Origin of the sequence: Micromonospora sp. NPDC047644, from assembly GCF_040704315.1 — a bacterium.
In the GTDB taxonomy this organism is placed as follows: Bacteria; Actinomycetota; Actinomycetes; order Mycobacteriales; family Micromonosporaceae; genus Micromonospora.
On record NZ_JBEYSY010000024.1, the window covers coordinates 1 to 54,550 of the forward strand.

General features: G+C 70.8%; 42 protein-coding genes, 4 tRNA genes and 3 pseudogenes. 22 read left to right on the top strand and 27 right to left on the bottom strand.

Annotation, left to right across the window (positions count from 1 at the left end; all coding sequences use genetic code 11):
- Positions 1 to 366: 366 nt before the first annotated feature.
- The 12 genes and pseudogenes from AB0877_RS29570 to AB0877_RS29625 form a co-directional block, all read right to left on the bottom strand.
- Entirely contained in the window at positions 367 to 2,151 is a 1,785-nt protein-coding gene (locus AB0877_RS29570) for an ABC transporter ATP-binding protein (RefSeq protein WP_366612824.1), read from the bottom strand.
- Positions 2,144 to 3,976, bottom strand: coding sequence for an ABC transporter ATP-binding protein (locus AB0877_RS29575; protein WP_366612825.1), 1,833 nt, complete (start codon positions 3,974 to 3,976; stop codon positions 2,144 to 2,146). The genes AB0877_RS29570 and AB0877_RS29575 overlap by 8 nt, the downstream gene beginning before the upstream one ends.
- 192 nt (positions 3,977 to 4,168) lie before the next feature.
- A complete protein-coding gene (locus AB0877_RS29580; protein WP_366612826.1) occupies positions 4,169 to 5,113 on the bottom strand; it encodes a glycosyltransferase in 945 nt (314 codons plus the stop codon).
- Between the two features lie 124 nt (positions 5,114 to 5,237).
- The gene (locus AB0877_RS29585; RefSeq protein ID WP_366612827.1) at positions 5,238 to 5,774 is read right to left on the bottom strand and encodes a hypothetical protein; all 537 of its coding nucleotides are present in this window, start codon (positions 5,772 to 5,774) and stop codon (positions 5,238 to 5,240) included.
- Positions 5,764 to 6,150, bottom strand: a complete 387-nt coding sequence (locus AB0877_RS29590) for a carboxymuconolactone decarboxylase family protein (protein ID WP_088986068.1) — start codon at positions 6,148 to 6,150, stop codon at positions 5,764 to 5,766. The genes AB0877_RS29585 and AB0877_RS29590 overlap by 11 nt, the downstream gene beginning before the upstream one ends.
- Positions 6,151 to 6,386: 236 nt before the next feature.
- Entirely contained in the window at positions 6,387 to 6,914 is a 528-nt protein-coding gene (locus AB0877_RS29595; protein WP_366612828.1) for an aromatic-ring-hydroxylating dioxygenase subunit beta, read from the bottom strand.
- Entirely contained in the window at positions 6,911 to 8,218 is a 1,308-nt protein-coding gene (locus AB0877_RS29600) for an aromatic ring-hydroxylating dioxygenase subunit alpha (protein WP_366612830.1), read from the bottom strand. Before AB0877_RS29600 ends, AB0877_RS29595 begins: the two co-directional genes overlap by 4 nt.
- Before the next feature lie 20 nt (positions 8,219 to 8,238).
- The gene (locus AB0877_RS29605) at positions 8,239 to 9,405 is read right to left on the bottom strand and encodes a glycosyltransferase (RefSeq protein ID WP_366612831.1); all 1,167 of its coding nucleotides are present in this window, start codon (positions 9,403 to 9,405) and stop codon (positions 8,239 to 8,241) included.
- A gap of 851 nt (positions 9,406 to 10,256) precedes the next feature.
- Positions 10,257 to 10,421, bottom strand: a pseudogene (locus AB0877_RS29610) (kinase); the annotation flags it as partial.
- Between the two features lie 164 nt (positions 10,422 to 10,585).
- A tRNA-Lys gene (locus AB0877_RS29615) sits at positions 10,586 to 10,658 on the bottom strand.
- 61 nt (positions 10,659 to 10,719) lie between these two features.
- A complete protein-coding gene (locus AB0877_RS29620; protein ID WP_366612832.1) occupies positions 10,720 to 13,797 on the bottom strand; it encodes a VWD domain-containing protein in 3,078 nt (1,025 codons plus the stop codon).
- A 235-nt stretch (positions 13,798 to 14,032) separates the two neighbouring features.
- A tRNA-Lys gene (locus AB0877_RS29625) sits at positions 14,033 to 14,108 on the bottom strand.
- 187 nt (positions 14,109 to 14,295) lie between these two features.
- On the opposite strand from AB0877_RS29625, the gene AB0877_RS29630 reads away from it, so the two are divergent.
- Together AB0877_RS29630 and AB0877_RS29635 are read left to right on the top strand one after the other, a co-directional pair.
- The gene (locus AB0877_RS29630; protein WP_366612833.1) at positions 14,296 to 15,558 is read left to right on the top strand and encodes an Ig-like domain-containing protein; all 1,263 of its coding nucleotides are present in this window, start codon (positions 14,296 to 14,298) and stop codon (positions 15,556 to 15,558) included.
- A gap of 248 nt (positions 15,559 to 15,806) precedes the next feature.
- Positions 15,807 to 17,099 (top strand): Ig-like domain-containing protein, encoded by a 1,293-nt coding sequence (locus AB0877_RS29635; RefSeq protein WP_366612834.1) that lies wholly within the window; start codon positions 15,807 to 15,809, stop codon positions 17,097 to 17,099.
- Positions 17,100 to 17,210: 111 nt separating this feature from the next.
- On the opposite strand, the gene AB0877_RS29640 is transcribed toward AB0877_RS29635, so the two are convergent.
- Both AB0877_RS29640 and orn read right to left on the bottom strand, forming a co-directional pair.
- Positions 17,211 to 17,286 (bottom strand) — tRNA-His (locus AB0877_RS29640).
- A gap of 112 nt (positions 17,287 to 17,398) precedes the next feature.
- Entirely contained in the window at positions 17,399 to 17,989 is a 591-nt protein-coding gene (gene orn / locus AB0877_RS29645) for an oligoribonuclease (RefSeq protein WP_357352045.1), read from the bottom strand.
- A gap of 72 nt (positions 17,990 to 18,061) precedes the next feature.
- On the opposite strand from orn, the gene AB0877_RS29650 reads away from it, so the two are divergent.
- Positions 18,062 to 19,345, top strand: coding sequence for a glycosyltransferase 87 family protein (locus tag AB0877_RS29650; protein WP_366612835.1), 1,284 nt, complete (start codon positions 18,062 to 18,064; stop codon positions 19,343 to 19,345).
- 384 nt (positions 19,346 to 19,729) lie between these two features.
- Here the strand turns inward: AB0877_RS29650 and AB0877_RS29655 are convergent.
- The 3 genes and pseudogenes from AB0877_RS29655 to AB0877_RS29665 all read right to left on the bottom strand — a co-directional run.
- Positions 19,730 to 19,942 (bottom strand): annotated as a pseudogene (locus AB0877_RS29655) (hypothetical protein); the annotation flags it as partial.
- Positions 19,943 to 20,625: 683 nt separating this feature from the next.
- Positions 20,626 to 21,360 carry a YcnI family protein gene (locus AB0877_RS29660; protein ID WP_366612836.1) on the bottom strand — a complete coding sequence of 245 codons (735 nt, stop codon included), beginning with the start codon at positions 21,358 to 21,360 and terminating at the stop codon, positions 20,626 to 20,628.
- Between the two features lie 17 nt (positions 21,361 to 21,377).
- A complete protein-coding gene (locus AB0877_RS29665; protein ID WP_366612837.1) occupies positions 21,378 to 23,045 on the bottom strand; it encodes a copper resistance protein CopC in 1,668 nt (555 codons plus the stop codon).
- A 172-nt stretch (positions 23,046 to 23,217) separates the two neighbouring features.
- Between AB0877_RS29665 and AB0877_RS29670 the strand changes: the two genes are divergently transcribed.
- The 4 genes from AB0877_RS29670 to AB0877_RS29685 are packed head-to-tail and all read left to right on the top strand — an operon-like array spanning position 23,218 to position 26,162.
- Positions 23,218 to 23,808 (top strand): sigma-70 family RNA polymerase sigma factor, encoded by a 591-nt coding sequence (locus AB0877_RS29670; protein WP_366612838.1) that lies wholly within the window; start codon positions 23,218 to 23,220, stop codon positions 23,806 to 23,808.
- 32 nt (positions 23,809 to 23,840) lie between these two features.
- Positions 23,841 to 24,365 (top strand): MauE/DoxX family redox-associated membrane protein, encoded by a 525-nt coding sequence (locus AB0877_RS29675; RefSeq protein ID WP_366612839.1) that lies wholly within the window; start codon positions 23,841 to 23,843, stop codon positions 24,363 to 24,365.
- Positions 24,358 to 25,074 carry a thioredoxin domain-containing protein gene (locus AB0877_RS29680; protein ID WP_366612840.1) on the top strand — a complete coding sequence of 239 codons (717 nt, stop codon included), beginning with the start codon at positions 24,358 to 24,360 and terminating at the stop codon, positions 25,072 to 25,074. Before AB0877_RS29675 ends, AB0877_RS29680 begins: the two co-directional genes overlap by 8 nt.
- Complete coding sequence (locus AB0877_RS29685; RefSeq protein ID WP_366612841.1) at positions 25,071 to 26,162, top strand: hypothetical protein; 1,092 nt, start codon at positions 25,071 to 25,073, stop codon at positions 26,160 to 26,162. The genes AB0877_RS29680 and AB0877_RS29685 overlap by 4 nt, the downstream gene beginning before the upstream one ends.
- Before the next feature lie 328 nt (positions 26,163 to 26,490).
- Here AB0877_RS29685 and AB0877_RS29690 read toward each other — a convergent pair whose 3' ends face one another.
- The 4 genes from AB0877_RS29690 to AB0877_RS29705 are packed head-to-tail and all read right to left on the bottom strand — an operon-like array spanning position 26,491 to position 29,172.
- Positions 26,491 to 27,249, bottom strand: a complete 759-nt coding sequence (locus AB0877_RS29690; protein WP_366612842.1) for an ABC transporter ATP-binding protein — start codon at positions 27,247 to 27,249, stop codon at positions 26,491 to 26,493.
- On the bottom strand, positions 27,246 to 28,016 hold the full coding sequence (gene cbiQ, locus AB0877_RS29695; protein ID WP_366612843.1) for a cobalt ECF transporter T component CbiQ: 771 nt from the start codon (positions 28,014 to 28,016) through the stop codon (positions 27,246 to 27,248). Before cbiQ ends, AB0877_RS29690 begins: the two co-directional genes overlap by 4 nt.
- Before the next feature lie 14 nt (positions 28,017 to 28,030).
- Positions 28,031 to 28,459 carry a PDGLE domain-containing protein gene (locus AB0877_RS29700; RefSeq protein ID WP_366612844.1) on the bottom strand — a complete coding sequence of 143 codons (429 nt, stop codon included), beginning with the start codon at positions 28,457 to 28,459 and terminating at the stop codon, positions 28,031 to 28,033.
- Positions 28,456 to 29,172: an energy-coupling factor ABC transporter permease gene (locus AB0877_RS29705; protein ID WP_366612845.1), complete on the bottom strand. Its 717-nt coding sequence runs from the start codon at positions 29,170 to 29,172 to the stop codon at positions 28,456 to 28,458. Before AB0877_RS29705 ends, AB0877_RS29700 begins: the two co-directional genes overlap by 4 nt.
- A 261-nt stretch (positions 29,173 to 29,433) precedes the next feature.
- Between AB0877_RS29705 and bcp the strand changes: the two genes are divergently transcribed.
- From bcp to AB0877_RS29720, 3 genes are all read left to right on the top strand, one after another.
- Complete coding sequence (bcp, locus tag AB0877_RS29710) at positions 29,434 to 29,910, top strand: thioredoxin-dependent thiol peroxidase (protein WP_366612846.1); 477 nt, start codon at positions 29,434 to 29,436, stop codon at positions 29,908 to 29,910.
- Positions 29,911 to 30,006: 96 nt separating this feature from the next.
- A tRNA-Leu gene (locus tag AB0877_RS29715) sits at positions 30,007 to 30,089 on the top strand.
- A gap of 91 nt (positions 30,090 to 30,180) precedes the next feature.
- Positions 30,181 to 30,708 (top strand): GNAT family N-acetyltransferase, encoded by a 528-nt coding sequence (locus AB0877_RS29720; RefSeq protein WP_366612848.1) that lies wholly within the window; start codon positions 30,181 to 30,183, stop codon positions 30,706 to 30,708.
- A gap of 4 nt (positions 30,709 to 30,712) precedes the next feature.
- Here the strand turns inward: AB0877_RS29720 and AB0877_RS29725 are convergent, their stop codons facing one another.
- The 3 genes from AB0877_RS29725 to AB0877_RS29735 all read right to left on the bottom strand — a co-directional run bounded on the left by AB0877_RS29725 (position 30,713) and on the right by AB0877_RS29735 (position 33,451).
- Positions 30,713 to 31,684: an expansin EXLX1 family cellulose-binding protein gene (locus AB0877_RS29725; protein ID WP_366612850.1), complete on the bottom strand. Its 972-nt coding sequence runs from the start codon at positions 31,682 to 31,684 to the stop codon at positions 30,713 to 30,715.
- A gap of 110 nt (positions 31,685 to 31,794) precedes the next feature.
- Complete coding sequence (locus tag AB0877_RS29730) at positions 31,795 to 32,613, bottom strand: MOSC N-terminal beta barrel domain-containing protein (protein WP_366612852.1); 819 nt, start codon at positions 32,611 to 32,613, stop codon at positions 31,795 to 31,797.
- Positions 32,614 to 32,617: 4 nt separating this feature from the next.
- The gene (locus AB0877_RS29735; protein WP_366612854.1) at positions 32,618 to 33,451 is read right to left on the bottom strand and encodes a class I SAM-dependent methyltransferase; all 834 of its coding nucleotides are present in this window, start codon (positions 33,449 to 33,451) and stop codon (positions 32,618 to 32,620) included.
- Between the two features lie 238 nt (positions 33,452 to 33,689).
- On the opposite strand from AB0877_RS29735, the gene AB0877_RS29740 reads away from it, so the two are divergent.
- From AB0877_RS29740 to AB0877_RS29765, 6 genes are all read left to right on the top strand, one after another.
- The gene (locus AB0877_RS29740) at positions 33,690 to 34,763 is read left to right on the top strand and encodes an LCP family protein (protein WP_366612856.1); all 1,074 of its coding nucleotides are present in this window, start codon (positions 33,690 to 33,692) and stop codon (positions 34,761 to 34,763) included.
- A gap of 378 nt (positions 34,764 to 35,141) precedes the next feature.
- Positions 35,142 to 36,557 (top strand): sugar transferase, encoded by a 1,416-nt coding sequence (locus AB0877_RS29745; RefSeq protein WP_366612858.1) that lies wholly within the window; start codon positions 35,142 to 35,144, stop codon positions 36,555 to 36,557.
- Between the two features lie 90 nt (positions 36,558 to 36,647).
- Entirely contained in the window at positions 36,648 to 37,595 is a 948-nt protein-coding gene (locus AB0877_RS29750) for a glycosyltransferase family A protein (protein WP_366612860.1), read from the top strand.
- 17 nt (positions 37,596 to 37,612) lie between these two features.
- Positions 37,613 to 38,680 (top strand): glycosyltransferase, encoded by a 1,068-nt coding sequence (locus AB0877_RS29755; protein ID WP_366612862.1) that lies wholly within the window; start codon positions 37,613 to 37,615, stop codon positions 38,678 to 38,680.
- Positions 38,677 to 40,038 (top strand): polysaccharide biosynthesis C-terminal domain-containing protein, encoded by a 1,362-nt coding sequence (locus AB0877_RS29760; RefSeq protein ID WP_366612864.1) that lies wholly within the window; start codon positions 38,677 to 38,679, stop codon positions 40,036 to 40,038. The genes AB0877_RS29755 and AB0877_RS29760 overlap by 4 nt, the downstream gene beginning before the upstream one ends.
- 1 nt (position 40,039) lies before the next feature.
- Positions 40,040 to 41,383, top strand: a complete 1,344-nt coding sequence (locus AB0877_RS29765; RefSeq protein ID WP_366612866.1) for an O-antigen ligase family protein — start codon at positions 40,040 to 40,042, stop codon at positions 41,381 to 41,383.
- A 67-nt stretch (positions 41,384 to 41,450) separates the two neighbouring features.
- On the opposite strand, the gene AB0877_RS29770 is transcribed toward AB0877_RS29765, so the two are convergent.
- A complete protein-coding gene (locus tag AB0877_RS29770; RefSeq protein ID WP_366612868.1) occupies positions 41,451 to 43,589 on the bottom strand; it encodes a sialate O-acetylesterase in 2,139 nt (712 codons plus the stop codon).
- Positions 43,590 to 43,770: 181 nt separating this feature from the next.
- Between AB0877_RS29770 and AB0877_RS29775 the strand changes: the two genes are divergently transcribed.
- Positions 43,771 to 44,799 carry an acyltransferase family protein gene (locus tag AB0877_RS29775; RefSeq protein WP_366612870.1) on the top strand — a complete coding sequence of 343 codons (1,029 nt, stop codon included), beginning with the start codon at positions 43,771 to 43,773 and terminating at the stop codon, positions 44,797 to 44,799.
- Here AB0877_RS29775 and AB0877_RS29780 read toward each other — a convergent pair.
- Positions 44,796 to 46,787, bottom strand: coding sequence for a trypsin-like peptidase domain-containing protein (locus tag AB0877_RS29780; RefSeq protein WP_366612872.1), 1,992 nt, complete (start codon positions 46,785 to 46,787; stop codon positions 44,796 to 44,798). The two genes, AB0877_RS29775 and AB0877_RS29780, sit on opposite strands and share 4 nt — an antisense overlap.
- A gap of 90 nt (positions 46,788 to 46,877) precedes the next feature.
- A complete protein-coding gene (locus AB0877_RS29785) occupies positions 46,878 to 48,398 on the bottom strand; it encodes a DUF6541 family protein (RefSeq protein WP_366612874.1) in 1,521 nt (506 codons plus the stop codon).
- A gap of 216 nt (positions 48,399 to 48,614) precedes the next feature.
- On the opposite strand from AB0877_RS29785, the gene AB0877_RS29790 reads away from it, so the two are divergent.
- The 5 genes and pseudogenes from AB0877_RS29790 to AB0877_RS29810 form a co-directional block, all read left to right on the top strand.
- Positions 48,615 to 49,466, top strand: a complete 852-nt coding sequence (locus AB0877_RS29790; protein ID WP_366612876.1) for a MurR/RpiR family transcriptional regulator — start codon at positions 48,615 to 48,617, stop codon at positions 49,464 to 49,466.
- 17 nt (positions 49,467 to 49,483) lie between these two features.
- Complete coding sequence (hutU, locus tag AB0877_RS29795) at positions 49,484 to 51,142, top strand: urocanate hydratase (RefSeq protein ID WP_366612878.1); 1,659 nt, start codon at positions 49,484 to 49,486, stop codon at positions 51,140 to 51,142.
- A complete protein-coding gene (locus AB0877_RS29800; protein WP_366612880.1) occupies positions 51,139 to 52,350 on the top strand; it encodes an allantoate amidohydrolase in 1,212 nt (403 codons plus the stop codon). The genes hutU and AB0877_RS29800 overlap by 4 nt, the downstream gene beginning before the upstream one ends.
- Before the next feature lie 241 nt (positions 52,351 to 52,591).
- Entirely contained in the window at positions 52,592 to 53,953 is a 1,362-nt protein-coding gene (locus AB0877_RS29805; RefSeq protein WP_366612882.1) for a formimidoylglutamate deiminase, read from the top strand.
- Positions 53,950 to 54,550: pseudogene (locus AB0877_RS29810) on the top strand (imidazolonepropionase); the annotation flags it as partial. The gene AB0877_RS29805 and the pseudogene AB0877_RS29810, both read left to right, overlap by 4 nt.

Here is a 54,550-nt window from a genome sequence, read left to right on the forward strand (position 1 = left end):
GGCGCGTGCACACGCGGGGGCCACCCGGCCGGCCGGGTCCACCCCCACTCGACCCGTCACCCGCCGCCACACCACCAGCCGGGCCGGCGACCGCACGTCGCCAACTGGCGTCCCTGCCAGGAACCCAGGCCAGCACCCTGTGGCGGCGAGCGCTGCGCGGAGTCGAAGAACACATCCGCTGGCTCCGGTGATCTGGGTCAGGCTTGCGGGGACGACCCGGCAAGCCTGACCGATCCGCCCGCGGCGTCGGGCGACGAGAGGCTCCGCCTGCTCACCGACCATCGCGGTGGCCGTACCGGCCCTCGACACGTCTCGAAATGACGAAGAATGACGACCACCGCCGCCGATCAGACGAAGCCTCGATGATCAGCGATATGCGTCCGCCTGCAGGCTGAAGAACTCGGCGTACATCCCGCTGAGCGCCAGAAGCTCGTCGTGGCTGCCGGACTCTGCGATCCGTCCGTTCGACACGACCAGGATCAAGTCAGCCATCCGAACGGTCGAGAACCGGTGTGACACGAAGACGGTGACACCGCCGGTGCGGATCCCCACGTCACGCGCCGCGTCGGAGTACCGCGCGAACAAGGCGTGCTCGGTCAGTGGGTCCAGGGCGGCGGCGGGCTCGTCGAGCAACAGCAGCAGCGGATCGTCGCGCATCATCGACCGGCTCAACGCGATGCGCTGCCACTGCCCGCCCGACAGTTCAGCGCCGTTGTCGTAGGACTTGCCGAGGTAGGTCTCCAGGCCGATCGGCAGCCGGTCGATCACCCCCTCCGCGTCTGCTCGCCGGATTGCCCGCTCCACCGCGCCCGGTTCGTCGAGTCGAGGCAGGTCGCCGAGGCCGATGCTGCTTCTGGCCCGCAGCTCCAGCCGGATGTAGTCCTGGAAGCTGGCGGAGATCCGCTGGCGCCAGCCCAGCGGGTCGAGCCGTCGCAGGTCGGCGCCATCTATGATGATCTCGCCTGCGGTCGGCCGGTAGAACTGGCAGAGCAGCTTGACCAGGGTGGACTTGCCGGAACCGTTGTCGCCGACGATAGCGACGATCGTGCCGGAAGGGATGCGCATGCTGAGGCCCTGCAGCACGTCGGTGTCGGTGCCCGGGTAGCGGAACGCGACGTCACGCAACTCGATGCCGTCGGTGAGGACGGCGGGCGGTGTCTGGTCAGCCGGCGGGCCGGGTTCCGGCGGCGTGGCATCGCGGATCCAACTCAACCAGCCGAAGGCGCGGGCGTTACGGTGCAGCGCCTGGGCGAGCGCGACGGCGCTGGCAGCCTGCGCGTTGGTCTGCACGGCCAGCGTGATGGCGAGGACAACGTCGCCGACGGTGCGCTCGCCGCTGATAGCGGCGCGGACGACCAGGACGATGGAGCCGAGGTATCCGAGAGCGAAGATCAGCTGACCGGTGAGCCGCAGGGCAGCGCCGGCGAGTTCAGCCCGGCGCAATCGGCTGTCCACCTCACGGCGGACCGCCCCATGGCGGTGGCGGAGCTCTCCGCCGAGCCCGAAGAGCCGAATCTCCTTGGCGGCGGTCGAGCTGAGGGCCAGATCGAAGAGGTGCCAGCTCATGCGGGTCGACTCGGCGGTCGCGAGTTCGGCACGTTCCAGTCGCTTCTCGGCCAGCCGCCCGGCGATCAGTGGGGGGACGCCGAAGATCGGCAGCAGGAGCAGCCACGGCTCGATGCGGGCAAGCAGCACGGCGGTCAGGGTGATCTGGGTGAGTAGCACCCCGATCGTCAGAACGGTCTGCATGCTCTGGCTTAGCGTCCACGACTGCTGTCGGAGCAGTTCGAAGCGATCCGCGGCGTCCCGCCGTTCGTGCAGCGCCAGCCCGACCGGTCCGTGCGCCAGGTCTCCGAGCTGACGTTCGGTGTCCTGCTTGTGCAGATCACCGAGCTCGAAGAAGAAGATGTGGGCGAAGTGCTCCATCGTCAAGCTGAGCAGGACACTCACGGCGGCCGCCGCCGCCGTCCAGACCGCGACATCGGTCCGCCGGTCGAGGGCCGCATCGACCGCCGCACCCAGAAAAAGCGCCAGTAGGGGTCCACTCACGGCGCCGAGCATCATCAACAGGGCGGCGGTGATCAGCCTTCCCGGGCTGAGCCGCCACGCCGAGGCCAGCGTCGCGCCGACACTGCGCAGTACCTTATTCACCGCTTCCTACCTCTTCCTCGGTGAACCGTGCGGCCTGCAGCCGAAACAGCTCCGCATAGCGACCGTCGAGGGCGAGCAACTCTTCGTGAGTGCCCTGCTCGACGACGCGACCGTGTTCCAGCACGACGATCCGGTCGGCACGGCGCACCGTGGAGAACCGATGCGATATGACGACGCTGGTGACTCCACGGGTAAGGTCGAGGAACCGCTCGAAGAACGCCACCTCCGACCGCACGTCCAGGTTGGCTGTCGGCTCGTCGAGGACGAGAATGCTGGCGCCACCCTCGACGGCGACGAGAGCACGGGCGATCGCGATGCGCTGCCACTGCCCGCCGGACAGTTCGGCGCCGCCGGCGTATCGCCGCGACAGTGGAGTCTCCAGGCCGCGGGGGAGATGGTCGACGAAATCCGCCGCCCCGGCCTTCTCCAGGGCGGCCCGGACCGCCTTGTCGGCACGCTTCGGCTCTGCGAGCATCTCGATCGCGCCGAAAGCGACGTTGTCGCGCACTGGCAACTCGAAGTGGGTGAAGTCCTGGAAGATCGCGGCAACCCGGCGCTGCCACGCCGTGGTGGGAAAGGTCCGAATGTCGACGCCGTCAGCGGTGATCGCTCCGGCCGTCGGTTCGTAGAGCCGGGCCAACAGTTTCACGAGGGTCGTCTTGCCTGTGCCGTTGAGGCCGACGATCGCCAGTGACCGGCCTGCCTCGATGGTGAGATCGAGGTCGGTCAGCACCGGCAGGCCGCCCGGGTAGGCGAAGGACACCTTGTCGAATCGCAGCACCGTCCTGGGCAGTCCAGCCGGATCACCCCGGCCGCTCTCGGTGGTGCGGGCGTCGGCTTCGCTCATCCTCTCGATCCGCTCCACCGACCGGTAGGCATTGAGGCCCTGCTCGGTCGCCACATCGGACTCGGCGATGAACCCGCCGATCCTCATGGCGGCCAGGGACGCCTGGAATACGAGTATCAACCCGCCCAAGCCGAGCAGTCCGGCCGCCGCTGCCTGAGCCGCTCCCGTCAGCAGCGCGCCCAGCAGCACGAAGGCGACAACAACGTAGAGTATGTAGGGGCCGTAGAACAGCCGGCGCCGGGCCCGCCAGACCGGGAGCACGGCGTCCATGGCGGCCGTCGTATATTCCTGCTTCAACCAGGGCAGAAGGCCGAAGACCCGCAACTCCTTCGCCGCTGCGGGCTGGAGCAGCATGGTGCGGAGGTATTCGCTGCGGCGCCGCAGCCGAGCGGTACTTCGAAAGACCTCGGTGAACACCGACAGGCCAAGTCGGTAGCCGAAACGGATCGTCAGGGCCGCGACGAGCAGAGCCGGCCCGGCCCACCACACGAAGACGACCGACGTGACCCCGGCGGCGAGCACGGTCTGCAGGTACCGCGAGATCAGCGCGATCTGACCGGCACCAGCGGCACCCGGCGACCACATCTCGGTCCGCAGCCGGTCCTTCGCGTCGGCGACGTGATCGAGCAGCTCCGGATCTTCCATGACAGCCACACCGCCGCTCGCTTGGGAGGCCGCCATCAACCGGTCACGGACGAGATCGTCGAGGCGACGGCGGATCAGGTTGCCGAGCAGTTCCTGTACCGGCAGCAGCAGTTGCACTCCGCAGAACGCGGCCGCCGCGAGGATCAAGTTGGTCCGAAGGTCGCTCCAGGCCGCCGACCCGAGCCCGCCGGCTACCGCGTCCGGCACCCGGGCGACCACGGCCGAGGTGGCGAGGATGAACGCGACCGGCAGGACCCCTGCGGCGATCTGGATCATCACGGCGGACGAGACCAGCGACCAGCCGGCCTTGGGCACCAGGTGCAGAATTCTCATTCGCCCGCCGAGGCGCGATCTGTGACCGTGAACAAGCTCCGCCCACACAGACCTTTCGTGCATCGTCATCACCAGGCGCCTTCCGTGCGGCTGTGAACCCTGTCGGCGCACGGCGGAGCCCTGCACACGACGTGCTGAGATGTAGGCGAATACTGCGATGGATGAGTATCGGAACCGTCCGCCCCACTTCGCCTAGGAGACAGGAACGGAGAGCTCGCCGTCCGCAATCTCCACACGCGCCCCGGGAGAGGCCGCGGGGGTCGACCTCGCGCACATCTCGAACTGCTCGTAGAGATCGATCCAGTTGGCGCCGACGGCGGGGTTGAAGATTGGCGCAAGCATGGCCTGCAAGATCACTTCGGGAGCCCCCCTGTGCAGAGCGATGAATAGGCTCAAGTTCTTCAGCCAGCCCTCGTAGACAGGCTTGCTGGGGCGCAGAGGTGGCCCTTGATGGTAGGCGAAGCTTTCTTCGTCGAAGACGAGCTGCGTGCCGGAGCGCTCCAGCCTGTACCCCAACTCGGAATCCTCCAGGCCCCATCCCCGGAATTCCTCGTTGAATCCACCGACGCGCTTGTAGTCGACGCTTGGAACAGAGACGTTGCAGGTGAAGAACAGATGCCACGATGTCTTCAGACCGCCGCCGGCGCCGCTCAGTCGACTCAGCAGGTCCAGCCTGATGTCGCTCTTTATTATGCCGCCAAGAAATTCCTCGCTGCCGTCGTTCACGAAACGATCGTCGAACGCTCCCGGAAACCGCAGATACTTTCTGAAGCCGATGGCGGCCTTCTTCGCGGAAATAAATCGGTAGTGACGGAGATGCCGATCGACAAAGGTGGGCGGAACCAGTTGATCGCCGTCGACGAAAATCAGGATTTCGCCGGTCGCTTCTTCTGCACCGCGATTTCTTGCGGCACTTCTGGAGGATGTTGCAGAACGAGGCAGATGCAGGTAGCGGAACCGGGAGTCCGCGCTCACGTGACGCTGCACCGTCTCTGCGGTCGAGTCGGTCGATCCATCATCGACGACGAGCACTTCGAGGGAGTCGGAGACAGCCAGACTCTGTGCACGGAACGTGCGAAGGCACCTGTCCAGCAACACGGACGAGTTGAATGTCGGCACAATCACTGAGGCCTTCATCTACGGGCTCCATCTCAGAGCAGAAACCGGAATCCCCCATGCGGGAAGCCGAGCACGAAGTTCTTCAGGAGTTCGCTGGTGAACCGCCGGCCGACAGCCGACGACCGACGGCGCTGCTGTCCGTCTAGTCTCCTGTTCCACCGCGGTCAGGTGACCCGGCTGCGCCGTTCTCTGAAGCGTGGAGGGATTTCGCGCGCCAGGTGCATCCGTCGCCTGCCTGTTTGCACGACACGGTGACGTCCGATTCGACGTAGCGGGCGGCAATGGCGGTGTTGAGTTCCTGACAGTACGGGCACGGTGATGTGAAAGTCAGTTTGACGCCGGCACCGGCGGCCTGTTTGCGGTACCGCAGGATCCCACATTCGGCGTTGCGCAGGACGGTGCCATCAGGCTGCGGCTCACTGGTCACTGCCGAGTCGTACAGCAGCAGTTGGCGCTGGAGCCGGGTCATGAAGTGAACGGCGGCCGACTCTCCGGCGGGCCGCTGCGATTGCAGCAGGTCCGCAGTGATCCGCGAGTTCGCCTGGATCCACGCGGACACGCCCTCATCGCCGTGCATGCCCAGAATGAACTCTTCGGCGGCCGCCTGGGCCTCGAAGAACCGCTGCCGCCAGAGATCGACCTTGACGGCGGGGTCGAGGGGGGCAGGGTCACTGGTCATGGTCGGTGTCCGTGCTGGTGTCGAGCTCGGCGAATACCTCCTGAGCGATGCGCAGCCCGTTGTTCGCCACCGGCCATCCCCCGTAGTAGGCGAGCTGGATGATGATCTCGACGATCTTCTCTCGTGGCATCCCGAGGTTCAGGGCGGCACCGATGTGGCCGCGCAGCTCCCAGTCGGTCCGGGCCAGGGTGACCGCGGTCAGTGCGATCAATTCGCGATCCTCGACGCTCAGGTGCGGGCGGGTCCAGATCTCACCGAACAGGTGGTCGATGGTGAGTTGCAGGAAATCGGGGTAGGAGCCTGGGCGGGGTTCACGGCCGAAGACGTGCTTGAACATGGCCTCACCCCGCTCATGTCGGGCAAGCGGCTGGTTCATCGATCACTCCTTCGTGTTGCCAGGTGGCCGGTCGGACAGTGGCGAATTCCCACGACGCCACGAAGGCGACGAGCAGTGGCGCGGCGCAGCTGTCGGTACACATCGAAGAGAGTCACTACGGCACAGCCGACCCCGCCGCCACCGACGGCACCGGTCAGCGCGGCAGGTGCGGCGCAGCCTGAACCGGGCCCACCCCTGCGCCTAAGCTGTGCGGAGGGCCGTGTCTCTGTTAGACCTCAGAGGATGATGCTCAGCTTCCCGTGTTCGTAGAGACTCTCGTGGTCGAGCACCACGACACGTCTCCGGACCCGGAACGACTCCCCCTCGACGGCGAGTTCGAGCCGGCATTTTCCGACGTAGGAGTCAGAGCGCCCGTGCCCGAACCGGTACACGACGACATTCGCCGCCACATCGAGGTGCGTGCCCCGATCAGCCAGAATCTCCACGTTGCTGATCATCCGATTCGTCCGCGACAGGGGATTCTCGCACCACACCTCGCCGTTGAGGATCTGCTCGATTCGCTGGCGCAGCCGGGCGGCGTTGTCGTCGATGAGCCCGAGCGCATCGGCCGGCTCGTCCCGGACGTCGGTGGCCGGCACGGTGTAGCGGATGTCGTCGGTCAGCATCTCGTCGTACCACTCGCGCAGGCGCCACTCGTCGAGCAGCCGCGCCTCACGGAAGAGAAACTGGCTCACCCGGTACCACAACCGCATCTGGGCCGTCGCGTCGACCGCCGGCTCGGTGTTGATCGTGTCGGTGGTCATCGCCGTTGCGCCCCTTGCCTCGCGGCCCGCTGAGTGACGTGTTGAGCTTCCTCGTGATCGTCGTCGCCGTCGTGCATCAGCCGGTCCCACTGCCGCCAGAACTCGCGGGCGGGGAGTTCGTCGGTGGTCTCGGGGACCTCCTTGGCCATACCGCGTGACAGATCCGAGTAGCGGAGCGTGCGATTGAGGTAGCCCCGCTGGCAAGACTCGATGATCTCGATGTCGTCGGGGGTGGCGAAGCCGGCGGGACCGAGGAAGGTCAGGTAGTGACTCTTACGCAGTTCCCGTATATCCGGATCCTCGTCCCTGGGGGCCAGCGCGACTGAGGTGATGGACATCTGGCCGGCACCGACCGGGTCGATCTTGCGGATGGTGATCCCGATCGCGTCGATGATCATCAGATTGGGGAAGATCATCAACGCCCGGTTGGCGCCGGTGATCCGTTGGGCGCGTTCGGCGCCGAACCGTTCGACGAACCGTGCGGCCGTCGCCTCCATCCGTGACCTGACCTCGGGGGGAAACATCGGCGTCCAGTAGGCGAGCGGTCGGGCTGCCGCCGGTACCAACTCATTGGCGCCATGCCCCCGTCCGAGAGCGCGGGCGAATCCGCCTCGTCGTCGCGGTGCCATTGTCCCGAGCGACTCGATGTAGCTCACGTAACGCTTGTGCAGGGCGCGGAAGTGGTAGATGTCGACGCTATTCTCCATCATGAGCTTCCAGTTGGCCCGAGCCCCGTGCAATTGCGCACCCTGGATCACCTCCATTCCCACTGCGGACTGGTCGGCGATCAGATCGAGGTACTCCGTCGCGCCCGCCAAATACTCGGTCAAGGTGCGTGGCTGCTCAGGATCGAAGGTCGCGAACACGAAACCCCGGTAACTGTCGCTACGGTGCCGCGCCAGGCCGAAGTCGGACTTGCGGAAGCCTGGCCCGTACCCGTCCGGAAGCGGAACTCCGACCAGGTCGCCCTGGTTGGAGAATGTCCAGTCGTGGTACGGGCACCGGAACGATCTGGCCTGCCCGGCTGACTGCGAGCAGATCAGGGCCCCGCGGTGCGGGCAGCTGTTGGCGAACACTCGAATCACCCCGTCGGAGCCGCGCGCCATGACCACCGGGCGCCCTCCGACGTCACGGGACACGTAGGAGCCCGGCGCGGGCACCTCCGATTCGTGCCCGACGTACAACCAGCAGCGATCGAAGATCTTGGCCATCTCCCGTGCGGCCACGTCGTCGTCGGTGTAGGCCCGGCGGTCCACCCGGAATGAGAGACTCTCAATATCATCGAACACGATCCGGTCGTCCACCTGCCGTTGGAGTTCTATCGTCACTGCTCCCCCTTTCGCTGTAGCTTCTCGCCCGCGCTGATGACCAGTTCTGCCGTGCGCGCGGCGGAATCGCCGCACTCGGGCTGCGCCGCGCGCAGCCGCGCCCGGTAGTCCCGGCCGGGATCGAGCAGATCGGTGACAGCGTCAGCGACCGCCTGTTCCGAGACGTCGGCTGGCTCCAATGCCGTCCCGAAGCCCGCGGTTTCGACGAAGTACGCCTGGATCGGCTGATCCACGGCTAGCGGGATCACCAGCATCGGTGTCGCCGCCCGGATCGACTCCGCCACCGAGTTGTAGCCGCCATGGGTGATGAACACATCGGCGCGCTCAAGGACCTCACGTTGTGGCACGTACGGGGCGGTAAGCACGTCAGCGGGCAGCGCGAGTTCGTTGGCGAGATCCCCCACCGCGGCAATCACCTGCGCACCGGTCTTCACCGCCCCCGTGATGACCGTGCCGAGAAGGTCGGGCCGCCGGAAGAAGATCGTGCCGAAGGAGACGAACACCAGCGGACGGCCGCGGTCGATCTCCTCCAGGCCGGGAAAGACGACCTCATCGCCGCGCTTGCCTGCCGCACCCGGCAACCCGACCAGCTGCACACCGTCGTCGGTGACCGCTTCATCCCCGACGAGCGAGGGAATCGTCGGCATCACATTGAGAATCGGCGAACGCGCTGAATGAGTCCGGGTCGACCACAACACCCCGCGCCTGGTCAGATAGTCGCCAACCTGTTCGTCGTACAGCCAGCGACCTTGCCGACGCTCCTTCGGGCATACTCCGCCTAGATTTGCCCAGATCATTCCGTACGGCACACCGGACGCCTGCGCCCCGGCCATCGCTGCCGCCAGTACCGGCAGCGAATCGAGCAGCGCGAAGTCCGGCGCCGTGGCCCGCAGCGCATCAGCCACCTGGTCCGCCACCGGTGACGATTCGAGCATCGGACCGATCTTTGCCGGATCGTCGCTCCACGGCGCCATCTGGACCTGCCCGACCATGCGGATCTCCGCCGCGCCCAGGGCCTGGCGACGCTGCTCGCCGAGCGCGCCACCGTCCGCAGACACCAACAGCAGCACCACCTCGTTGCCGGCGGCTTGGAGCGCATTGACCACCGGAATGTACGGGTTGAGGTGACCATGCTGAGTTGTGGTGAGGAAGGCGATGCGCACTAGCTCTCCGATCCATGGGAAAACGAATGGGCCGACCCAACATCTGGGCCGGGATCAACCGTATCGGCCACGATTACGACACCCGACCTTCAGAGGCGAGTCGAGACCGGGACGCACGAGCGGAAGAAAACCGCCGGCAGGCACGCGGGAACGCCTGGCAGGCGAAGGAACCATCGATGTCCAGATATTGATACGCGGATCTACGCATTCCCCACCACCGTTGTGGGGACGCGGACCCAGCTACGTTTACTACTCAGAAACAAACCTGCAACAAGGAGCCACCGTCTGCGCCGAGGCGACTGCGGAAAGTGTGCCGGAAAGCACAATCCATGTCAATGCCTTGATGTTGTCCGCACACCCATAACGCCGCTGCGGGCTCACCACCATTCCGGCCGAGTCGCCGGATTTCATGCGATGGCGTCGACGAAGTTTGAAATGTCACCTTGGTCGAGCTCCGAGCCGTGGTCGCCGACTAACCGATCCCGGGTCGCAAACGAGGCCCTACCTGAGCTCCCCGTTCTTTGGTAGGGACCTTTCCCTGTCTTATTCCAATACGGCGACCCGATCGGCCCGTAGAGCAGATGGTCTGCGGGCCGAACAAAACGAGGCTGACCATGACACTCATCTGTCACGCGCGCAGCGCGCGCCGCCCACGATGCCGAACCCCGGACCGCGTATGGCTGATCCGGCAAGCCTGAATGCGGCGCGTGTCGTACCAGCCGTCAACTCAGGCGAAGACCGCCTTCTCGGCCTCGTCGCCGGGCGGCCTCCGGCAGCAGTTCGACCTGCGGGGACGCCAGCTCGTACGGGCCGGCCGGGTCGTTGAGCGCGGCGAGCAGCGCCGGCCCGGTGCCCTCCAGCACCACGTGATAGCCGTGGTCAGGGGCGAATCGAACGGTCTGCCCGATCAACGCCGGTGCCGCCCCGCCGGGTTTGTCGCGTTCCCGCAGCAGGATCCGCCGCAGGTAGTCCTGCTCGACCAGGGCGCAGCCCCGGCCGTGCATGTGCCGCCGCATGCCGATCCATCAGCACCTACCACTCCGGTTCGCGCTGGGTTCCCTCATGCCGCCAGCGTAGGGGTAGCGAGGCAGCACGACCCACCGAGCCACACCCACCACCTCCGTACGCGAAGAAGACCCCGACCCGGTGTCAACCACCAGGTCAGGGCCCACCTCGTTAGTGCGCCGCCAGGGACTCGAACCCCGAACCCGCGGATTAAGAGTCCGCTGCTCTGCCAGTTGAGCTAGCGGCGCTCGTCGGCAACGGGACGAGACGCTAGCACGCGGGCGTCACCCGGAAAGGCCGGGGTTCGCCTCAGCGCAGCGTCAGCGTGACCTGCCCGGTTGCGACTCCGGACGGGTCCACCACCACCGTGTACGCGCCGGAGGCCGGCAGCGTCGTCGGCTCGATGGCACCAGCCCCGTTGATCACGCAGCCGCTGGTGATCGGGCTGCCGTCGGGCGCGCGTAGCTCCACCACACCGCACTGGTCCGGTAGGTCGGAGGCGGTCGCGGTCAGAGTCACCGACGTACCGGCGTCGGCGGTGAACCGGTAGGTGGTGACCGCGCCGGGTCGGTCGACGGTGGCGACGACCGGCGGACCGCCGACGGTGATCGTCGCCGCCCGGTCGCGGCTGCTGACCAGCCGCAGTGTGGTCGCGCCGGTGGTGCGTCCGGTCGGATCGACCACCACTGTGTACGTCCCGTCGGCGGGCAGCAGCGTGCCGTCGATCTCGCCGACGCCGTTGATCACGCAGCCGCTGCTGAGCAGCCGGTTCTCGGGATCGCGTAGCTCCAACGGGGAGCACTGGTGGGGAAGTGTGCTCGTGGGCACCTCGACGAAGACGCGATCGCCCTGCTGCCCGGTGAACCGGTACCGGGCCCACGCGCCGGGGTGGTCCAGGGTCGCGGTGACGTCCGGGCCGTTCGGCTGCAGCGTGCCGTCGACGTCCCGGGCCACGTACACCCGGACGGCGGCTCGTCCGGTGTCGCCGGGGGCGGCGGCGACCCGCACGGCGTACGTGCCGGCGGTGGTGAGGTCGACCCGGTCGACGTACCCGGCGCCGTTGATGTTGCAGCCACCTCCGATCAGCTGGCCGGTCGGGTCGGTGAGCACGTACGGCGAGCAGCGGTCGGCGATCCCGGGGGCGGTGACGTCGACGAAGACGGCGTCACCGGCCCGACCGGGGAACGTCAGTGGTGCGCCGCCGGGGGTCAGGCTGGCGGTCGCCACGGGTACGGCGGTGATCGGCGGGGCGACGGGCGGGGCGACCCGCTCGGTGGTGGCGCTGGCCACAGCGAACTCGGGGCGGCCGCTGATCGCGACGTCGAAGACGCACTCGGCGAGCTGGGCCGGGGCGGTGACGCCCGCCCAGCGGCAGATCTGCTCGGCGGTGGCGCGGCGGGCCGGGTCGAGGTCGCCGACGGTGACCTCCCGTTCGGGGAAGGCACGGTCGGTGAACGTGCCGGTGTCCTGCCCGTCGTCGTAGTGCAGCAGCGAGCGGTCCGGGGTGATCCGCCAACTGTCCGCGTACGCCGGGTAGAGCGTGGTGAACGGCACCGGCTGGGTGAGCGCGGCTCCGGAGGAGGGTGCGATGTCGTCGGCCGGGTCGCCGTCGAAGTCTCCGAGCAGGCCGCGGACCTTGCCGGCCCGCCCGTCGGCGAGCTTGACCAGTACCCGGTAGCCGTAGTGGCCGATCTGGTCCACCGCCGCCGCGGAGCCGTCCGGCCACGTCACGTCGTACCCGTCGGTGGGGCCGGTGTCGGAGGGGCGGCGGGTGAGGGTGCCGCCGCCGGGCAGGTCGGTGCGTTCCGGCGGCGCGGCCAGTGCCGCGCCGTCGACGTGCACCTGGGTGCCACCGGCGGTAAGCGTGAGCGCGACCCGGTGGGCGCCGACCCGGAACGCGACGGCCGAGTTGACCGAGGCGCTTCGGGTGCCGGCCATCGGCGTCTGGCGGACCTGCACCTCCAGCGGGTCGCCGCCGACGGCGGTGACCAGTGTGAACTCGCCCACGGCCTGGAAGTCGTAGGCGACCCGGTCGAACGTGACCAGGTGCGGGTCGCCGTTGCTGCCGCCGCACTTGGCGCCCTCCTCGCAGAGCTTCACCGGACCTTTCTGCGGGGGCTTCTTCTTCGGCGGTTTCTTGCACTCGTCGAGGTTCTTGGGCAGCGTCTTCCCGTCGTACTCGATGCGCGGTGGCAGGCCCTTCGCCGCCCGGTAGCGGTTCTCCGCGAGTGTCGCCTTCACCTCGGCGGTACGGATTTCGGTGCTGCCGCAGTCGCCCTGCGGGACCTTGTTCTGGGAGATGTCGTCGGCGTGGTTCAGCTCGTGGTAGAGCGCGGCGCAGGGGTCCCGGGCCACGCCGTCACCGTACGGCTCGACGGAGGTCGGATTCCAGGTGACAGTCGAGGAGCCCTTCCCGTCGGGGCTGTCCGGGGTCTCGAACGCGCCGGAGCCGCCGGTGGTCGGGATGATCCGCACCCGGGGAGACTTCTTGTCCCGCAGCCGCGGGAGCAGACCGGAGGGGTCCCCGCCGGGCGCGGCGAACCCCTTCAGGCAGGTGTCGACAGCGCCCTGGAAGTCGACGCCGCTGACCGGGACGCCACCGGTCGGGTCCACCGTGTAGTCGGCGCGGGCCGGTCGGGGTCCGCCGACGGCCAGTGCGCCGACCGCCAGCAGCAGGGCCACGGCGGCGGCGGTCGGCCGGCGGCGCTTGCGCAGGAGGACCACCACCAGCACAGCGATGAACAGCGTCAGCAGCAACGCCGCGCCAGCCAGCCACAGCCAGCGCGGGCCGGTCGCGCCGTCGTCGCCGCCGACGGTGAAGGTGGTGGTCCGCAGCGTGGTCCCGCCCGCGCAGAGGCTCGTCGCCCCGGTCACCGGCAGTGGCAGGTAGCCGGCGGTCACCTCGTACCGGCCGGGGGCACCGACCGGCCAGAGGGTGTCCAGGCCGCCGCCGTCCGGGGTGGCTGCCACCGAGCGGAGCATCACCGCGTCCGGCGTGTCACCGTCGTGCAGGCGGGTGCCGGTGAGGCTCACCGTCGTGTTCGCACCGGCCTCCACAGTGCTGAGACCGGCGGTGGCGGCAGCACCGATGCCGTCGTCGTGGAAGCTGCGGGCGAGCGTCGGCGTGAGGTCGCGCCCGTCGAGGCGTACCCCGGTCACCTGGACGGTGCCGACGGCGTTCGTCGGCGCCGCGCACGCCGCGCCTGTCATGTTCGTGACCGTGAGGTCGAGGCGGACCTGGTCGCCGACCCGGTAGTCGGCCTGGCCGGGCCGCAGGGCCAGGCCGAGGCCGCCGTCGGCGGGTGCCGCGACGGCGTTCACCGCGCCGGCTGCCAGGGCGGTCAGCAGTACGGGAAAAATGACCGCGAGTCGCACCGTCCACCTCATGGTGCGGACTGTAGGGGCGCGACGGCCGATCTTCGCACGCTCTGTCGGGGACCGGTCCCGGCCGTGACCGGACGTGGAGCAGAGCGACCCATCGGAGTTGCCCACCTGCCCGGAGTACGAGAGGGCGCTACGGGTCCGCCGCACGGCCATCGACGCGCAGCGCGAGGAGCTCGTGCGCTCGTACCACCAAAAAGCCCCGACCCGGTGTGAACCACCAGATCAGGGCTTTGGTTGTTGGTGCGCCGCCAGGGACTCGAACCCCGAACCCGCGGATTAAGAGTCCGCTGCTCTGCCAGTTGAGCTAGCGGCGCTCGTTCGGCAACGGAGAGAACATTAGCACCCCTCCTGAGCGGCCTCCAATTCGGTTCCCCGGGTCCCCCCTTCGGTCGAGCTTTGCCGGCAAAAGCCCCGAACCGGGCAGCACCGTCAAGATCGGGGCGTGGGTTGCGGCGTCGATGCGGCACGATGTCCGCCAGGTACGCGAGAACAGAGGTGGGCATGGCACGGTTCACGCGAGCCGGGGCGGTGGTGGGCGCCCTGACTCTGACGGCGTCGCTGGCACTGACCGGATGCGGCGGCGACGGAAAGAAGCCGGAATTCGTTGGCGGAACGTCCTCGGACGCGAGCGCTGCCCCCGGCTCAGCCGCACCTTCGACACCCAGCACACCGAGTGGGCCGGCGCTCACGCTGAGCCCGGCGAACGGCACGAAGAACAGGCCGGTGAGCACGGAGATCAGCGCGAAGCTCCCGGACGGCGGGAAGGTGTCGGCTGTCACCCTGACCGCGGACGGCGGCGGCTCGATCGAGGGCAAGCTGCGTAGCGATGGTTCGTCCTGGGTGCCGTCCGCTCCGCTGAAGTGGGGCACCCGCTACACCGCCACGGTGACGGCGAGCGCGTCGGACGGTACGAGCAGCCAGGGCACCAGCAGCTTCACCACCATGGCCAAGCCGAAGTCGACGATCGGGTCGGGCCTGTACCTCTTCGACGACAAGAGTTACGGGGTGGCCATGCCGGTGGTCACCGAGTTCCACCCGGGCATCCCGAAGAAGGACCGGGCGGCGGTGCAGAAGCGGATGTTCGTCAAGACCGACCCGCCGCAGCCGGGGGCGTGGCACTGGGTCAGCAACGGCACGCAGGCCTACTACCGGGCTCCGGAGTACTGGAAGCCGGGCACCACCATCACCGTGCGGATCGCCCTGGCGGGGGTGCCGTTGAGCAACGGCAGGTACGGCGACATCGACCGCAAGGCCACCGCCAAGATCGGCCGCTCGTTCGAGATGAAGGTCGACAACGCCAACAAGAAGATGACGGTGTACGAGAACGGCGCGCCGGTACGCACCATCCCGGTGAGCCTGGGCAAGAAGAGCACCCCATCGTCGAGCGGCACGATGGTGGTGATGGAGAAGAAGGAAGCCACTGTCTTCGACACCCGCGACGACCCGGATCCGGCCAACCGCTACGTGACCGACATCCAGTTCGCCCAGCGGCTCACCTGGGGTGGCGAGTACATCCACGCCGCGCCCTGGTCGGAGCACGTGCAGGGGCGGCAGAACGTCTCGCACGGGTGCGTGAACGTGTCGATGGCGAACGCCAAGTGGTTGTTCGGCAAGACCCGGATCGGTGACCCGATCACGATCAAGGGCACCGAGCGCAGGATCGCCGCCGGTAACGGTTGGACGGCGTGGAGCCTGAGCTGGTCGGAGTTCATCAAGGGCAGCGCGTTGCCGGTGCCCAGTGGTGGGGCCGGTCCGGCGGTCTGAGCCCTCGGCCTCGTTGCGCCGGCCCGGCCGTTGGCCGGGCCGGCGTACTCTTGCACTCCCGCCGCTCGATGACGGCGCGGCGACCCCCACCCCCGGGCACGGAGACGAGCCAGGCTCACGAAACGCCGGATAGTAGCAGGATTCGGGCACTATTGACGGCGTGTTTCGGTTCACCCTCGGCAACCGGGGCCGGCTCTGGCGCGTCAGTAAGAGACGATGGGGCAGCGACCACAACTGTGAGGGACTTCATGCGAGCTAGCCAGGACCAGCTGATCAGGCCCGGTGGGCGACGCCGCGTGTTCGCGGCCGGGCTCCTCGCCGTGGCGCTGGCCTTCACCTCGGCCTGCACCGACGGCGACGGCGGCAAGTCGTCCTCGTGGCACGGTGGCGGCGAGAACCCGGCACCGAAGGCCGCGGCGACGATCAGTGAGCCGGCGGCCGACGCCAAGGACGTGGCAGCGTCCACCGGCATCACCTTCACCACGAAGGACGCCGTGGAGACCGCGGTCGAGCTCAAGGACGCCGCCGGCAAGGCGGTCGAGGGCGCCCTCGCCAAGGACGGCAAGTCGTGGCTCCCGGCCGGCGCGCTGGCCTACGGCACGAGCTACACGGCCACCGTGACCGCCAAGGGCGACGACGGGCTTCCGGCCACCGCGACCAGCACCTTCACCACCATGGCCAAGCCCGGCAACCAGGTGCGGGTGAGCAGCTTCCTCGGTGACAACCAGGTGGTCGGGGTGGGCATGCCGCTGATCGTGAAGTTCAGCCGGGACATCCCGGAGGACTACCGCGACGACGTGCAGCGCCGGATGACCGTCACCTCCACCCCGGCCCAGGAGGGGATCTGGCACTGGGTCAGCCCCACCGAGATCCGCTACCGGCCGAAGGAGTTCTGGAAGCCCAACAGCAAGGTCTCCTACCGGGTGCAGGCCGGCGGCCTGCCGATGGGTGCGGGTTGGTACGGCCGCGCCGACCTCTCGGTGGACATCAAGATCGGCGCTGCGGTGGTCATGACCGTCGACAACAAGACCAAGCGGATGACGGTGACCCGCAACGGCTCTGTGATCAAGACCATCCCGGTCAGCCTCGGCAAGAAGAGCACCCCGTCGTCGAGCGGCACCATGGTCGTCATCGAGAAGCTGCGCAAGACGGTCTTCGACACGTTCGAGGAGCTGGGCCCGGAGGAGGGCTACCGCACCAAGATCGACTTTGCTCAGCGCCTCACCTGGGGCGGGGAGTTCATCCACGCGGCACCCTGGTCCGAGGGGCAGCAGGGCACCACGAACGTGTCGCACGGCTGCGTCAACGTGTCGATGGCCAACGGCGACTGGCTCTTCAAGAACACCCAGATCGGCGACCCGATCACCGTCAAGGGCACCGAGCGCAGGCTCCAGAACGGCAACGGCTGGACCGACTGGAACATGAGCTGGGACGAGTACGTCAAGGGCAGCGCCCTCCCGTACGAGCCTCCGGCCGACCCGGACGCCACCACCCCGACCCCGGACGGGACGGCCACCCCGTCCCCCACACCGACCGCCTGAGCCAGCCGACGAAAGCCCCCTCCGCGGAGGGGGCTTTCGCGTCGTCTCCCTGTCTCGCCCCCACAACGACTCAGGCCCCCTCCGAGGAGGGGGCCTGAGCAGTGAAACCAGTGGGGTGACTGATGGGAATTGAACCCACGACAACCGGGACCACAACCCGGTGCTCTGCCAACTGAGCTACAGCCACCACGCCGCCGTCGCCCGGTTGATCGCTCCGGGCGGGGTGCGGACCAATAATAGCCACACCCCGACGTACCTCGTCCAGCGGGTTCCCTGCTCCCCCGGACGAGCCGGCGCGGTCAGAGTTCGGCGGCGATGGCCTTGGCGGTCTCGACGTCCGGGCCGGGCAGCGGAACGAAGACGGTGCGCCGGTAGTACTCCAACTCCCGGATGCTCTCCCGGATGTCGGCCAGCGCCCGGTGCGCGAGACCCTTCTGCGGCTGGCCGAAGTACACGCGGGGGTACCAGCGGCGGCAGAGTTCCTTGATCGACGACACGTCGATCATGCGGTAGTGCAGGTGGGCGTCGAGGCGGGGCATGTCCCGGGCGATGAAGCCCCGGTCGGTGGCGATCGAGTTGCCGCAGAGCGGTGCCGTACGCGGGTCCTTGACGAAGGTGCGGACGTACTCCAGGACCAGGTCCTCGGCCTCGGCGAGGGTGACCGCCGAACGACGGACCTCCTCGGTGAGGCCGGACTTGGCGTGCATCGTCTGCACGACCTCCGGCATCCCCTCCAGCGCCGCCTCGTCGGCGTGGATGACCACGTCGACACCGTCACCCAGCACGTTGAGGTCAGGATCGGTGACCAGTGCCGCAACCTCGATCAGTTTGTCCCTGCCGAGGTCCAACCCAGTCATCTCACAGTCGATCCAGACGAGGAGATCAGCCACCGGGACAGCCTACGCGCAGCCCACGCCCCGCGGCTGCGCGCTCTCGGCGGACCGGACCGCTAGGGTTTCGGGGTGCCAGCAGAACCCGTCGCACCGCCCGCCGTCACCGAAGACGACCCCGGCGGCCGTACGGTCCGTCGTCTGGTCGCGGTGGTGGCCCTCGGCGCGGTGCTGCCAGCGCTGTACCTGCCCGGCCTCGTGCACAACTTCTTCGATCTCAAGATCTACATGTCCGCGATGGACTGGTGGCGCGTCGGCCACCCGCTCTACGACTACGTGCAGCCCGACCGGGTGCAGGGCGAGCTGTACTTCACCTACCCGCCCTTCAGCGCGCTGCTGCTGTGGCCGTTCGGTCTGTTACGGCTCGGCGCCACCGTGGCGATCTTCACGGCGCTCACCGTGCTGGCCGTGGTGGTGACCACCCGGTGGCTGGTGACGCCGGTGATCGCCCGACACCACCTGCCCCGCACGTTCACCCTGGTCGCCGCCGTCCTGCTGGTGCTGGCGGTGGAGAGCATCCGCGAGACGATCACCTTCGGTCAGATCAACATGCTGTTGGTCGTGCTGATTCTGGCCGATCTGCTGTTCGCGGTGCCGCAGGCGCGACGCTGGGCCGGGGTGGGCGTGGGGCTGGCGACGGCACTCAAGCTTTTTCCCGGCATCTTCATCGTCTATCTGCTGGCCACCCGGCGGTGGCGGGCCGCGGCGGTGGCGAGCGCGACCGCCGCGGCGGCGACGCTGCTCGCGGCGGCGATCGCCCCACGTGACTCGTGGCGGTTCTGGACGCACGAGTTGTGGACCACCGAGCGGGTGGGACGCACCGACATCGTCGGCAACCAGTCGCTGTTCGGCCTGCTCAGCCGGTTCACCGAGCCGGAGAAACCGGACCGGCTGCTCTGGCTGCTGCTGGTGGCCGCGGTCGCCGGCTACGGGCTGTGGCGGGCCGCCCGCGCGGCGCGGGCCGGTGACGCGTTGACCGGCCTGACGTTGACCGGGCTGGTCGGTGCCCTGGCCAGCCCGATCACCTGGACCCACCACATCTACTGGTTCGTGCCGGCGGTGGTGCTGCTCGCCGACGCGGCGTTGAGCGCGAACCGCCCGGAGGAGGCACGCCGGCGTCGGTGGCTGACCGCGCTGGCCCTGGGCATCACCGCCGTGACCATCTACGGCGTGGTGACGTTCCAGGCCTGGGGAGCGGGACCGGTCCGCACCCACGACCCGGTGGACTTCCTCGTGCAGAACACCTACGTGCTGCTCAGCCTGCTACTGCTGGCGGCGTTGCCGGTGCGCTCGACACTCGATGCGGAAAATCGCACCAATTGGACAGACCTCCCGAGTGGTCATGTTCGCCGCTAATCTGTCCTCATCTACCTCAAGCGTCGCTCGGGTAGCACCGCTCCCCCGGTGAGGGTGGCCCTCCGCGTCGGCAGCGCGGTGGGCCACTCGCCGTCTCACCCACCACCACCGGCCCGGCCGTCACCCGATCGGGCCGCCACGGGCCGGGTCGTCACCCGGTGCGGCCACCACCGGCCGGGCCGTGGGCTCGTCCACGTCGGCCGGCGGCCAGGCGAGACTCAACGTCACCTCCGGCGGGCGGGGCAGCCGGACCGGTTCGTCCAGGTCGGCGAGGGTGGCCGCGCGGGCCGGGCCGATCGCCGACCGGGCGGGTTCCGGGGCGCCGGAGCCGACCGGGGCGAGTTGTCGGAGCGGCAACGGCGGGGACGGCTCGGGTTGCCGCGGGCCCAGGCCACTCAGCGAGCTGACCCCGAGCCGGCCGGCGAGCACCGGCACCTGATCCGGCTCGACCACGAAGATCACCTCGCGTGGCCGTAGCGGCCGCAGCAGGAGCAGCGCCGCGCACACCACCAGCAGCACGCCGACCGTCAGCAGACCCCAGGTGGCCGGGCCGGTCCACCCGACCCGCAACTCGGCGTGCAGGTCCAGGGCGAGGTCGTCCTCTCCGTCGGGGCGCATCACCACCAGACTCATGGGTTCGCCGGCGAGGTCGTCCGCGCTCCACTCCAGCGAGCCGATCCCCTCGCGTACCCAGAAGGGCTGGCCCAGCGGTGTGACGACCCGGTCGGCCGGCGCGACGCCCGGGGCGCCGGCGGCCGGATCGAGCCGGACCGGCAGCGGACCCCGGGCCAGCGCCACCCGGCGAACCGTGGCGTGCGGCACCGCCTCCAACCACCCACGCACCTCGGCGGCGGGCGCCAAGCCGACGAAGGCCGGCCCGCCCGTGGTGCGGGCGTCCAGACGCAGCCGGGTCTGCGCGGTACGCGCGAAGGGCGCCTCCTGCCGCAGCAACCGGTCGAGGTCGGTGACGACGATCGCGTGACCGGGCGTGCGGACCGTCTCGAAGCGGGCGGCGAAGGACCCGCCGGGGTCGGCGTGTCGGGTCACCAGCCACAGCCCGCCACCGGCGAACAGCGCCGGAATTCCCACCACCAACAGCAGCACTCCGGCGATCACCCGCACGAACCGCATTCGCACCGTCCCCCTCCGTAGCCAAATACCCGGCCGACCTTACCGACGTAGCCCGTCTGATCAGGGGATATCCACGGCACGGTCGGCATCGACTCCGGAAAGCGCGCTGGCCCGCCGGAAGATCCGGCGGGCCAGCGGGTGAAACGGGGTCAGACCTTCGCGACCGGCTCCCGGCGGGTACGCGTGAACGCCAGCCCGCCCAGCACCAGACCGGCCAGACCGGCGACGAGACCGGCCACACCGAGGCCGACCGCGAGCCCGTTGCCGTCGTCGTCGTCATCGTCGTCGGGCGAGGCCACGGCCGCGCTGGGCGAGGCCGAGCCCGCCGGCGCCGCCGCGGCGGCCAGGGTGAGCACCGGAGCGGGGTTCTCCGGCTCCTCGGCACCCGGGGCCGGCTCGTCGATCCACCGCGAGATGTTGCCGTCCGAGTAGGTCTGCAGGGTCTTGAAGACCATCGACTCGACCTGCGGCAGCGGCCCCATCGAGACGGGGAACTCCTGGAACTGACCCGGCTTCACCCCCGCGTCGGCCGAGGCCGTCCAGGTGATCTTGGAAACGGCTTCGGTGAGCTGACTGCCGTGCACCTCGATCGGCGGGTCCACCTTGCGCTTCTCCGTGGCGACCGTCCAGCCGGGCACCGGCATCGTCGACACCGAGCCGACCGGGGCGTTCTCCGGCAGCACCACCTCCAGCTTGATGGTCGACGCGGTGTCACTCTCGTTGGGCACCCGGAACGCCACCCGGGCGTAGCCACCCTGGGTTGCCTCCTTCGGGTTCACCGTGACGTGCGCGGACGCCGGTCCGGCGAAGCCGAGCACAGCGGTGGCGGCGGCGGTGAACGCCAGGGCGGCAGCGGCGGTTGCGGTACGCCGGATTCGGGTCATGGGTTTCGCGAACCTCTCTAACGGATGGGCACGGTGGCGGTCACCGTGGCCTGGTCGATGTCGGTCGTTCGAGCGGTGATCTTCAGCTGCCATTCGCCGGAGGTCGGCATGCTGATGTCGCCGTAGGCGTGACTGTCCGTCAACCGCAGCAACGGCACCTCGATCGGCTCGATCCCGGCCGAGGGCAGCGCGGCTGTCGCCTTCCACTCCTCGACCAGCAGTGGCTGGTTGGCCTTGTCGTACGCGTACAGGTGCACCGTGTTGTTGCCCCGCCCGGCCGGGCTCACCTCGACCTCGACGGACAGCAGCGGGCTGGAGAGCCTGGTGCTGAAGAGGCCGGACTCGGCCCCGGCGGACGGCCCGGCCGCGGCGGTGCGCGCGGGCGTGGTCTGCACGAGCGTGGCGGACACGGCCAGCACCACGACGGTGACGGCCAGCTCCACCAGGACCGCCCGGCGCACCGGCACCGGGCGTTGCGCCGCGACGCGGCTGCGCACCAACTTCCGGGAGTACGCGGCCACGGCGATGACGATCGCGAACAGCCCGATCTTGGCCAGCAGCAGGCGCCCGTACGTGGTGTCGAAGAGCGCCTGCGGGGTGGCCACCTCGATCAGCGCCTGGACGGTGCCGGCCAGCAGCAGCGCCGAGACGGCGAGCGCCGCCCAGCGCGACCAGATCGGCAGGATCGCGCCCAGCTCCCGCTCGTCGGCCTGGCGCAGCAGGAAGACGGCGAGCATGAGCAGACCACCCAGCCAGACGGCCATGCTGCCCAGGTGGACCGCGTCGACCACCACCGAGACCGCCGGGGCCGGGGAGGCCGCCGCGTGCCCGGCCAACGGCCAGGTCAGCAGGGCGGCGCCGCCGAGCACGGCCAGAATGATCGCGTCCGCGCGGCCGGCGGGCCGGGCCAGCAGCGGGCGGAGCAGGAAGACGGACGCCGCCAGCAGGCCGAGTCGAACCAGGTGGGCGGCGCCGAAGGTGCTGCCGAAGACAGTGCCGAACCCCTCGCCGGTGACGTCGAGGAGACCACCACCGGCCGTGTACGGCACCTGCAACCACAGGTCGGCGAGGGTGGCGACGGCCACCAGACCGAGACCGGTCCAGGCCAGCCGGGTCGGCCCCCGCCGGGAGAGCCGCCGCGGCCACAGGGCGGCGAGCACCAGCGCCGGCCCGACCAGCAGCACCAGGCCGGCGTAGCCGAGGAAGCGGGCGACCTTCACCGCCGTCTCCACCACCGGGTTGGCGCGGCTGTCCGTGCCGGAGTCGACGGGTGGGGTCGAGGGCGCGCCGACCGAGTAGGTGAACGCGCCGGAAACCGGGTGGCTGTCGGCGGAGATCACCCGGAAGCTGACCAGGTAGGTGCCGCGCGAGCCGGCCGGATCCACCGGGATGGTCACGACAGCGTCACCGAACGACGGTTCGCCCCGGTCGGCCCGGGAGCCGTCCGGTGCGATGATCCGGATCTTGCCGGGCACCTTGCGGACCGACTCGCTGAACGTGAGAACCACCTCGGACGGCCCGCTCGGCACGATGGAGGAGGCGGCCGGGCTGCTGCTCTCCAGCACCGCGTGGGCGCTGGCGGAGGTGGCTGGCGCGATCAACAGGGCGACGACGGTGACGAGGAGGCCGGCGGCTGCGGCCAGCCTGGCGGCCCAGCGGCGGGGGGCGACAGTCATGCCGGACATGGTCGCCGATAGGTGTGCCTTTCGACGACCCGAGGGGGGTGATCGCGTCGGTGGTCGCACGTCATGAAGTGGTAGTCGGCCCGGAACGGAGAAAAGTTCCCGACGTGGTGCAGACCATCCAAGGGGCGAACGATCCTGACGCGCCGCCAGCCGCCGCGTAACCTGGTGTGTCGTGATCCCTGTCCCGCGTGACTCCGGTGCCGTCAGTCCGGCTGAGCCGGCCGACGAGGTCGCCCGGGACCCGGCCACCGAGTGGGCGCTGACCGCCCGCCACGGCGACCCGACCGCCCAGGCGGCGTTCGTCCGGCTCACCCAGGCCGAGGTCTGGCGGTTCGCCGCCGCCCTGGTCGACCCGGACAGCGCCGACGACCTGACCCAGGAGACCTACCTGCGGGCGTTCCGGGCGCTCCCCGCCTTCGAGGGTCGCTCCAGCGCCCGCACCTGGTTGCTCGGCATCGCCCGCCGGGCCTGCGCCGACCACCTGCGCACCGTCATCAGGCGTCGGCGGCTCGACGAGCGCCTGGCGGCGAACGCGTACACCGACCGACCGCACCCCGACCCCGCCGGTCAGTTCGGCGCCGCCGACCTCGTCCGTCGCCTCGGCCCCGAGCGGCGCTCGGCGTTCGTGCTCACCCAACTGCTCGGCCTGTCGTACGCCGAGGCCGCCGCCGTCGAAGGGGTGCCGGTGGGCACCATCCGGTCCCGGGTCGCCCGGGCCCGGGACGACCTGGTCGAGGCGGTCGGCGACGCCCTGACCGGCTGAACGCGGAACTTCCGGCGCGGACGGGACGACAAATGAGCGTGACAGCACCTTCCCCCCGGTGGGGCCGTTGGCCACTGGTCCGCCCGTGGCTCGGCATCGCGGCCCGACTCGGCCTCGCCGCCGTCTGGCTGGTCGCCGGCGCGTCGAAGGTCAGCGACCTCGCCGCCTCCGGGCGGGCGGTCAACGCGTACCAGGTGATGCCGTACGACCTGGCGACCGTGATCGGCGCGGCGCTGCCCTTCGTCGAGCTGGCGTTGGGCGTGCTGCTGCTGCTCGGGCTGGCCACCCGGTTGGTCGCCGGGGTGTCCGCCGCGCTGCTGGTGGTCTTCATCGCGGGGATCGCTTCGGCCTGGGCGCGGGGGCTGGCCATCGACTGCGGCTGCTTCGGCAGCGGCGGGCAACTGGCGGCGGGGCAGGCACCCAGTTACCTCCCGGAGATCCTCCGGGACCTGGGATTCTTGGTCTTGGCCGGATTTCTGCTGATCTGGCCGCGTACGCCGGTATCGGTGGACGGGTGGTTGTCCGGCGAACCCGTTGTGGAGGACGAGGATGAGTAGTCGCAAGGGGCAGCGGGACGCCGCCCGGGTGGTCCGCGAGCAGTTGGCCCGCGAACGGCGCCGCCGCCGCACGATCTGGGTCTCCGCCGCCGCGGTCCTCGTCCTGGTCATCGCCGCCGGCATCGGCTGGGCCGTCTGGTCCAGCCAGCGCTCCGACGACTTCACCACCCCACCCGGCGCCAACGCGCAGGGCACCGGCATCGTCACCGGCGGCGGGCCGGTCACCGTCGACGTCTACGAGGACTTCCTCTGCCCGGCCTGCAAGCAGTTCGAGCAGACCAGCGGGTCCACCCTCGAACAGCTGGTGGCCGACAACAAGGCGAAGGTGGTCTACCACCCGGTCGCGTACCTCAACCGCTTCTCCACCACCCAGTACTCCACCCGCTCCTCGGCCGCCTCCGGCTGCGCCGCGGCGGGCGGCAAGTACCACGAGTACGCCAAGGCGCTCTTCGCCCAGCAGCCGCCGGAAGGCAGCGCCGGGCTCACCGACGACACGCTCATCGACATCGGCACCAGCGTGGGCCTCGATCGGGGCTCCTTCGGCAGTTGCGTCAAGGACGGAACGTACAAGGGCTGGACCGAGCACGTAACCGACGACGCCAGCCGCAGCAACGTCACCGGCACGCCGACCGTCAAGGTCAACGGTCAACCCGTCGAGAACCCCACCCCGGACGCTCTCACCGCAGCCGTGGCGGCGGCCGGCAAGTGATCCGTACCCTGCTGGGCCGCGCCGCCCTGGTCGCTGCCGCAGCCGGCCTGGCGACAGTGATCAGCGCGGCGCCCGCCGCCGCCCACGGCGCGGACGCACCAGACGGCACCGACTACCGCACCCGGACCACCGGCGTCGCACCGGCACGGCCAGGGCTTGAGGTACGCGTCATCGAGGCGGGCGCCCGACTGGAACTGACCAACCGCACCGGCCGCGCCATCGAGGTCATCGGCTACTCCGGCGAGCCGTACCTGCGCGTCGGCCCGGACGGGGTCTTCGAGAACAGCCACTCCCCCGCCACGTACCTGAACCGCACCATCGACGGGGACACCGCGCTCCCGGCCGAGGCCGACCCGGCCGCCGCACCCTCCTGGCAACGGGTCGACGACGGCACCACAGCGCGCTGGCACGACCAGCGCGCGCTGTGGCAGGAGTCGGCGCCACCGGCCGCGGTACGCGCCGCACCGGACCGCGAACACCGGGTCCGGGACTGGGCCATCCCGCTGCGCGACGGCACCGACCCGGTGACGATCGGCGGCACGCTGGACTGGGTGCCGCCGCCGGACGCGTACACCTGGTGGGCCGTGACCATCGTGGGGCTGCTCGCGGTGGGCGCGCTCGGCCTGTTCGCCGCCACCGCCCCGGCCGGTGCCCGCGCGCTGTCCGCGCTCGGCGGGCTGCTGATCGTCGGCGGCGCGCTGGCCGTCGGGTACCCGGTGGGACGGGAGGTGGACGCGGGTGCCCAGGGCGTGGGCGGAGTGCTCGTCGGGCTGCTCTCCGGGCAGATCTGGCCCCTGCTCACCGGGCTCGGCGCGATCGCCGCCGGCTGGTACGCGCTGAGCCGCCGCCCGGCCGCCGACTTCGTGATCGCCCTGGCCGGGGCCTGCCTGGCGCTCTTCGCCGGAGCGTCGAACGCCGCCGTGTTCGCCCGCGCCATCGCCCCGGTGCCCTGGCCACCCGCGACCGCCCGGGTGATGGTGGCGACCGTCCTGATCACCGGCGCCGGCGCGACAGCCGCCGGCATCCTGCGCCTGCATGCCACCTCCCGCACCACCACCGCGGCATCAGTCCCCACCCCAGCCCCCTGACCCCGCCCCGCCCCGCCCCGCAGCGACGTTCGCGTCGATCTTGCACTTTGGGTTGGCCATACGCGGCTTTTGCCCCGAAATTTGGGGACAGAAAGTGCAAGATCGGCGGGCGCGGGGCGGCGGGGCGGCGGGGCGCGGGCGCGGGCGCGGGGCGCGGGGCGCGGGCGCGGGGCGCGGGGCGCGGGCGCGGGGCGCGGGGCGGCGGGGCGCGGGGCGCGGGCGCGGGGCGCGGGCGCGGGGCGCGGGCGCGGGGCGCGGGGCGCGGGCGCGGGGCGGCGGGGCGCGGGCGCGGGGCGGCGGGGCCGGGGGGTTGATCGGGTAGAGAGGGCTACGGGTGGGGGGTGAAGCCGTAGGGCAGTTCCAGGCGGTGTCTGGCCAGTAGCGGTGCGTCGTTGAGCAGGGTGGTGGTGGGGGCGTCGGCGACGATCCGGCCGTCGTCGAGGATCACCGAACGCTCGCACAGCTCCGCCGCGTACGGCAGGTCGTGCGTGACCATCAGCAGGGTCACCGGCAGGCCCCGCAGGATCTCGGCGAGCTCCCGACGGGCCGCCGGGTCCAGGTTCGACGAGGGCTCGTCGAGTACCAGGATCTCCGGGTGCATGGCGAGCACGGTGGCCACCGCCACCCGGCGACGCTGCCCGAACGACAGGTGCTGCGGGGCCCGGCCCCGGTGCTCACTCATCCCCACCGCGGCGAGCGCCTCGTCCACCCGGGCGGTCAACTCGGCCCCGCGCAGACCCAGGTTCGCCGGCCCGAACGCCACGTCCTCCGCCACCGTGGGCAGGAACAACTGGTCGTCCGGGTCCTGGAAGACGATGCCCACCCGGCGGCGGACCTCGGCCAGGGTGGCCCGATCCGGGGTGACGGTCAGCCCGCCGACGCTCACGGTGCCCTCGGTCGGGGTGAGGATGCCGTTGAGGTGCAGCACCAACGTGGTCTTGCCCGCGCCGTTGGGCCCGAGCAGCGCCACCCGGTCGCCCCGCGGCACGTTCAGGTCGACCCCCTGAAGGGCGACGTGCCCGTCCGGGTACGCGTAACGAACACCCCGAACGTCCAGCGAGACAGCGGTCTGCACGACACCGATCATGACAGTACGACGGCGGTCGCGGCGATGGAGGCCGCCAACACCGGTACGGTCGCCGCGACCAGCCACTGACCGGCGCTCGCCGCACCCTCGCCCTGCCACACGGCGGGCATCCGCCCGGTGTAGCCACGGGACAGCATCGCCAGATAGACCCGCTCGCCGCGCTCGAAGGCGCGCAGGAACAACGCCCCGATCCCGGCCGCGAAGCCCCGCAGCTGCCACAGGAACCGTGGGTCGTCACCCCGGGAGATCCGGGCCACCCGCATCCGCCGCCCCTCGCCCACCAGCACGTCGAGGTAGCGCAGCATGAACGAGGCGATCTGGGTGAGCACCTGCGGGCAGTGCAGCCGGTCCAGCCCCACGATCAGGTCCCGGGTGGTGGTGGTCGCGGCGAGCAGCAGCGAGGCGAGCACGCCGAGGGTGCCCTTGGCCAGGATGTTCCACGCGCCGTGCAGCCCGTCCTCGGACAGCCGCAGGCCCAGCACCTCGACCCGGTCGCCGCTGCCGAGGAACGGCAGGGCGACGGCGAACAGCACGAACGGCAGCTCGATCAACGCTCGGCTGAGCAACCAGCGTGGTCCCACCCGGGCCAGCGCCGCCACCGCCGCCACCAGCAGGGCGTACGCGCCGAAGGCCCAGAACGCCTCGCGTGGAGTGGCCACCACGGCGAGGGTGAAGACCACCATCGCCACGATCTTGACCTCGGGCGGGAGCCGGTGCACCGGCGAGTCCGACTCGCGGTACAGCACGTGCCCGTGACCGGCCCCCATCCGCGTACCCCTGTTCAGCTTGTCGTGGCGGCGCGCGCCGTCGCCGCGTCATTCTCGGCGGGCGTGGCGTCCCCGGTGGGCGTCGCCGCGTCAGCGCCGGTCGGCGTGCCGCCCCGGCGGCGCAGCAGCCAGAACCCGCCGGCTCCGACCGCGAAGGTGACCAGCACCCCGAGCACCCCGGACAGGCCGGTGGAGACGAAGCTGTTCCGCACGCCCCGTACGCCGTAGTCGGCCAGCGGGCTGTCGGCCAACTCGTGGTCCTTCGCCTGCTGGGCCGGGCAACTGCCGCCGACGATGTTGTCGTCGGCGTCGACGGTGCAGCCCTTGAGCAGCGAGGAGTCCAACCCGTCCGGGTGGGACGAGGCGTAGTTGCTGACCACCCCGGCGAGCAGCAGGGCGACCAGCAGGCCGCCGGCCAGGAAGGCCCAGGAACGGTTCTTCATCGGACACCTCCGGAGACCGGGACCGCGGGGGCGGTGGGGGTGCGCAGGGAGCGCAGCGCGTACACCAGGTCGGGTCGCACCTTCGCGACGGTGAGCACGGTGGTCGCGGTGATCAGGCCCTCGCCGATGCCGATCAGCAGGTGGGTTCCGGCCATCGTGCCGGCCAGGCCGGCCAGGTTGCCGCCCAGGTCGGTGGTGCCGCCCAGCCAGTACTGCACGACGAAGCCCTGGGACGCGACCACCACGCTGAGCATCGCGGCGACGAACGCGGTCACCGCCAGACCCGCCCGGGTCCGGGGCAGCACCCGCAGCAGCAGCGCGATCAGCGCGTACGCCGCGGCAGTGCCGAGCAGCGCCATGTTGGTGATGTTGAGGCCGAGCATCGCCACGCCGCCGTCGCCGAAGATCAGCGCCTGCACGACCAGCACCACGGAGACGCAGAGCGCGCCGACCCACGGACCGACGAGCATCGCGGCGAGCGCCCCACCGAGCAGGTGGCCACTGACACCGGCCGTGAAGATCGGGAAGTTGAGCATCTGGACGGCGAAGATGAACGCCGCCACCAGGCCGGCCATCGGGGCCAGCCGGTCGTCCAGGTCGCGCCGGCCGCGCAGAACGCAGAAGGTGAGCGCGGCGAGAGCGAGCGCAGCGAAGATCGCTGCAACGGGACCGTCGATGATCCCGTTCGAGATGTGCATCGCCAGTGTCTCCACGCGACCTCCTACGCGTCAGCGGGCCCGGCCGGGCCGGCGTGGGACAGCCTATTTCCCAGGACTAGTTGTTGCCAGAGCCTGGCAACAGGGCATGGCCTTGATCACCTCTAGCAGGTCAAGCCTGTGAACGACGGGTTTCCAGCAGCCGACCCGCTGATGATCAACCCCCGCGTCCCCGCCCACCGACGACAGGCGCACGCTCGTGGCGACGGCCCGCGTCGCCGGTGACGGCGTCCGCCGGCACGACGGTAGGGTCGGGCCATGACCTCGCCCGACCGACTCTCCCCCGGTGACCCAGCGCCCGAGTTCACCCTCGCCACCGACACCGGCGACCAGCTCTCCCTCGCCGACCTGCGAGGTCGCAAGGTCGTCCTGTACGCCTACCCGGCGGCGATGACTCCCGGCTGCACCAAGCAGGCCTGCGACTTCCGCGACTCACTCGCCTCCCTCCAGGCCGCCGGCTACGAGGTCGTCGGCATCTCCCCGGACAAGCCGGAGAAACTGGCGAAGTTCCGCGAGCGCGACGCCATCACCTTCCCGCTGGTGTCGGACCCGGACAAGTCGGTACTGACCGCCTACGGCGCGTACGGCGAGAAGCAGCTCTACGGCAAGACCGTCACCGGGGTGATCCGCTCGACGTTCGTGATCGACGCCGACGGCAAGGTCGACCGGGCGCTCTACAACGTCAAGGCCACCGGGCACGTCGCCAAGCTCCGCCGCGACCTCGGCCTGGACTGACTGTCGTACCGGGGCGCCCACTTCAGCAGGACAGCCCAACGCGGTCGGGCCGGCGGTCGACCGGTCAAGACAGGACGCTCTAGACTCAGCGGGTTGGCGGGAGTGGCGGAACGGCAGACGCGCAGGTCTTAGGAACCTGTATCCGGAAGGATGTGGGGGTTCGAATCCCCTCTCCCGCACAGAAAACACCGATCACGTACCCCCGAACGGGTTGTCGGGCGCGTCACTGTCGCGGGTCGTGGGCCTGGTCGCTGGGTCAGGATGGCGAGCGTGAGTCTGCGCTTCGTCCTTGATCCTGACCTGACCCGGCAGCTACGCGCCGAGATCGTCGACCTCTGGGTGGACGTCAGCAACGCGGGCGGGGCGGTCGGCTTCGTACCACCGGTCACCGCCGCCGACGTGCACGTCACCGCCGATCCGACCTTCGCCGGCATCGCCGACGGACCGGACCGGCTGTTGGTCGGCTACTCCGGGGACCGGCTGGCGGCAATGCTGATCTTCAGTGACAACCGTTTTCCGCTCACGGCGCACTGGCGCACGGTGAAGCGGGTGATGGTCCACCCGAGCACCCAGGGCGCCGGCTACGGCTCGGCGCTGATGGTGGAGGCCGAGCGACTGGGCAGGGCGTTGGGCCACGAGGCACTGCACGTCACGGTGCGCGACGGGTTGGGGTTGGACAAGTTCTACGGTCGCCTCGGGTACCGGGAGGTCGGCCGGCTTCCGGGCGCGTTGCGGGTGGCCCCCGACGATGACCGGGACGAGATCCTGATGTGGCTCGATCTGACGGTTCCCGCCTGAGCGGTCAGCCCCCGCACCACCGGGCGTTGGCCCGGGCCGAGCTGGTGGTCGGCGCGTCGGTGGCCGGAGCGCTCGTCCTCGCCACCTCGACCGAGCGACGGGTCGGCGTCGGCGTGACGGCGGGTCGGCTGCTCGGCGCACGGGTCGACGCGGACGGACGGCGGGGGGCGGCCCCGGCACCGGGTGCGTACATCCGGATCGCGCTGTTCTGCACCTGGCCCGGCGCCAAACGGATGCCACCGGCGGTGACCCGGTTGCCGTACACGTCGGTGACCCGGACGCTGAACGGGCCCGGCCCGGCGCCGGAGGCAATCAGCCAGTAGTTGTAGTCCTGCCGGGCGGCCGACTGCCAGGGATCGCTGTCGCGCTGCCGGACCTCGACGGACCGCAGCGGGTTGCCGTGGTTGCCGACGCGGACGGCGAACCACCACTGCGACGCGCCCTCCTTGATCCGGAAGGTGAGTGGTCCGGGCAGCGGCGGGTTGACCACCGCGCGGTAGGTCACCGGGACGAGGCCCTGGACGGGGTCGGCGATCCGGGCGAACGCCTCGCGGGACAGGTCGAGGTGGCCGGGTTCGCACTCCGGGCACTGGTCCATGATGAGCACCCGGACGGTGCCCTTGGGGCCGACGACGTCGAGGAATCCGCCGCAGGCGGCGCCGGCGGAGTATTCCGTCGGACCGAGCGCGACGTAGAGCCGGTTGGCCGGGGCAGCCGGGTTCGAGCAGTTGCCGCCCGCGCCCTTCGAGTCGTAGAAGGTGGCCTTGCCGGTGTACGTGGCGTTGCCGGTGGGTGGCGCGGCGGCGCAGGCCGGGGTGGAGCCGGAGCCCAGGGTGAGGGTGAGACCGAGCGTCGCCGCGAGGACTGTGACGCCGGTGGCCACCAGCCAGGGTTTCGCGCCGGACGACGGCGTGGGCCGGTCCTCTGGAGGATGGTCCAGGTCGATGTTGATGTCGACAGCGCTTCCGTCCGTCACGACGGCGATGCTGCCGGACCCGGTCGGGTACGGACAAGCGGGCTAAGCCAAAGCTAAGACAGCATCGACGGACGGTGACCGTGAGGTGCCGGTTGCTGGTCGGCGACCGGTCAGGGCGCGAGGACCACCGGGGCGTCCACCGCCAGCGGTCCGCTGTCGAGCGGCACCAGGTTCAGTCCGAAGAGGAGTTTCTGCCTGACGTTGCGGTGCCGCCCGAGGGTGCGCAGCGGCTCCCTCGTGCGTACCCCGGTCTCCTGGTCGGTGGTGGTCACCACGCAGCGGTCGCACGGCCCGGCGGCCTGGAACGTCCGGTCGCCGATGCGCAGCCGCCGACCCACCCAGTCGTCCTCGGACCAGGCCGGCGCACCGCTGACGACCAGGTTGGGTCGGAAGCGGGTCATCGGCACCGGTTCCTCCCCCGCCTCGGCCAGCCAGTCGTTGAGGGCGTCGAGGGAGGTGGCGTTGGCCAGCAGCACCGGGTAGGCGTCGGCGAAGCTGACCTGGTCGCCGGTGTCGTGTTCGCGGGTTCCGGCGGCCAGGTGGCGGGTCGGCTGGGCCAGCCAGACCAGTCGGACCGGTCGGCCGAGCAGAGCTTCGAGCCAGTCGTCGGCCGCGCGGCCGGCCGGCAGCGCGGGGACCGGGAAGGTGCGGCTGCGGAAGGTACGGACCCCGACCGGTTCGCCGCCGGCCGGCTCGGGCACGTCGAGATCGGGTTGCCCGTCGGCGCGCAGGGACAGGCCCCCGGGGTGCACGGCGGCGCGCAGGCCGACGAGCCGGGTCGTGTCCCGCTGGGTGACGCCGACCCCGTCGGCGTCCACGACCATCCACCGCCGGTCGCCGGCCAGACCCCACCGGCGCACGAACGCGCCGTCGTGGTCGAGCCGGTGACAACCCTTGACGGGGTACGTGTGAATCGAGGTCAACCGCACCCGGCTACCATGCCACGCCGATCCCGTCGCCCGGGTACCAGTGGTTGGCCGGGGTCTCCCGGTAGGCGAGGAACCGCCGGCCGGTGCGTTCGGCGTGCTCGGCGAGCACGTTGGTGCTGGTGACGTTGTCGGTCAGCAGGATCGCGCCGGGTGCGAGCTTGGGTTCCACGGCGTCGAACTCACGCTTCTCGTGGGCTCGGCTGTGGTCGCTGTCGTGCAGGAACAGGTCGACCGGGCGGTCCAGCGCGCCGATCGAGGCGATCGAGTCGCCGATCACCAGGTCGACGACCTCCGACCACGGCGCGACCCGGGCGAGGTAGCCGGCCTCGGGGTTGATGTCCAGGGAGGTGACGCGGCCCGGGTGCCCCTCCTGCGCGTTGCGCAGCAGGGCGGAGGCCAGGACGACGCTGCCGAGTCCCTTGTCGACACCGGTCTCGACGACGTGGGTGGGGCGGGTGGCACGGACGATGGCGTACCAGCCGATCCGCCGGGCGTAGCGGATCTCCTTGTCGGCGAGGCCGCGCCGGTCCGAGGCGGCGATCGCTGCCAGGAGGTGTTGGCGCAGGCCGTCGTCCGACTCGATCTCGCCGAGGTACGCGCGTACCTGTTTGACCGGGATGTCGCAGACCACGCTGACGAACCAGGCGAGGTGGTTGCGGCTCAACGAGGTGAGGTCGTACGTGTAGTTGTGGTGCTCGCGGGAGGTCAGCAGCCAGCGCGCCGAGCGGCGCAGCACCTTGACGTCGTGCCGCGCGACCGTGCGAAGCCTCTTGGGAAAGGCGGCGATCGGGGCGAGTGGAGTACGCGCGACGGCCCGTCGGAGCTTGATTCGATCCACGGGTGCCGTTGTAGCAGGGTTCGGGCGGCAGCGGGAGTGTCCTCGCGAAAGCCGATGGTCACGTTGCTCCACCCTCCCGCGGGGGCGGCAGAATAGGGCCTGGAAAACGCTTCCGGGCCGGCGTTCCCGGCAGTCCGTCCGGCCGCAGGGCCGGGTTCGCCGCCCCGGTCGGCAGGCGTGCGATAGCCGAAAGGACGAGGGTGCACGACAGGCGCTCGCAATTAGTAGCATCGCCGGCATGTCTGGTGCTCAGCGGTACACCGATGCCGACACCGCGTTCGTCGATCCACACGCAGTCGACCCGCACGAGGATGTCCCGTCCGGGGGCAAGCGGCGACGTCGCGGTCCCCGCTGGCGTCGCGTCCTCGTCATCTGCCTGGTAGTCGCAGCGATCCTGGGCGGCGGCAGCATGATCGGTGGCGCCCTCTACCTCCGCTCGGTCGAGAAGGACATCGACCGGGTTGATGCCTTCGCCGACGTCCCCGAGGAGGGGCGTCCGCAGGCGGTCGCCGACGGCGCGATGAACATCCTGATCCTCGGCAGCGACTCCCGGGACCCGGAGAGCACTGGCGGCTCGCGTACGGACACCATCATCGTCGCGCACATCCCGAAGGACCGGTCCAGCGCACAACTCGTCTCGATCCCTCGGGACACCTGGGTCAACGTGCCGAAGTCCAAGAACGGGGGGCACGGCGGCCGCGATGCGAAGATCAACGCAGCGTACGCCTGGGGTGGCGTTCCGCTGATGGTGCAAACAGTCGAATCGTTCACGACGGTGCGAATCGACCACGTCATGATTGTCGACTTCGCTGGCTTCAAGGAAATCATCGACGCCCTGGACGGCGTCAACATCAACGCGGAGAAGTCGTTCACGTCGATCCACCCGCCGTTCCGCAAGTTCGAGCAGGGAATGCAGCGGATGGACGGCGAGACGGCCCTCGACTACTCCCGCCAGCGCAAACAGTTCGCCGACGGCGACTTCGCCCGCATCCGTCACCAGCAGCAGGTCATCAAGGCCATCCTCGACAAGGCCGTTTCCGGCGGCATCGTCACCAATCCCGGGCGGCTCAACTCCTTCGTCAAGGCGACCTCGAGCGCCGTGTCGGTGGACGAGAAGATGTCGCTCGTCAGCATGGCGACAGACCTGCGGAACCTCCGTGGACGTAACCTCACCTTCGTCACCAGCCCGACGAAGGGCACCGGTCGAGTGGGCAGCGAGAGCGTCGTCTTCGCGAACACCGAGAAGGCAAAGACCTTCTACGATGCCGTGCGCCGGGACTCCGTCGACGAGATCCTCGCCAGCGCCAAGTAACACCCGGGCCGGTCGTTGCCGCCGGCCGCCGCCTTGTCTCGAATTTCGGACCGGCCAGGTCAGCCGGTCCTCACGGGGAGGTCCATAATGTCCAATCAGCCCTCTATGTGGCATCGACCGGTGCCGGCCGAGGACCGGGCCGGGAACGCCACCGACGCCCAGGGCGACGGTGAGGGGGACGACGAGGGGAGCCGTGGCGGGAGTCGCCCTCCCGCCTACCAGTTCCCCGGTTACCAGCCCGCCGGCTACCAGCCCGCCGCCCACCAGCCCGCCGGCCACCAGACTTCCGGCTATCAGACCCCGGCCTTCCCGGTGCCCGCCGACCGGCGCTCGGCCCCGCCCCCGCCCGCGCCTGCGCCTGCGCCTGCGCCTGCGCCTGTGCCTGCAAGTGCGCCTGCGCCTGCGCCTGAGGCGCACGAGCCTCGCGCCGGCCTGGACACGACCGCCGTCCTGCCGTACGCCGGATCGCGCGCCTCGACCCGGACCCGGTGGCTGCGGGCCTGGATGATGACCGCCCCGGTCGACGTCCTGGCACTGCTGACGCCGCTGCTCGTCACGCAGCAGTACTGGCGCGGCACCCTGGCCATGACGGTCCTGACCGTGATCGTCTTTGCCAGCGGCGGCCTCTACCGGGCACGACGGCACGTGAGCTTCCTCGACGAGGTGCCGAGCCTCTGCGGGCGTCTGCTGGCCGCCGCGTCCGCGGTCGCCATCGTCGCGGCGATGCGTCACGAATCCGCCGAGTACGTCTTCAGCTTCACCCGCGGTGTCGCCGCGTCGGCGGGGCTGGTCATCCTCGGGCGGGCCGTCACCCGCGAATTCGCCATCGTCGCCCGCAAGCGCCGGTGGGTCGAGCACAACACCATCATCGTCGGCAGTGGCCCCACCGCCGTGGAACTCGCCCGGCTGCTGCGCCGCTACCCCCAGTACGGCCTGCGCTTCGTGGGTTGTGTCGACACCCCGGACGGCCCGTCGGCGCTGCCGCTGATCGGATCCCTCGACGACCTCGACAGTCTCGTCCGGCTGCGCGAGTGCGACGTGGTGATCGTCGCGGACGCGAACTGCTCCGAGACCTCACTCATGGAGATCCTGGCCCGGCCCCGGACGGCGGAGTGCGACCTGTGGGCGGCCACTCCGCTCTGGGGGTCCCGTTCGCATGGCGACCACATCGGCGCGGTCCCGGTCGTCAGCATCGGCGACATCACCCTCTCCGGCCCGCAGTCCGCGCTCAAGCGCGCGTCGGACATCGCGTTCGCCTCCGTGGCGCTGCTCCTGCTGAGCCCGGTGCTCCTCATCTGCGCTGTCGCCACGCTCATCGACGGTGGCCCCGGCATCTTCTTCTACCAGGAGCGCATCGGTCGGCACGGCCGGCCTTTCCACATCATCAAGTTCCGGTCCATGCGCCCCGTCGACGAGCACGAGTCGCAGACCAACTGGTCCATCGCCAACGACCGGCGGGTGGGGCCGATCGGTCGGATCATGCGCAGGACCTCCCTCGACGAGCTGCCGCAGCTCTGGAACATCCTCCGTGGCGACATGAGCGTGGTCGGCCCCCGACCCGAGCGCCCCTACTTCGTCGAGAAGTTCTCCGCCGAATACCCCCAGTACGCGATGCGCCACCGCGTCCCGGTCGGGCTCACCGGTCTGGCGCAGGTCAGCGGGTTGCGCGGTGACACCCCGATCTCCGACCGGGCCCGCTTCGACAACTACTACATCGAGAACTGGTCCCTCTGGCTCGACGTCAAGGTGGTGCTCCGTACGGTGACCGAGGTGTTCCGCGCCGGCGGCCGCTGATCCGCCCACGCACCGGCACACCGCCGGGTACGGCCACGGCCGTGCCCGGCGGCCGTGTGCCGGTCGTACCCCCAACGCATGGAGAACGCAATGCCGAACGTATCCGTCGTGATCCCCACCACCGGCCGCCCCAGCATCGCCGACGCGGTGCTCTCCGCCCGATCCCAGCAGGGCACATCCGTACACATCGTGGTCGTCTGTGACACCCCAGAGGTGCCGCAGACGGTGCGGAACCTGGGGCAGCACATCGACCGGGTGGTCTGCACCGGCGGCGGCCGGCGCGGGTCGTACGCCCGCAACCTCGGAGTCACCCACGCCATCCCGGGCAGCCACGTCGCGTTCCTCGACGACGACGACACCTGGCTGCCGACCAAGCTGGCGGCACAGGTTCCCGCGCTCGAGCGGGTCGCGGCGGCCGGGTTCCGCCCCGTCGTGTCGTCCCGGATCCTGCAACGCAAGGACGGCGCGGAGCCGCTACCGGCGCCGGCACCCGCCGAGGTGATCCCGGACGGCATGCTGCCGGAGGACTACCTGTTCCGCCGCCGTCACCTCGGCATCGGCCGGCAGTCGCTGCCCACGTCGACGCTCCTGACGACGTACGAGTTGGCGACCGAGTGCCGCTGGGACGAGACGCTCCCCCGCCACCAGGACTGGGACTGGCTGGTCCGGGTCGCCCGGCTGCCGCGGGTGAAGATCGTCCAGGTGGAGGAGGCGACGGCCGTCTACACGGTGGGCAGCCCCGGGTCGATCTCGGCCGGCGCCGATTGGCGTACCTCGTGGCACTGGGCCCAGCGCTGGGAGGGAGTGTGGGCACCGGGGACCTTCTCGGACTTCATCGCGGCCCAGACCCTCCGCTACGCTCTCCAGGCCCGGGACCGGGAGGGCGTGCGGGAGATGGTGCGGGCGATCCGCCGCAACTCGCCTCCGTCCGCCCGGAACGCGGTGCTGGCGGCGCTCGGGCTCGTACCCCGGTCGACCCTGGAAAGGGTCGCCATGCGCAAGTCGAAGGCCCCCAGCAACCCCTCTCGACCGCTCTAGACCGAACGGCCACACTGATGCGTCTGCACTTCGTACTGCCGCAGCTCGAGCCGTACTACGGCATGGAGCGCGCCGCAGTCCTGGTGATGCGCGGGCTCGCACGTCACGGCGTGGAGGTGTCCGCGACCGTTCTGTCCCGGGGAGTTCCGCACGGGCTCGACGATCTCAATATCGACACCCTGGACCTCGGGTCGCGGCTCACCCGGCTGGTGGAGGCCGTACCCCCGCTGCGCCGCCGGCTGCGGAGCCTGCCCCCGGACGTGGAGGTCGTCGCCAGCGGGTTGTGGGGCAGCGTGCCCGTCGGAGCGGCTCTGGCTGGCTCATCTCGGACCTTCATCGGCTGGGAGCACTCGCTGCTGCCCGAGCGAATGCGGGCCGACCGTCGGGTACGGATGCTCGCCCGCGCGTCCGGGTTCGGTGCCCTCCGGCCGCGGCTCGTCGTGGCCGTGTCCGACGGCGTCGCCCGGACGGTACGCGATCTTCACTCCGGGTCGCGCGTGGTCACGATCCCCAACCCGGTGCCGACCGCGCCCTTCGTCCCGCCCCGGCCGGTCGCCGATCCGACGAGGATCCGGCTGGTCACCACCGGCGCGCTCCGCCCCCTGAAGAACCACCTGTGCGCCATCGACGCGCTCGCGGAACTGCCCACCGCATACCACCTCACCCTCGCCGGCGACGGCGAGGAGCGGACACTGCTGGAGACCCGGGCGCGCGAGCGCGGCCTGGCGGATCGGGTGACCTTCCTCGGCCGGATCCCCGACGTCCGCGGGCTGCTGACCGACGCCGACCTGCTCGTTCACCCGTCACTGGCGGAGACTTTCGGATTCAGCCTGGTGGAGGCAGCCGAAGTGGGGCTGCCCGTCGCCGCGATGCCCGTGTCCGCCGTCGACGAGATGGTGCCGGACCTGGTGCCCGGCGCGCTGGCGACGACCCCGACCCCCACCGCGCTCGCTGCGGCGATCAGGCACCTGACGGGTTTCGGCCGGCCCGGTCCCGTGGAGTTCGAGAAGGCCTGGCACGCCCGCTCGGTCGCCTTCGATCCGGTCGGGATCAGCCGACAGTGGGTGGAGGCGGTACGACGATGACCCTCGCCCAAGGAACAGTCGACCTTTCGGGCGAACCGGATCGCAGCGCGTCACCACGCCATCGGGCACCCCGCCGCGGTGACGCCTTCCTGCGCAAGTCCGGCAGGTTCTTCGTCGGAACCCTGCTGCGGACTCTCGCCCAGGGAGCGCTCTTCGTGCTGCTGGCGCGGGAGATGCCCATCGACACGTACGGTCTCTTCGTCGGCATCACGGCCCTGGTGGCGGTCATCTCGCCCTTCGCGTCGGCCGGCGCACCGAGCCTGATCTTTCAGAGCCACGCCGACGCGCCTGCCGAATGGGCCCGTCACCTGGCCCGGGGGCTGCTGCTGTCGGTGGTGTTCGGGGCTGGTGCGACAGTGCTCGTCGCTGCGGCGGGCGCGCTGATCTGGGGCGCCCAGGCGAGCCTGATCGACCTGTTCTGTCTGGCCTTCGCCGACCTGGTGGCGTGGCGCCTCATCGAGGCGGTGGCCGCCTCGGTCCAGGCCCGGGGTCGGATCCTGCTCGCCTCCGTCATCCCCGCGTTGCTCCAGGTCTCCCGGTTGGTCGGGGTCATCGTGCTGGCCGCGACTGCCGGACCGGTCACCCTGCACGCCTGGGCCGTGACCTCGGTGCTGCTGTCGACGGTGGTGTGCGTGGCAGTGGTCCTGGGTGGCCTCCGCGGGTCAGGTCGGACTCCGCTGGAAGTCCGGGGATCCTTGGCGCAGGCGCGGACCGGCATGCTGTTCGCGGTGGGTCTGTCCGCCCAGACCGTGTACAACGATCTCGACAAGGTGATGCTCTCCAAGCTGGGCACCACGGAGAGCGCGGCCATCTACGCCGCGGCGTACCGGGTCGTCGACTTCGCGTACACGCCCGCCCGGTCGATGGCGGCTGTCGCGTACCCCAACTTCTTCGAGGCGGGGCGTAACGGCCCTCGAGCCGCGCTGCGGCTGACGCGCAAGCTGCTGCCGCGCTACCTGGCGTTCAGCGTGCCGGCATCCCTTCTCCTCGTCGCGTTCGCCTGGATGATGCCAGTGGTCTTCGGCCCCGAGTACGAGGCCGCCACCCTCGCCTTGCAGGGCCTGAGCGCACTGCTGGTGCTGAAGGCGATCCACTACCTCGCCGCCGATACGCTGTCCGGTGCCCGGATGCAGGGACGCCGGACCGTGGCCCAGATTGCGGTCGGCGTGGTCAACGCCGGCCTGAACGTCTGGCTGATCCCGGCGTACGGGTGGCAGGGTGCGGTGGTGTCGAGTCTGGTGTGCGACGCTCTGCTCGCCGTGCTGCTGTGGGGGTGCCTCGTCGCTGCCCTGCGGCGCGACCCGCCCCGCGACAGCGAAGCTGAGGCGGCATCGGCAGCTGACCGAGAAAGGGTCTGACGTGACCACCATCTTCGGTGTCCTACTGACCGTCGGTGGCATCGCGGTAGCCCTGTGGTTGGTCCGGATCCGGCGGGACATCGCCGCTGCCTTCGGCGACCGTGCGACCGCGGTTGCTCTGGTCGGATTCGCCGTGCTCACCAACGCGGCGCCCGCGCTCGTCGGCAGCCACAGCTCGGTGCTCATCGGCGTTCTGCTGATCGCTCTGCTGGCCTGGCTGGTGTTCTCCGGCCGGGCGATTCTGCGCGGACCTTCCGACGTGTGGCTGCGGATCTCGATCGCGATGGCCGGCGCGCTGCTGGTCTGGTCCGTCGGCGTCGACGCCCTTACCGGGAACGGGTTCTACGGTTCACGGCTGCCGGCCTACTCGGCGGCCGCGCTCGTGCTGCTCGCCATCTGGTTGATGGCTGCCCGCACCGCAGTAAGCGTCCGCGCGATGGCCTATACGGGGCTGGCGGTCCTGGCGCTGCTGACCATCCCGACCGCCGTGTACGACCAGTCGTGGCGGATCTGTACCGGCGGGAAGCTGGAAAAGTGCTCGTTGGCCGGGGCGCTGTTCAAGAGCTTCTACAACTCCGAGAACTACGTGGCGATGCTCGCGTCCTTCACGCTGGTGGCCGCGTTCTGCGCGATGCGCCGCCTTGAGCTGGTGGTGACGACGTCGTTCTGCCTGCTGGTGATCGTCGCCACCGGCTCCCGTACCAGCTACCTGGCCGTCGGGGCGGTATGCGCCTGGGTGCTGGCCGCACTGCTCGTACAGCGTCTACGACCGAGCATGCGGATCCCCTTCGCGATCTGCGTCGCGCTCGTCATCGGCGCACTGACAGCCGCCACATACCTGACGTGGAGCGCGTCGAAGACCACGCTGAGCAACCGGGGCAACATCTGGGTCGCCGCCCGCGACTACCTGAGCGGTCGGGAGGCCGTCGGCGTCGGCGTCTCGAAGTGGTTCCACCTCCAGGACATCGGAGCGGCACCCACCCACTTCTTCCACTCCGGGTACGTCCTGGTCATCTTCTCCGGCGGTTTGGTCGCACTGACCCTGTTCGGCCTCTGGATGGCCACCCTGATGCACCGGAGCGTCGAGGACGGGCAGGCGTTCGCCGCCAAGGCGCCGCTTGTGCTTCTCATCGTCTACTCGTTCACCGAGGTCGTCTGGAACCCACTGTCGGTGGACGGGCTGACCTGGATCGTTGTGCTGCTGGTCCTCACCGCGTCGGTGTCCGCGCCACCCGCGCGCACTCCGACACCAGGGCCGGTGGACCTGGTAGACCGGCCGGCACCCCTGGCCGGGCTCCGTCGACTCATCGGCCGGCAGGACAGCCGGGCCGCCGCGTTCAACTGAATCCGCTGACCGCACGCCCTGCCCCGCGGTCCCCGGGGTCCGACCGAGCCGTTGCCGGGCGGGATCACTACCCGCCGGCGATCGGAAGCCCTTGGAAGGCCAGCAGGCCGACCCCGGTGGCGTTGACGCACCAGGGCCCGGCGTCGCCCCGGTAACTCAGCCCGGTCGCGCCGTCGGCCGGGCCGGAAAGGCTCAGCACGAGTCGCCCTCCCTCGCGGTACTCGACGGCGGTGACGGTGGCGGTGCTGCCGTCGATCGTGAAGTCGGTGCCCGCGCCGGCCCGGACCGTCAGCGGGTCGACGCTACGGAGCTGAACCACCACCTGGGTACGCCGAGCGTCGGTGAAGGCGGCCGACCGAGGGTTCGGGGCAGACACGCCCTCGCTGGGACCGCGGTGGATGTCTCGGGCCAACACGGCGAACGCCTGATCGCCCAACTCGCGGTAGCCCTGTTCCCAGGCGAAGTGGCAGCCCTCCCGGCCCGACAGGGCCGTCGTCGACAGCACCGTCACCTTCAGGGTGTCGGCCAGCCGTCGTTGGGCCTCACGCAACGGGCCGCCGGAGGTGTTCCCGCACGGTGAGCTGCCGACCTGGACGACGTAGTACCGGGTGCCGCCGGCGGTCCGGAAACCGACCTCCCGACGCCAGTCGGTCAACAGCGCGGTGAACCCGGCGACGTGACCGGCGGCGTCGTTGTTGTCGGCCTCACCCTGGTACCAGAACACCGCCCGGACCTCGCCGATGACGTTCGCGGCGCTGAGTCGTTGCCGCAAGCGGCCGTAGTTGGTGCGCAGGTCACCGGGGTTGCCGTCCTTGCGTTGGAAGAACGACACGACCTTGCTGCTCTCCGCGCCGTTGATCACGGCTACCGGCACCTGGTAGGTGTCCATGAGTCGGTGGGCCGCCCGGATCCCCCACTGGCCGACCGAGCCGGGCTGCCGGACCGTACCCGAGACGGCGTAGTTCCAGGTACGGTCCGCGCCGGAGAGGACCCGGTCCCCGGTGGTCGAGCCGAAACTGCGCACGTACGGGGACTCCTCGCCGATCGACGAGCCCCGGTGACTGGCCGCCACCGCGTTGGACTGGCCCTGGATGACGTACACGTCGCCGGACACCACGCCCTCCCACAGGGCCGCCCGTCGGGCGACGCCGTCGCCGAGCACGTGCAACTCGAATCGGTACTCCCGAAGCGTGGCGGTGATCCGCTGCCGGAAGGCGAACTCACCGCCGGGACCGATGGGCACCGTCTCGTCCCAGCCGTCGGCCCCGCTGACGACCTTGAGGCGTACGGCGCGCACGCGCGGGTCGGTAGCCTTTCCCGACACCGGCACGACAGCGCCTCCGGCCGCGTCCCGGGCGTACAGCTGCCGATCCCGAGGATGCTGACCGACGGTGAGGACCGCGGCGCGGACGTAGACCGTCAGCCGACGTTGGGTGTACGTGCCGGCGTTGTCGGCGGCCGTCCAGTCGGGCTGACCGGTGGGGGCGGTCCCGATGCCCACCGACAGCGGCTGGGCGTCCGAGGTGAAGCCGTTGACCGCGAGGACCGTCTGCGGGGCCGCCGCTGCCGGGCGGGTGGCAGCGATCGTGTGCACCTGGAAGGAGCCGTACCCGATCGACGAGTACACGTCGTCGTCGGCGTCGTACCGGTCGGTGGTGGCGCCGGGGACCTGGCCGGAGTTGACCGGCCCGTACTTGTTCGGCCACATCTCCAGATAGCCCGTGAGGCCGGTGCCGGTGGCCAGGCCCGGCGCGTTGGTGGCGACCTCCAGATCGGCGATCCGTTGGCGGACGATCTGACCGGCCCGGGTCGGCAGGCCGAGGCGTCGGGCGTCGGTCGTGAACGGGGACATGGCCGTCCACACCCACTGCGTACCAGTGGGGCCGGTCAACTCCAGGCAGTAGCCGATCCGGTCGAACCCGTCGGCCACCGTCCCGGCCCGGTCGAACAGGAGGGCCGGAGGTCTCCTGGGGTCGTTCCGCTCGGGCAGGTCGAGGGCGCTGACCGGGGTGAAGCCGGCCATCCCGTGCGCGTTGGCGGCACAGGCGGTGCCGTCTATCGGCGCGACGGGCGGCGGGGTGTCCACGTCGGCTGCCGACCAGGCCGCGTCCGGTGCGCCGGTCCTCGTCGGCCACCAGCCGAGCACGGGGACGGCCGCCAGGAGCAGGACGATCACCCCGAAGCCGATCCAGGCCGGTCGGGGCACCGATCGGAGACGGGCCCACGGAGGGTGGGGACGAGACACCCGGGAACCTCCACAGTGTGGGCAGCGTGTCGTGCCCCAGATTAGGCGATGCGGCGTACCCGACGGCGCCGGCACGACCTTCGGCCGAACCGGTGCTGATCCGAGGCGTGGGTCGGTGCCGCTGTCTGAAATGATGCCGGCCATGGCCGCAACGAGCACGACACCGGCGGCGGGTAACCGCTCCGCCGGTGTCGACCTCCTCCGGATTGTCGGGATCGCCGCGGTGGTCGTGGGCCACGTCTGGAGCGACGATCTGACCCGGGCGTCCATCTACACCTGGCACGTTCCCGTGTTCTTCGTCCTGACCGGCTACTTCTGGTCGCCCGGTCGGCCGCTCGGCGGTGAGCTGCGCAAGCGGTGGACGAGCCTGGGCGTGCCCTACGTGGTGTGGTTCCTCATCCTGGTCGCGGCACTGCTCGCCGCGGACGCCGCGACGGGTCAGGTCGCGCCGGGGACGTTCGGTGACGCGCTCTACGGCGGCACGGCCGCGGTCCGACCGTTCTCCGCCTTCTGGTTCGTCTCGGTGCTCTTCATCGCGGCGGTCGCGTTCCGGTGGCTGGAGCGGTTCCCCGCCGCGGTCGCCTGGACGGTCGCGGTGGTCGGCCTGGTCACGGCGTACCTCGCGCCCAGCGTCGTCACCGCCGGCCCGCTCGGGCTCTTCCTGGTCCCGGCGTGCCTGGTCTTCGTGCTGGCCGGACGGCTGCTGCGGCGGCTCCGCCCGCGTCTTCCGGCCAGCGCCGGTGCGGCGTCACTCTCGATCGGGGTCGGCTTCGTGCTGCTCGGCCTCAATCGGGACCTGGACCTCAAGGCCGGCGACTTCGGCTCTCCGGTGCTGGGGGTGCTGACCGCGATCCTGATCAGCGTCGGTCTCATCCGGCTCGCGGAGGAACTCGACCTGCGCATCGGCGCGCGGGCGTCGCGGGTGATCAGTCGACTGGCCGGCTGCGGCATCGCCGTCGTGCTCAGTCACGCGGGCATCCTGTGGGTCCTTCAAACGCCGAGGGCCGGCCGGGTGGTCGACCTGGTCGCCGCTCTCGTGGTCCCCTGGGTGTTCGCGTGGATCGTCATCAGCACGCCGCTGGGCCCGTGGTTGACCGGCACCCGGATCGGCGGTTCCGCGCGGGCCGCCAGCGGCGTGGCGCCTCGGCCGGGTGCCGCTCAGACGCACTAGAAACGGCTGTTGCGCCGCCGCGCCAGGAGCATCGCCACGGCACCCACGACGGCGACAGCGAGCGCGCCTCCGGCCGCGGCGATCACCGGCACGGCCCAGCCCGACCCGCCGGAATCGTCACCCGGCCCCCGGCTGTCGACGGCCGCCTGCCGGTACGACTGGGCCAGCAGGTTGGTCGGGGAGTTCCGCGCGGCCTCGTCGAACTGGGCGATGGCCTTCGACTCGTCACCGGCGAAGTACGCGTCGAGGCCGCTGCGGTACTGGTTGTCGCCCTTGCCGAGCGCGTTCGTGACGCCGGCAGCCTGGAGGAGGGCGGTCATGGCGGAGACCGGCACGACGAGGCGGTTCGCCTTGTCGGGCCGCAGAACGTCGTTGTCCAACATGCCCACCACCCGGCCGCTCGGGTCGATGGCGATCCCGCCCCGCGAGTAGAGCCCGAGATCCTCGTTGATCCGGTACGGGTTCAGCGGTGTCGAGGTGTCGACCCCGGTCACGGCCGCCGTCTTCGACAGCACCGTGTAGGTGGCGGCGCGGAAACTGGTGTCGGTGGTGCCGTAGCCCAGAACGAGCAGTGAGGTCTCCGGGCCGATGCTGGCCGACGTGTTCAGCTCTGCCGTGGGCAGGTTCTTCTGCTCCAGCTTGATCAGGGCGACGTTCCCCGCCTCGATCGGAAGGGCCCGCACGACGGTGCCGGCGATCGCCGGGCTGTCCGTCACCTCGCCCTTGGCGATGTTGAGCTGCCCGTACAGCCGGTTCTCCGGTTGGTCGCCGGCGTTCGCGCCGGTCAGGACCGAGGTGCTCAACCGACTGCGGGTCCAGGTGCTGATGTCCTTGGCCTGCAGGCCGCCCTCGGCGACGAGCCGGTTGGCCACGGCGTTCAGGGCGCTCCCGACCAGGACGTCCGGGGTGGGCTGCACGCACTGACTGTTGCTGAGGACGTACCCCTCGTGTTGGACGACCACGCCGCTACAGCGCCGGCTGAAGGTCACCGGGGCCTTGTCCAGCAGGGCACCGCCGGCCTTGTTGCGGACGTACCCGGTGAACACGACCTCCACGAAGACCATGGACGGCCCGGCGACGGCCAGTGCGCGCTCCTCGGGGCTGCGCAGGGCGGCCTGCGCCCAGGGCTTGAGGCCGGGGGCGAGCGGGGTCGCGGCGGGGAAGCCGCTGGCGGTGGCGGTCGGCGGGACGTCCGGTTCGGCGGGCTCATCCGAGCTGAGGGCGTAGATGCCGGCGCCACCACCGACCACGGCCACCAGGGCCAGCGCGGCCACACCCGCCCAGAGGCCGGTACGCCGCTTGGGTGGCGCCGAGGGCTTGATCCGCCGTACGGGGGCGGCGTACGGGTCGAACGGGGGCACGTCGGCCGGCGGGCCGGACACGGTGGCCGGCGTCGGCGCGACGTCGTGGCCGACCGGGCCGGCGGGCGAGGCGGGTGCGCCCGACGCCGGCGCGGCCGAGACGGGGTGGGCGGGCGGCTGGTTGGGGATCGCCGCCGACTGCACCGCCCACGGGGCGTGCGGCATGTCGACGACCGGCTGCGGCGCACCCGACACGGGTTGCGGCACACCGGACACCGGTTGCGGCACACCGGACACCGGTTGCGGCACGCCCGACACGGGGTGCGGCACGCCGGACACCGGCTGGGGAGGGGCGGAGACTGGTCGGGGGGCTGCGGGCACCGGCTGGTACTCCACGCCGAGCGCGCGGAACAGCTTCTCCGGGGCGGGTCCGGCCTCGGCGGCGTACGCCACCCAGGGCGCGGCGGCAGAGAAGTCGGCGTACGTGATCGGGGGTCCGTCGGGCGACTGGGCGAGCGCGTTCGCGACCTCGGCGAACGCCTCCCGCCAGCCGGGGGCGGCGGCAACCGTCGCGTCCAGCACGGCCACGCTCACGAACCGGCCCTGCTCGTCGATGGCGGCCCAGGCCTTGCCCACCGGTGAACCGCCCAGCAAGTGGGTGAACCTGTAGGGGCCTTCCGGCTGCATGCCAACTCCTCCGCTCGACCGCCAGCCGCATGGTACCGACCGGTCGCACAGTCAGTCGCCTGGCGGTCACCCGTCAACTCGTCGTCGCCGTCACCTTCCGCTGATCACGACCACCGGCTCCGGTCCGGACGTGACGCGTTCCACGCGGTAGTCGGCGAGCGCCGCCTGCCACACCGGCTCGCTCGGGTGGGTGTACGCGCGGACCAGCCAGACCCGGGTGCCGGGCGGCTGTTTCGCGGCCCGGGCCAGAATCTCGTCGAGGGCGTCCTTGATGGACGGCGCGTCGGCGGCTTTCGGGAGGATCACATCGGCGCGGGTGGGCATGGTGACTGTCCAACCGACGGTGCCCTCGACCGGCGCGACCAACTCCAGCGGATCCCGGTCGGAGTAGAGCGTGAACCCGAACCAGGCGGGCCCGCTGACCACGACGAGGTCGTGCGGCCCCTTGTGCGCCGCGACGTACCGGGTCGACGACCCGATGTCGGTGATGGCCTGGTGTGCCGTCCAGACTCCGGGCTCGTCGCCGTCCAGGCGGTACCAGCGGTGGTTGACGGCGGCGAAGCTGGCGAGCAGGACGGCGCAGGTAACGGCGGCCACCACGCCCGGTGCCAGCCGGGGCAGCCGGCGGCGGACCAGGGCGACGGTCAGGTCGGCCAGACCGACGATGCCGATGCCGACCACCAGGCCCGCCACCACGATCAGGAAGTGGGACGTGCGTGGGTCGAGCAGCGGGTAGATCCCCGCGACACCCAGCCCGCTGGCCGCCACCGGCAGCAGGAGGACGGCGATCGCCGGGGCGGTGTGCCCGCAACGGAACAGCGTGACGACGCCGAGCACGAGCAGCACGGCGAGGATCGGCACGGGTGCGCCGAGCAAGGGTGAGAGGGCCTTGGTCTGCCGTACGAGGTGTCCGGGCAATTCGGAGAGGCTCGGGAGGAAGTCGTCCCAGTAGTCCCGCATGGCATCGCTGTTGCCCCGGGCGGACACTCCGAAGTAGACGGCCGCGACGAGGGCGCCGGCGACCAGGCCGGCAACGGTCGCCTCGACCGTCCTTGCCCACTCCCGACGGATGGCGACGGAGAGCAGCAGGCCGCCGAGCACACAGACCGCGACGATGGCGGTGGTGTGACTCAGCAGCATGCCCAGACCCACAGCGGCCACCACCACCGTGAGCCGTCGCCGGGACCAGGAGCGCCCGGTCCAGGTGGCCAGGGCGAGCAGGCAGACCGCCACCGCCGCGTCAGCGGTGTACTGCTTCAGGTCGTGGCGGGTCTGCTGGACCGGCAGGAGCACGACGGTGAGCCCGCTGACCACACCGATGAGGATGCCCCGGGTGCGCTCGGACGCCAGCGAGCGGCCCAGCAGGTAGGCCGCGACAACGGTCAGCAGTTGGAAGCCCAGGGGTACGACCCGGAGGTGGTCGATGTCCGGGACCAGCCGGAGCAGGAAGCTCCACCCGATCGGGCTGGACGAGGTCGTCACCGGCAGATCGGTGAGGGGGAAGCGGACCGAGAGCGCGACCCACGCCTCGTCACCCCAGTACTGGGCGGTCAGCCACGACCGGATGTCGTTGACGACGAGGAAGGCCCCGAGAAGGGCGATGATCGGCACCGCCTCACCGACTTTCGCCCGGACGCGCGGAGAAGGCGCCGGACGAGAGGCCTGAATGGGCGGGGCGTCCTCGACTGCGACCACGACGCTCCTTCTCGACGAACAGATCCTGCTCACGCTGGCCGCCCGCATGTTACGAGCCGCGACGGCCGAATGGGGGGCAGGGGGTGACCCGAGGTGGTTGTCTATGAAAGTTTCTATGCATAGAATCAGCTCATGAATGAAGGAGCTGTCGCAGCACCCGCTGACCGGGTGCTCGACCTGTTCCAAGGGGTGCGGCTCACCCCCACCCAGCGACGCATCGCGCACTGTCTGGTGCAGCACGCCCCCGGCGTGGCGTACCTGTCCGCCGCCGAGGTCGCCGAGCTGGCCGGCGTGAGTCAGCCGTCGGTCACCCGGTTCGCCGTCGCGCTCGGCCACGACGGCTACCCGGCGCTGCGCCGCCGGCTGCGCGACATCACCGGCTCGACTCCGGGCGGGTCGACGGACACCGGCAACGAACTCCAGCAGGCAGTACGCGCGGAGATGGGCAACCTGGACCGGCTGGCCGGTCAGCTCGCCGACCGGGACCGGATCGCCGAGATCGGGCGCCTGCTCGCCGAGAGTCGCCCACTGCCGGTGCTCGGCCTGCGCGCCGCCGCGCCGCTGGCCGCCTACTTCGCCTACTTCGCGGCGAAGGTGCACCCGGACGTACGGGTCCTCGACGACGGCGGCAGCCTGCTCACCGACCGCCTGGAGCAGGCTGCCGAAGCCGGGGCGTCCGCCGTCCTGGCCTTCGTGCTGCCCCGCTACCCCCGGGAAACCCTGGACGCGCTGCGCGATGCCCGCCACGCCGGGTTGACGGTGGTGGCGATCACCGACTCGCCGGTCAGCCCGGCCACCGAGCACGCCGACGTGGTGCTCGCCGCGACGGTCGGCACGCAGCTCGTCTTCGACCTGCACACCGCCCCGATGACCCTGGCCATGGTGCTGTTGCAGGCGATCTGTGACGCCACGCCGGCCGACACCCAGCGCCGACTGGAGGCATTCGAAGCCTCCGCGGCCCGCCGACAGTTGTTCCTCGGTTGACCGGAGGAGAACCAGAGATGACCCAGCCCATTCGTGCCGCACGGGGCAGCCAGCTCACCACCCGCGGGTGGCAGCAGGAGGGCGCCCTGCGGATGTTGATGAACAACCTCGACCCCGAGGTGGCCGAACGCCCCGACGACCTGGTGGTCTACGGCGGCACCGGCAAGGCGGCGCGGGACTGGCCGTCGTACCACGCGTTGGTCCGCACACTGACCGACCTGCGCGAGGACGAGACGATGCTGGTGCAGTCGGGCCGTCCGGTCGGGGTGATGCGCACCCACGAGTGGGCGCCGCGGGTGCTGTTGGCCAACTCGAACCTGGTCGGTGACTGGGCGACCTGGCCGGAGTTCCGCCGCCTCGAACAGCTCGGCCTGACCATGTACGGGCAGATGACCGCCGGTTCGTGGATCTACATCGGCACGCAGGGCATCCTCCAGGGCACCTACGAGACGTTCGCGGCGGTGGCCGCCAAGAGGTTCGACAGCACCCTGGCCGGCACGCTGACGCTCACCGCCGGCTGCGGTGGGATGGGCGGCGCGCAGCCCCTCGCGGTCACCATGAACGACGGCGTCTGCCTGATCGTGGATGTGGACCGCACCCGGCTCGACCGTCGGGTGCACGACCGCTACCTCGATGAGGTCGCCGACTGCCTGGACGACGCGATCGCTCGGGTCCGCGCCGCGAAGCGGGAGCGCCGGGCCCTGAGCGTGGGCGTGGTCGGCAACGCCGCCGAGGTCTTCCCGGAGTTGCTGCACCGGGGCGTCGAGATCGACATCGTGACCGACCAGACCAGCGCGCACGACCCACTGGCGTACCTGCCGGTGGGGGTGGAGCTGGCCGAGGCCCGGGACTACGCCGCCGCGAAGCCGGCCGAGTTCACCGACCGGGCCCGCGCGTCGATGGCGCGCCACGTCGAGGCGATGGTCGGCTTCCTCGACGCGGGCGCCGAGGTGTTCGACTACGGCAACTCGATCCGGGGTGAGGCACAGCTCGGCGGCTATCAGCGCGCCTTCGACTTCCCGGGCTTCGTGCCCGCGTACATCCGGCCGTTGTTCTGCGAGGGCAGGGGTCCGTTCCGGTGGGCGGCGCTCTCCGGCGACCCGGCCGACATCGCGGCCACCGACCGCGCCATTCTCGACCTGTTCCCGGAGAACGAGTCGCTGGCCCGGTGGATCAAGCTGGCCGGTGAGCGGGTCGCCTTCCAGGGCCTGCCGGCCCGGATCTGCTGGCTCGGCCAGGGCGAACGGGACCGGGCGGGCGTGCGGTTCAACGACATGGTCGCCTCCGGCGAACTCTCCGCCCCGGTGGTGATCGGCCGGGACCACCTGGACACCGGCAGCGTCGCGAGCCCGTACCGGGAGACCGAGGGGATGGCCGACGGCTCCGACGCCATCGCCGACTGGCCGCTGCTCAACGCCCTGGTCAACACGGCAAGTGGGGCGTCCTGGGTGTCCATCCACCACGGCGGCGGGGTGGGCATCGGGCGGTCGATCCACGCCGGGCAGGTGTGCGTGGCCGACGGCACCGCCCTCGCCGGTCAGAAGATCGAGCGGGTGCTCACCAACGACCCGGCGATGGGCGTCATCCGGCACGTCGACGCCGGCTACGAGAGCGCCCGCGAGGTCGCCGACCGTACCGGAGTCCGGGTCCCGATGACCGAGGGCGACCCCGCGTGAGCGACGACCTTTCCGCCCGGTTCCGGGCGCTGTGGGACGAGATCGCGCCGGTCGGGCGGGACGCCGACAGTGGCGGCTACCTGCGGTACGCGTTGACCGAGCCGGAGCGGGAGCTGCGCGCCTGGTTCCGGGCGCAGGCCGAGCACCGTGCCATGCCGGTCACCGAGGACGGCAACGGCAACCTCTTCGCCCACTGGGGTGACCCGCAGGCGTCCGACGCGGTGCTCACCGGCAGCCACTTCGACTCGGTGCCGCACGGCGGGGCGTACGACGGGCCGCTCGGCATCGTGAGCGCGTTCCTCGCCGTGGACGAGCTGCGCGCCGCCGGTGTCACCCCCGACCGGCCGCTGGTCCTGGGCGCCTTCGTCGAGGAGGAGGGAGCGCGCTTCGGCGTACCGTGTCTGGGGTCGCGGCTGCTCACCGGGGCGCTGACGGCCGAACGCGCGGCCGGCCTGCGCGACGCGGCCGGGGTGAGCTTCGCCGAGGCGCTCGGTGACCGGCCGGCGGGCGCCCGTCCGGAGTTGCTGGGCCGGTTCGGCGCGTTCGTCGAGTTGCACGTCGAACAGGGCCGCGCGCTCGTCGACACTGACGCGCCGGTAGCGGTGGCCAGCGCGATCTGGCCGCACGGCCGGTGGCGCTTCGACGTCGTCGGCGAGGGCAACCACGCGGGCACCACCCGGATGGCCGACCGCCGCGATCCGATGCTGACCTACGCGTTCACGGTGCTGGCGGCCAACAAGGAGGCCCGGCTGCGCGGCGCGCACGCCACGGTGGGCCGGGTCGCCGTCGAGCCCAACGCCACCAACGCGATCCCGTCGAAGGTGACCGGCTGGTTGGACGCCCGGGCCGCCGACCCGGAGACGCTGACCGGGCTGGTCGACGCGGTACGCGGCAAGCTGGCCGAGCGGGCCCGCCGCGACGGTACGACGGTGACCGTCACCGAGGAGTCGGCCACCCCGGTGGTCGCCTTCGACGGCGGGTTGGCCGAACGGCTGGCCACGCTGCTCGACGCCCCGGTGCTGCCCACCGGCGCGGGGCACGACGCCGGGGTGTTCGCCGCTCACCTGCCCACCGCGATGCTCTTCGTGCGCAACCCGACCGGCGTCTCGCACTCCCCCGCCGAGGCCGCCACCGACGACGACTGCGCCGCCGGGGTGCGGGCGCTGGCCCGGGTGCTGGAGGAGCTGACATGCGCTCGATCAAGCTGACGAGCCGGCGGCCGAGTGCCCCGGCCCTTCAGCGGGTGTGTGGTCTCCGGCGCGACGCTGGTGGGCACCTCTTGTCGTTGTCCTTTGGAGCTGATGTCACAAACGAATCAGCCGCCGCGCCCCAGCCGTTGCTGTCATCGCAGCCGTTGCTGTCATCCCAGCCGCTGAGGTCACCTGAGCAGCCGACATTCTCCCGGCCGCTGATGTCGCAGACGATTCAGCTCCAAAGGAGGCGAGCGGCATGACCACCACCCGCTGGCTGGCGGAGTACGCCTGGCTGCCCGAGCACGCCGAGCCCACGCCCGACGTGCTGATCGAGGTCGACGAGGGCCGGATCACCGCGGTGACGCCGCTGCTGGGAGCGCATGGACCGGAGGCCGGGGTCGAGGTGCACGCCGACGCGGTGCCACTGCCCGGCCTCACCCTGCCGGGGCTGGCCAATGTGCACTCGCACGCCTTCCACCGGGCGCTACGCGGGCGCACCCACGGCGGGCGGGGTGACTTCTGGACCTGGCGGGACCAGATGTACGCCGTCGCGGACCGGCTGGACCCGGACACCTACCTCGCGCTCGCCCGAGCCGTCTACGCCGAGATGGCGCTCGCCGGCGTCACCTGCGTGGGCGAGTTCCACTACCTGCACCACCGACCGGACGGCGGCGCCTACGACGACCCGAACGCGATGGGCGCGGCGCTGGTGGAGGCCGCCGCGCACGCCGGGATCCGACTCACAGTGCTGGACGCCGCCTACCTGACCTCCAGCGTGGACGGTCAGCCCCTCGCCGGGCCGCAGCGCCGCTTCGGCGACGGTGACGCGGGCCGCTGGGCCGAGCGGGCCGCCGCGTTCCAGCCGACGGACCCGCACGTGCGGGTCGGCGCGGCCGTGCACTCGGTGCGGGCCGTCCCGGCCGATCAGTTGCGCCGTGTCGCCGACTGGGCCCGGGAGCGGCAGGCGCCGTTGCACGTGCACCTCTCCGAACAGCCCGCCGAGAACGACGAGTGCCGGGCCGTGCACGGGCGCTCGCCCACCGCGCTGCTCGCCGAGCACGGCGTGCTCGGGCCGCACACCACCGCCGTCCACGCCACCCACCCCACCAGCACGGACCTGTCCCTGCTCGCCGACAGCCGGACCGGCGTGTGTCTCTGCCCGACCACCGAGCGGGACCTCGCCGACGGCATCGGCCCGGCCCGGCTGATGGCCGACGCCGGCATCCGGTTGAGCCTCGGCAGCGACAGCCACGCCGTGATCGACCTGTTCGAGGAGGCTCGGGCGGTCGAGTTGGACGAGCGGCTGCGGACCCGCCGGCGCGGCCACTTCGCGCCGCTCGACCTGCTGAACGCAGCCGGCGTCGCCGGGCACGCCGCGCTGGGCTGGGGTGACGCCGGCAGGATCGCGGTGGGCGCCCGTGCCGACCTGGTGACGGTACGCCTGGACAGCGCCCGCACCGCCGGGGTGCCGCCGGTGGGCGCGTTCTTCGCCGCCGGCGCGGCGGACGTCGAGCAGGTGGTGGTGGACGGACGGGTGGTGGTGGCCGAGGGCCGGCACCTGACCGTCGACGTGCCGGCCGAACTGTCGTCCGCGATCGAGGCGGTGACGCCCGCATGAGCGGCAGCCTGCTCGTCGACAACATCGGGGAACTGGTCACCAACGGTGCCGGCAAGGGCCCGCTCGGCATCCGCCGCGACGCCGCCGTGCTGGTCGAGGCGGGTCGGGTGGTCTGGGTCGGGCCGTCCGCGTACGCGCCGGCCGCCGACCACCACGTCGACGCCGGTGGTGCCGCCGTGCTGCCCGGTTTCGTGGACAGCCACGCCCACCTGGTCTTCGCCGGGGACCGGGCCCCCGAGTTCGCCGCCCGGATGGCCGGTCAGCCCTACACCGGCGGCGGCATCCGGACCACCGTCGGCGCCACCCGGGCCGCCACCGACGACGAGCTACGGGCCACCGTGCGCCGGCTGCGCGGGGAGGCGCTGCGCCAGGGCACCACGACCATGGAGATCAAGAGTGGGTACGGCCTGACCGTCGCCGACGAGGCCCGCTCGCTGCGGATCGCCGCCGAGACCAGCACCGAGACCACCTTCCTGGGCGCGCACGTGGTGCCCGCCGAGTACGCCGACCGCCCCGACGACTACGTGGGGTTGGTCTGCGGACCGATGCTGGCCGCCGCCGCCCCGTACGCGAAGTGGATCGACGTGTTCTGCGAGC

Excerpts from the sequence above, each read along its gene's own strand:
- AB0877_RS29575 (WP_366612825.1), bottom strand. The coding sequence starts at position 3,976 with ATGAGAATTCTGCACCTGGTGCCCAAGGCCGGCTGGTCGCTGGTCTCG.
- AB0877_RS29580 (WP_366612826.1), bottom strand. The coding sequence starts at position 5,113 with ATGAAGGCCTCAGTGATTGTGCCGACATTCAACTCGTCCGTGTTGCTG.
- AB0877_RS29585 (WP_366612827.1), bottom strand. The coding sequence starts at position 5,774 with ATGACCAGTGACCCTGCCCCCCTCGACCCCGCCGTCAAGGTCGATCTC.
- AB0877_RS29590 (WP_088986068.1), bottom strand. The coding sequence starts at position 6,150 with ATGAACCAGCCGCTTGCCCGACATGAGCGGGGTGAGGCCATGTTCAAG.
- AB0877_RS29595 (WP_366612828.1), bottom strand. The coding sequence starts at position 6,914 with ATGACCACCGACACGATCAACACCGAGCCGGCGGTCGACGCGACGGCC.
- AB0877_RS29620 (WP_366612832.1), bottom strand. The coding sequence starts at position 13,797 with ATGAGGTGGACGGTGCGACTCGCGGTCATTTTTCCCGTACTGCTGACC.
- AB0877_RS29630 (WP_366612833.1), top strand. The coding sequence starts at position 14,296 with ATGGCACGGTTCACGCGAGCCGGGGCGGTGGTGGGCGCCCTGACTCTG.
- AB0877_RS29635 (WP_366612834.1), top strand. The coding sequence starts at position 15,807 with ATGCGAGCTAGCCAGGACCAGCTGATCAGGCCCGGTGGGCGACGCCGC.
- AB0877_RS29660 (WP_366612836.1), bottom strand. The coding sequence starts at position 21,360 with ATGACCCGAATCCGGCGTACCGCAACCGCCGCTGCCGCCCTGGCGTTC.
- AB0877_RS29665 (WP_366612837.1), bottom strand. The coding sequence starts at position 23,045 with ATGTCCGGCATGACTGTCGCCCCCCGCCGCTGGGCCGCCAGGCTGGCC.
- AB0877_RS29675 (WP_366612839.1), top strand. The coding sequence starts at position 23,841 with ATGAGCGTGACAGCACCTTCCCCCCGGTGGGGCCGTTGGCCACTGGTC.
- AB0877_RS29680 (WP_366612840.1), top strand. The coding sequence starts at position 24,358 with ATGAGTAGTCGCAAGGGGCAGCGGGACGCCGCCCGGGTGGTCCGCGAG.
- AB0877_RS29690 (WP_366612842.1), bottom strand. The coding sequence starts at position 27,249 with ATGATCGGTGTCGTGCAGACCGCTGTCTCGCTGGACGTTCGGGGTGTT.
- cbiQ (WP_366612843.1), bottom strand. The coding sequence starts at position 28,016 with ATGGGGGCCGGTCACGGGCACGTGCTGTACCGCGAGTCGGACTCGCCG.
- AB0877_RS29700 (WP_366612844.1), bottom strand. The coding sequence starts at position 28,459 with ATGAAGAACCGTTCCTGGGCCTTCCTGGCCGGCGGCCTGCTGGTCGCC.
- bcp (WP_366612846.1), top strand. The coding sequence starts at position 29,434 with ATGACCTCGCCCGACCGACTCTCCCCCGGTGACCCAGCGCCCGAGTTC.
- AB0877_RS29740 (WP_366612856.1), top strand. The coding sequence starts at position 33,690 with ATGTCTGGTGCTCAGCGGTACACCGATGCCGACACCGCGTTCGTCGAT.
- AB0877_RS29750 (WP_366612860.1), top strand. The coding sequence starts at position 36,648 with ATGCCGAACGTATCCGTCGTGATCCCCACCACCGGCCGCCCCAGCATC.
- AB0877_RS29755 (WP_366612862.1), top strand. The coding sequence starts at position 37,613 with ATGCGTCTGCACTTCGTACTGCCGCAGCTCGAGCCGTACTACGGCATG.
- AB0877_RS29760 (WP_366612864.1), top strand. The coding sequence starts at position 38,677 with ATGACCCTCGCCCAAGGAACAGTCGACCTTTCGGGCGAACCGGATCGC.
- AB0877_RS29775 (WP_366612870.1), top strand. The coding sequence starts at position 43,771 with ATGGCCGCAACGAGCACGACACCGGCGGCGGGTAACCGCTCCGCCGGT.
- AB0877_RS29780 (WP_366612872.1), bottom strand. The coding sequence starts at position 46,787 with ATGCAGCCGGAAGGCCCCTACAGGTTCACCCACTTGCTGGGCGGTTCA.
- AB0877_RS29790 (WP_366612876.1), top strand. The coding sequence starts at position 48,615 with ATGAATGAAGGAGCTGTCGCAGCACCCGCTGACCGGGTGCTCGACCTG.
- hutU (WP_366612878.1), top strand. The coding sequence starts at position 49,484 with ATGACCCAGCCCATTCGTGCCGCACGGGGCAGCCAGCTCACCACCCGC.
- AB0877_RS29805 (WP_366612882.1), top strand. The coding sequence starts at position 52,592 with ATGACCACCACCCGCTGGCTGGCGGAGTACGCCTGGCTGCCCGAGCAC.